Genomic DNA, 54299 nt, shown 5'->3' on the forward strand with positions numbered 1-54299 from the left:
TGCTCGCGCAGAGTTATGCCTGCCACCTAGTTCACCGGAGTGAAGCCGAATTGTTCCCAGGTGCTGTCAAAATCCGACGCGAGAAGCGAGAGGACTTCTTGGGCTTCTTCATGCCGGGATGAAGAAGCCACCACAGCACCCATGATCTCATTGCGGAAGTCTTCCGCGTGGGCGAGCGGGATGGCCTCGACATCTTCGCTCGCGGCGGCGTCGGTGGAATAGACCCACCCGGCGTCCGCTTCACCGGAGGCAACCTTTCCCAGGACATCAGCGACTTGGCTCTCCAAAGATGATGCGTACAGATGCCAGCCATTGGCCTCCATAATGCGCGTGGAAATGGCTCCGCAAGGCACGCTCGGGTCACAGAGAACTAGGCGTGCCGAGGGCTCCAGGTCTGCTGCAGAGCGAAGACCTTGAGGATTACCTTTCGGCACGACCATAACCATGACGTTGCTGGCTAAGGCCACGGGCGTCTCCACGCTGCCCTGAGCGAGTGCATTCTCCATGGTCTCCCGAGAAGCAGTGAGGAGAAGGTCTGCGGGCGCTCCCTCATCGACTTGCTGCACCAAAGCAGAAGAGCCGCCGTTGTTGAAGGCCAGGGGAGTCCCGGAGGCGCTAGCAAGCTCGTCATTCAACACTCTTGTCGAGGATGCAGCAAACACCTGCAAGGGCTCTGTGGAATCAGAGGCGCAACCGGCAACAGTCAGCGCGGCGGCGATGACGGGGGCAGCAATTCTAAGAAGGCGCATGCTTCGTTAGGGTACGGCAGCATTACTCGGTGCGCGTGAATTTGATGTGGACGTCTTGTGGTTCTTTCTTAAGATACTCGTGAGTGAAAATCTCCTCCCGCTGGTCCACCTCTTTGAGCAGCGGAAGGGGGTCGTGCGGAGCTATGAGGATCATGGCTTCGCCCACGTTGAGGGTGCCGAGTGCCCCATGGATGGCGCCGTGGCGCACCGCGTGAGGGATTTCGGAGGCGTTGAGGGTGGGGATGTCGTGGCCCTTGGAGGCGTCGATAAGCGGCAAGTTCATTGATCTTTTCCGTTTCGATTTTCTAGGGGGAGCTGGCGTTGCTGCCCGCGTCTTTAATTTACTACGATTATATCCGTGCAAATAACTAAGTCAGGTATATCTGTGCGGGATGTCTCGTTGACGTCGCGCCGGCGTTGGCACACCATTGCCTTTAGCCTCGTGGCCTTGTGGATCGCGGTGGGCGTGGGAATCACCGTGGCGAGTTATCTGGGAGCACCCGTCGTGTGGTGGGATCTCATCCATCCGTTTACCCTCGGAGCGCTGACCACCGCGATCCTCGTATTCAGCACCCACTTCACGGAGGCGCTGACCCGCACCCCAGCCGTCGGGTTCCGCGGGGTGGGCACACGGGTGGGCCTAGTGCAGGTAGGTCTGGTCCTGTTGCTCGTCGACCGCGCAGGCTACGACTGGGGAATGCTCGCGGATATTGGCTCCTCACTCGTCATCGTCGCAGTCACGTGGCACCTGTGGGCGTTGTGGTCTAAGCTTCGAGGCTCTCTTTCTGGCTCTTTTGCAGTCACCGTGCCCTTTTATCTGGCCGCGGCGTGCTTCATGGTGGTCTCTGTGTTATTGGCCATCCTGGCTGCGCACGGGGTGGGTAACTACTCGCTGTTGGTGGCGGCGCATTCACGCGGCATGGTGTGGGGGTTTGCACTGCTTACCATTGTGGGCACCGTGGTCACGCTGCTGCCCACGTTGACCCGAACGCCAATTTCATCGGTCGCCCGGGCCCGGTGTGGTCGAGCATTGACCGTGCATTGCGTGGGGCTGGGGGTGGCTATGCTTGCCGACGCCTCCGGGCTCACCCGCGCCGCCGGCATGGCGCAGCTACTCACCGTCCTCGCCGCTGTGTTCATCATTCAGCCAGTACTCGCGGGCGCGCTTGGCGGCGTGAAGACCACGGCAAGCGTGTCCGCGATGGCGGGACTGGTATGGATGCTGGCACTGTGTGCCGGTGACGCGGCGGCCACTCTCGCCGGGGCCTACCCGCGCGCGGTGACGTTACTCCTGATGCCCACATTCGTCGGCGCCGGCCTCCTGCAGCTCGTGACCGGGGTACTCCACCACATGCTGCCCATCCTGGCCGGGGCTGCTCATCCCGCGCGAGGCCACCTTCCAGGGTTCGTGCGCGTAGCGCTCATCAACCTTGGCGGCGTGCTGAGCCTCACTGGCATTACTAGCGTGTCCTTCGCCGGGCTTATCATGATGGGGCTAGGCCTCATCGCCAATTGTGCGGCCCTAGTGTGGGCCGTCTCGTCATCTCAAGGAGAAGTTCATGTCAAGCGTGCCCGTTAAAAAGGAGCAATCTGAGAAGCAGTGGGCATCCTGGCTCATCATCATTGTTGCCTTGGTGGCGGTCATTGCACTGGCAGTGACCAATTCGCGGATGGGGAAACAAGATCCGGCGCTGGTAGCTTCCGCCGATGCCGTCACTGTGGATGTCTCTGTCGACGGCATGTCCTTTGTTCCGTCCTCTATTAACGTGGCTGCGGGCAGCCACCTGGTGGTGAATTTTCATAACACGGGCGACCAGGTCCATGACTTGAAGATCGGACGTGAGGAAACCGGAAGGGTAGAACCAGGTGAGACCGTGCAGCTGGATGCTGGGATCATCGATGACTCCGTGGAAGGCTATTGCACGATCGCCGGGCACAAAATGCAGGGGATGACGTTTATGGTCAACGTCGACGAGCCAGCATCTGGGGACCATGAGCATGCGGGGGCGTCGGCAAGCACGGGCTCTGCTGGTGCCCCGGCGACGGTGCCCTCAGCAGCCGAGCGCATGGCGGCACGCGAGGGCTTCGACGCCGTCGATGCCTCCCTTGCTCCCGCGGAAGGCGACCTTCACGAGGAGACCTGGGTGATGACAGAAGAGGAGGCTGAGGTCGCCCCAGGAGTGCGCCAAACCCGGTGGCTCTTCAACGGGCAGGCACCCGGACCAACCCTGCGCGGCAAGGTCGGGGACCGATTTCGTATCACCATCAAGAACGAGGGCTCGATGGGGCATTCGGTGGATTTTCACGCTGGTGAAGTCAACCCAGATAAGAACATGAAGACGATTCAGCCGGGCGAGTCGCTGACATACGAATTTGTCGCGCACCGGGCAGGCATCTGGATGTATCACTGCTCAACGATGCCGATGAGTCTACACATTGCCAACGGCATGGCAGGAGCAGTCATTATCGATCCGCGTGGTGAGGATGCACTGGGGGACGTTGACGCGGAGTACGTCATGACGGCAAGCGAGGTTTTCCTCGCCACCGCGGGCAGGGAAGCTGAAGGTGCGGATGCGCAGCGAGTCAGCAATGGCGACTATGACCTCACCGCCTTCAACTACTATCCCAATCAATACGACGAGGGCTTAGCACCGCTGCGCGCCAAGGTGGGCGATACCGTGCGTATCTGGCTGGTTAACCTCGGCCCGGATTTGCCTCTGAGCTTCCACGTTGTGGGCGAGCAATTCGACACCGTGTACAAGGAAGGCGCCTACCTGATTAAGGACGCGAAGGATTCCGGATCCCAGGCGCTGGACCTCTTGCCCGCCCAGGGCGGATTCGTGGAGATGACCTTCAACGAGCCGGGGACCTACTCCTTTGTGAACCACCTCATGACGAACGCAGAGAAGGGCCAGCACGGTCAGATCATCGTTGAATAGCTCGCCGCTCGCGCCGTTCGCGAAGCTCGTCCAGGGTATCTATATCGTGCACTGCGGCGGTGCCTTCGATCTCGGTGATGTTCTTCGCGAGTCCGAGTAAGCGCATGACTGACTTATTGCGGGGATTGCCGAGCTCATTCAGAGCGCGGGCGAGGGACTCGGTGCGCCACAGTGCACACAGCGGCTGCGACAGCCCATCAAGTGTGGCTACCGCGACATCAGCGCCGGAGCTTGCCAAAGCCACCTCGAGTGCGGGGAGCATCTGTGGGGAATCCGGGGCATCGACGGCAAAGATGGCGGTGGTGGACTCTGAGGAGCCGACCAACGCGGCATGGCCCGCGGCGATTCCCGCGGCAGGCCCGCCAAAGAGGGGCTTTTCACATACTTGAGGCATGCCTAAGTGGTAGGGCGAGACAACCGCCACCGGCGCGTCATAGGGCAACTGGCGCAGGAGGCGGTCGATAAGGCGCTCACCGGCGAGAGTGATACTTGCCTTGTCCACACCACCCATGCGTGTGCCGCGTCCGCCCGCCAAAACAATGACACCTGGCATTGTTCTCTATCCTTCCGCGCCGGGCAGCTCACGGGACCAATCACCCGAGCGACCGCCGGACTTCGCGGTGATGCCGCAGCGCCGGATATAAGCGGAGCGATCCACACCTTTGACCATGTCGATGAGCGCTAGGGCGGCGACGTTCACCGCGGTCAGCGCCTCCATTTCTACGCCGGTGCGGTCGGCGGTGCGCACGGTGGCTTCGATGAAGACGTGGTCTTCGCGCAGGTCTATGTCCACTGCGCAGCCATGCACACCAATGGTGTGGGCCAGCGGCAGGAGATCCGGGACCTTCTTCGCCGCCGCAATACCGGCCACTCGAGCAACCGCAAGCACGTCGCCCTTCGGCACGGCTCCCTCCCGCAGTGCGGTGAGGACCTCCGGCGAGCATGCCACTTCGCCTTGGGCGGTGGCGGTGCGCACAGTGGGCTTCTTATCGGTCACGTCCACCATGTAGGCGGAGCCGGCCTCATTAAGATGAGTGAACTTCATTGTTGCAGCGGGTCCTTTCCTCCGGTGGACCTAGCCTAGCTGACGAAGAGTGGGCCGATCCGCGTTTCTGAGGCGCGATCTTTGGCAGCAACGGAGGGGTGGGGGCTGTAGAAGGGGAGACCCTGAATCTAGTAGGGGTAGACGGTAAGTTGCTCCCCTGCGGTGACGGAGCTCGTCAGCAGCGCGAAACCTTGCGTGCCCGGCAGTGCTGCAACGTGGTGGCTGCGCATGCGTGGACCAGGCGGCGGAGAGGCGGTAATGCTTCCCTCCAGAGCAATTGAGCACGGCTGAATCAGCGGGCGGTGCGGATGCGGGAAGTCGGCCCCGGCGACAGCCGTCAGATGCGGCCGGTCTAAAACTCCGGTGGGGCGGGGAAGGCCGCGCAAGGAACGCAGAAGCGGGGTGAGGTAGAGATGCACGGAGACGAACGCCGCCACCGGGTTGCCCGGCAAACACACCACGGGAACGCCGTTCCACAGCGCGTGGCCCTGTGGCGCGCCGGGGCGTTGGTTGACGTGCCCGAACCAATAAGAGCCGCGCTCCACGACATCCTCAATGACCGCGCGAACCACGTCAAAGGCTCCTGCGGATACCCCGCCTGTGGTGACGATGAGATCGGAATCAGCAGCAGCCGCGTCGAAGCAGCGCCGCAGCTCAACGGGTGAATCGCCACATACCGTGCGAGTGATGTCAACGGGCCCGGTGGCACTCATGAGTGCTTCGAGCATCGGCCCATTGGAATCCGGGAGCTGGCCGTTGCGCAGCTCCTCGCCCGTGGCGATAATGCTCACTCGCGGGATGCGGTGGACCACGGCGGTGCTGACCCCGGCAGAAATGGCGGCGGCGATGAGGGAGGCGTCGACCAGCGTGGCGGCACCGGCTAGTTGGTGCCCGGCCTCGATGTGGGAGCCGCGCCGCCGGATGTGGTTGCGCTCGGGAAGTCGGTGCACCGTAACGGTCTCGGGCAGCGGCCCGGGGCCTGGCGGAATATCGGTGTCCTCCACAGGGATGACCAGACCATCAAAGCCCGCGGGTACTGCACCACCGGTCATGATGCGCAGCGCAGTGCCGGGCTGCGGGGCCTGGGCAGACGCGCCGGCAGGCACATCACCCACGACGGGCAGAGTGAAAGGAACGGTGAGGCTGTCGGGTGAGGAGGGCTGAGGAATGAGGAAACCATCCATCGCGGAATTATCTTGCGCTGGCAGGGGCAGGCGGGCGACGAGGGGCTCAGCCAATACGTGACCCTGCGAGAGTGGGACATGCTCCGCAGGCAGGGCGCGGACCAGCGCGTGGAGGCGGTCGAAATACTCCTCGATACTTAAGTCAGTCCCAGTGCTTGTCATTGCACCCAATCTAGCCGCCGATGGCGGACATCGGGCGATCTGGTTGGAGGAAACCTTCATCATCCACCCCATGGCCCGGTAATTTCCTCCACATTTCACCCGCCCACGCGGTGGCGAGCTCCGCATCGCTGGCACCGGCCCGCATGAGGTCGCGCAAGGAGGTTTCCGAGTTGCCGAAGAGGCAATTGCGCACCGCGCCGTCTGCGGTCAGGCGCGTGCGGTCGCAATCCCCGCAGAAGGGCCGCGTCACGGAGGCGATCACCCCGATGTGTCCTGTGGGGAGGGAGCCATCGCGCGAGACCGCGGACCACAGTGCAGCCGGCGCGGAGCCGCGGGGTTTCTTAGCCGGGGTGAGCTCGAAGTCTTCGGCCAAGCGTGCCAAGATGTCCTCCGCGGTGACCATCTGGGAACGCGTCCACTTCTCCCGTGGGCCCAGCGGCATCTGCTCAATGAAACGAAGCTGCGCGCCGCGCTCTAAACAAAAACGGGCCAACGGCAGGATGGCGGATTCGTTGACGCCTGGCATGATGACAGCATTGACCTTGACCGGATCAATGTCGGCGGCCAGCGCGGCATCGATGGATGTCAGCACATCTGCCAGGCGGTCGCGTCGGGTGAGCTGGGCATAGAGCTCCGGATCGAGCGTGTCCAGGGAGATATTGACGCGGTCCAGCCCGGCGCGCTGCAGCCCCGGCAGGCGTTTATCCAGGCCTAGCCCGTTGGTGGTGAGAGCAACAGTAGGAGAGCGGCCCTCATCGGTAGTGAGCGCTTTTGTGGCGGCGATGATTTTCTCTAAGGAGCCGCGAAGAAGGGGCTCGCCACCGGTGAAGCGCACCTGCTGGATGCCGAGCTTGTCCACTGCGAGGCGGATCAGCCGGATGGTCTCTTCATCGCTGAGCGTGTGTTCGGTGGGCAGCCACTCATAACCTTCGGCGGGCATGCAGTAGGTGCAGCGCAGGTTGCAGCGATCCGTCAGAGAAACGCGCAGGTCGCGGGCCTGGCGGCCGTAGCGATCCACGAGTGCACGGCGGCCCTCGGTTCCTGGTGCCGGCAGGTCCGTGGGCGGCATCCCCGCTCCCCGTACACGCGGCAATGGCAGAGTCAGCGGGACGGAGGTGCGTGGCGAAGGCTGGGATGGCTGGGCGGACATTGCTGGCAAGTCTAGATCGAAGCGCGCCAAATGAATAGGAGGGGACTAAGCTTCCCCGTCGCCTTCTTCGGCATCGAGGCGCTGCGCCTCACCCGGGCCCTTGAGACGGATGATGTTGTATTCGCCCTCCGCAAGGTGGGCGCGCAGGTCCTTCTTATCGAACTTGCCCACCGAGGTTTTATCGATGGATTTCACGAAGGTCCAGTACTCCGGCAGCATCCAGGAGGGCAGCTCAGAGCGCATACCGTTGCGCAGGCGCTCGGCGGTCTCAATTGTGGGGCTGATATCTGCGGCGAGCACGGTGACAGCCAGCGGGCGCTCGACCCACTGTTTGTCGGGGTAGCCAATGACGGCGCATTCGAGTACCACCGGGTTGGCCATGATGAGGTTCTCCAACTGCACGGAGTAAATCCACTCACCACCGGAGCGAATGACATCGCGTGCTCGGTCTTCCACGGTAAGGAAGCCATCCTCGGTGACGAAGCCGACGTCGCCGGTGCGTAGCCAGCCGTCCGCCGTGAACTTGGAAGCCGCGTCCTCGACGTCTTTCCCGCGGAACTCGTGAGCAGCGCCGCCATCCTCCGAGGCGGGCGAGTGGTAGTAGGCGCCAGTAACCAGGTTGCCGCGGACCTGAATCTCACCGGCGTTGCGGTCCGTCGTGTTGACTACGTGGCCGTCGTTAACCACGCGGTATTCCAGGGCGGCTGGGAAGCGCCCTTGGGAAATACGGTAGGCCCAGCGGGCCTCACCCGAGGCGCCTGAAGGCGGGCGAGCCACGGTGCCCACCGTGGTGGTTTCCGCCATGCCCCACACGTGGACCACGTCCACGCCGTAGCGCTCTTCCCAGCTCTTGATGAGCTGCGGCGGCACAGGAGAGCCGCCAGCGAAGATCTCCGTCAGGGTCATGCGCTCCGGTGGGTTCTTGAGGTAGTGCACGAAGAGCTGAATCCAAATGGTGGGCACACCGTGCGCCACGCGCGGGGAGGTGGCGGCGATGACCTTGGCCAGGGTGGCGGGGGAGACGTCGGCGTCGGGAAGCACCAGCGGCGTGCCCGTCATCCACGCCGCGAAGGGAACTCCCCAGCTCAGCACGTGGTAGATGGGGATGCAGCACAAAAATGTCTCCCCGTGGGTCACGCACAAGGAATCGGAGGAGCGCAGCTGCATACCTTCCAAGTACAGGGCGCGGTGGGAGTAGAGCACGCCCTTGGGCGCACCGGTGGTGCCGGTGGAGTAGCACAGTGCGGCGGCGGTGTGCTCATCCAGAACCGGCCAGTCATACACGGTGGAGCGCCCATCCAGCAGTTGCTCATAGCTATAAATCTCGACGTTGCCCGGCAGAGCGGTGCTGGGCTTGTCGACACCCGTGAATACCACCGCACGCACGCAGTCCACGCCTTCTAGAACTTGGGCCAGTTGCTCGGCGAGGCGACAATCCGCGACGATAACGCGGACCTCAGCGTGGTTGATGATGTGCCGGATCTGATCATTCATGAGCTGCTTGTTGAGCGGGGTAAATACTGCCCCCTTGCAAGCGGTGCCAAAAAGCACTTCGAGGTGTTCGGCGCAGTTCCACATTAGGGAGCCCACACGTTCATCGCCAGTGATGCCGAGCGTGTCATGCAGGGCGTGGGCGAAGGCAGCGGCGCGCGCGCCGATATCGGCGAAGGTGGTTTCTTCGCGTTCATTGCCGGGATTGGCGCTGTGCCACGTAACCACCTGGGTTTGGCCGTGGACAGTGGAACCGTACTCCAGGATGCGAGTGAGGGACAGCGGGATATTCTGCATTGTGGAGAGCATGCGCACTACTTTAGCCGTGTCAGTGTGAGCGCGGTGGAAGGATGCGGTATAGTTGTCGGCGACTGGCGGGGAAGGCCTTCCCCGCACCTCCGAGCTCCCTCTACGGCGCACACACCTGTGGTGAAAACTCATGGCAGTCCAACGGTGTGCGCGACGGTGAGAGGGGAGAGACACGCTCGCAGTCGCCTTCTTAAAATATCTCCCCGCGATTGACCCGCGGCCGCTTCCTTGAGAACTTTTCAGGAGTTCTGCAAGGAGTTCTTCATGTTCCGTACCGCAGGGCCGGAGAGGGGGGAGAGCCAAAGAAAACCACCGCCCACGGGGATCGCGGTCGCGTGAACTCGCTGGTGGCGGTGGACCATCTCAATTACACACTGGCTTCCAACGCCCGCTTGGAACAGCACCACACACAGTGCAGGTGCGGCAGATAAGACAGCGCGCGTTGGTGAAGCGACGAAAGGATATCCGTGAGCGATACGGACAAGACCGCAGCACAGGATCTCGCATCCCTGAAGCTGCCGGAATTGCGCAAGCTGGCTGCGGAGCGCGGACTTCGCGGCGTTTCTGGACTGCGCAAGGGGGACCTCATCACTGCACTGACCACCGGCCAGGTTCCGGCACGCGGCGCAAAGGCTGCTGCCGAGGGCGAGGCTAAGGACGCACAGCCGCGTCGCGCGGCCCGCAAGGCCTCGCGCCCCGCCGGTGCTGCTGACCAGGCCTCCGAGCAGCCGGAGCAGGACAAGAAGAAACAGGACCAGCCACAGCAGGAATCCGAGAACGCCCAGAAGGGTGAGGACGGTGCTCAGGAGTCCGAGCACAAGGACGGCCACGACGAGCAGCGCTACGAGTCCCGCTCCCAGGCCCGCCGCGCTCGCCGCAACCGTGCGCGCCGTCAGGAGCGCGAGGCCCGCGGAGAGTCCAAGGGCAACGGGAATGACAATGGCGCCGAGGACAACAACGGCAAGTCCGAGGACAACCAGTCCCGTGGCGGAAAGAACTCCGACAACGGTGACCACGGCAACGGTGGCAACGGTCATAACGGCGGCAATAACGGCGGTGGCCAGAACAACAACCGCCGCGATAACCACCGCAACGATGATGACAACAACGGCGGCGGAGGCCGCCGCAACCGCCGTAACCGTCGCAACCGCCGCGGGCGTGACCGCGATGGCGGCGGCAACGGTGGCAATGACCTGCAGATCCGCGAGGGCGATGAAGTGCAGGTAGTCGGCGGCATCCTCGAGGTCGTCGACAACAACGTGGCCTTCCTGCGCACCACCGGCTACCGCGCGGCCAGCTCCGATGTCTTTGTCAACAACAACCTCGTGCGCCGCCTAGGCCTGCGCTCTGGCGACGCCCTGACCGGCAAGGTCAAAGTTTCCGGCCCGACCCACACCCACGGTAACGGCCGCAATCGCCGCAAGTACAACCAGCTGGTGGAGGTTGACACGGTCAACGGCTTGGATCCGTCCACCGCGAAGGAGCGCCCGGACTTCGCCAAGCTCACCCCGCTGTACCCGAACCAGCGCCTGCGCCTGGAGACGGACCCGAAGATCCTCACCACTCGCGTCATCGACCTCATCATGCCGATTGGTAAGGGCCAGCGCGCGCTCATCGTCTCCCCGCCGAAGGCCGGTAAGACGACGATCCTGCAGAACATCGCCAACGCCATCGCCACGAATAACCCGGAGTGCTACCTCATGGTGGTCCTCGTGGACGAGCGCCCCGAAGAGGTCACGGACATGCAGCGCAGCGTCAACGGTGAGGTCATTGCCTCCACCTTCGACCGCCCTCCGTCAGAGCACACCTCGGTGGCAGAGCTGGCTATCGAGCGCGCCAAGCGCTTGGTGGAGCAGGGCAAGGACGTCGTCGTTCTGCTCGACTCCATCACCCGCCTAGGCCGTGCGTACAACAACTCCTCCCCGGCGTCGGGCCGCATCCTGTCCGGTGGTGTGGACTCCAACGCCCTGTACCCGCCGAAGCGCTTCTTGGGCGCTGCCCGCAACATCGAAAATGGCGGCTCGCTGACCATCATCGCCACCGCGATGGTGGAGACCGGCTCCACCGGTGACACTGTCATCTTCGAGGAGTTCAAGGGCACCGGCAACGCCGAGCTCAAGCTCGACCGCGCTATCTCCGAGCGCCGCATCTTCCCGGCCGTGGACGTCAACCCCTCCGGTACCCGCAAGGACGAGCTCCTGCTCGTTCCGGAGGAGGCACGCATCATGACCAAACTGCGCCGCATCCTCTCCGGCTTGGACTCCTTCGCCGCCATTGACCTGCTCATCAAGCAGCTCAAGAAGACCCGCTCCAACGGCGAGTTCCTCATGCAGGTCGCTTCGTCCGCGCCCATGGCGGCAGACACGGACGAGGAGGACTACAAGTAATGTCTAACCAGGTTTCCCTCGTTGATGACATCATCTCCGAGTACCAAGGCATCGAAATGCAGATGGCTGACCCAGACGTAGCCGGGGATCAGTCGCAATTCCGCAAGCTGTCCAAGCGCTACGCTGAGCTGCGCCCCATCGTCGCCGTCAACGAAGAGCTGGTGCAGGCCCGCCAGGATTTGGCCGACGCCAAGGAGATGGCCTACGAGGATCACGAGTTCCAGTCTGAGGTTGACCGCCTCGAGCCGCTCGTCGTGCAGCTGGAGGAGCAACTTGCGGACCTCCTAGCCCCGCGCGATGAGCATGACTCCGAGGACATCATCATGGAGATCAAGGCCGGTGCTGGTGGCGAAGAGGCAGCGCTCTTCGCCGGTGACTTGGCCCGCATGTACGAGCGCTTCGCCGACAAGGCAGGCTTCCAGTGGGAGGTCCTGGGCCTCAACGAGTCTGACCTTGGCGGAGTGAAGGATATGTCCATCTCCTTCAAGTCCAAGACCCCCTCGCGCGATGGCGCGTGGAGCGTGTTCAAGTTTGAAGGCGGCGTCCACCGTGTACAGCGCGTGCCGGTGACCGAGTCCCAGGGCCGCATCCAGACCTCTGCTGCTGGTGTGCTGGTCTACCCGGAGCCGGAGGAGATCGACTCCGTCAATATCGATGACAAGGACATCCGTGTCGACGTTTACCGTTCCTCCGGTAAGGGTGGTCAGGGCGTGAACACCACTGACTCCGCTGTGCGTATTACCCACCTGCCCACTGGCCTGGTGGTGACCTGTCAGAAGGAGCGCTCGCAGATTCAGAACAAGGCGCGTGCCCTGCAGGTGCTGCAGGCTCGCCTGGACCAGATGGAGCGCGAGGCCCGCGAGGCCGAGGCCGGCGAGCAGCGCGCCTCCCAGGTGCGCACCATGGACCGCTCCGAGCGCATCCGCACCTATAACTGGCCGGAGAACCGCATCACCGATCACCGCATTGGTTACAAGGCCAATAATCTTGACTCCGTGCTCGACGGCGATATGCAGGATCTCATCGAAGCTCTGCAAGCCCAGGAGCGCGCGGAGCGCCTTGAGGCCGAAGGCTAGAAGGCTAAGGCACGGTTAGATACGGTGACTTTTCACACCTATAAGGAGGCGCTTCGTGATGCCACGGAGCGCCTTCGCGCTGCCGGGGTACCCTCACCCGAGTGGGATGCGCGCCTGTTGGCTGCCCACCTCATTCACTGCGGCCACATGGATATCCCGCTCAACGAGGCTCCGATCCCCGGCTTTGACGTGGCATATGGGGCGTTGGTGGGGCGTCGTGAAGCGCGCGAGCCCCTCCAGCACATCCTAGGAGCGGCGTGGTTTGGCCCCCTCGAACTCGAGGTCGGCCCCGGTGTGTTCATCCCGCGCCCAGAGACGGAGGTGCTCGCCGACTGGGGAGTTAAGTTTCTGAAGAAACTTAACTCGTGGGAGACGAAGAAACTTAACTCATGGGAGACGAAGACTAACGCGCACCCTCCCCGCGTCGTGGATTTGTGCGCCGGATCCGGTGCACTGGCGTTGTACGTCGCCCACTACGTGCCGCAGGCCGAGGTGTGGGCAGTGGAGCTTGCCGACGCCGCCTTGGCCTACACCCGCCGCAACGTTGCACGTCATGACCGTGATGTGCAGCTGATCCAGGGCGACGTGACGGATCCATATGTGCTTTCGGAGCTGCACGGCACCGTCGACCTCGTGCTGACCAACCCGCCCTATGTCCCCGAGACCCCGGACCTGGATCCGGAGGTCTACCAAGACCCCCACGAGGCGGTGTTTGGGGGAGCAGACGGCATGGAGACCATCACAGCGATGATTCCGACCATCGCCGCACTGCTTCGCCCCGGCGGAAAGGTGGGCATTGAACACGATGATGACACGTCTGAACAGGTGCAAGAAGCCCTGCGTGCGGATGGCGGGTTCACGCACATCGAGGTACTTAAGGATCTGACTGGCACCGCCCGCTTTGTCACGGCCGAACGGGGAGTACAGTAGATTGGTCGAAGATTGGTCGACAAGCCGATAGGAACGGAATTAAAGGAGAGACCAATGCAGGGACAGATTTATAACTGTGCGGACGCGGCAGAACGCGAAGAAGGAATGGCCCTTGCCGTCAAGGCTGCCAAGTCAGGGCGGCTCGTCGTCATGCCCACCGATACGCTCTACGGGTTGGGCTGCGACGCCTTCGATAATGACGCCGTTGCGAGCCTGCTGGCCACCAAGCACCGCGGCCCCGACATGCCGGTGCCGGTGCTCGTGGGATCCTGGGACACCGTAAAAGGCCTTGTCGCCACTTTGGATGACACCGCACAAACGCTTATCGAGGCCTTCTGGCCGGGTGGTTTGTCCATCGTGGTCCCGCAAGCGCCTTCGCTTCCGTGGAACCTGGGCGATACCCGCGGCACGGTGATGCTGCGCATGCCCCTGCACCCCATTGCAATCGAGCTCCTCCGCGAGGTCGGCCCGATGGCGGTGTCCTCAGCGAATATCTCTGGACAGACTCCGCCGACCACTGCGATTGCTGCCAAGCAGCAGCTGGGTAAGGCCGTCACGGTCTACCTCGACGGGGGAGAAGCTGAGGTGGGCAAGCCCTCCACCATCATTGATCTGTCCGGCTCACACCCGTATCTGCTGCGCGAAGGTGCTTTGAGCGCCGAGCAGATCGGCGAGGTCATCGGAGTGTCTGCAGAGTCCCTGCGTACACGCCCGGGCTCCCAATCCTCTTAAGGAGACATCAGTGGCTGGAACCGGAGTGCCGCTGCGTGAGCTGGCGTTGGTGATCTTCGTCGCCGCGGCGTTTACCTACCTCACCACCGGACTGGTGCGCACCTTTCTGGTGCGCAGTGGCCAGGTGGCGGAGATCCGTCTGCGCGATAGTCACTCCCAGCCCACCCCGCAGCTTGGCGGAGTGGCGATGTTTACGGGGTTTGCCGCCGCCGTGTACCTCGCCGGCCAGCTTCCAGCCTTGACTCGCGGGTTTATGCCCGTCACGCCAGAGATGAACGCTGTGCTCTGGTCCGCTGCCGCCATCGTGGTTGTCGGTGTGGTGGATGACCTGTTGGAACTGAGTGCTTTGGTCAAACTCATCGGGCAGCTCGTTGCCGCAGCCATTATGAGCGGATTGGGCTTGACCTGGACGCTTCTCTTTCTGCCTTTTGGTGATGGAACCACGGTCATTCTGGACCAGGTCCAGGGAACACTCTTGACCACATTCTTTACCGTACTGCTCATTAATGCCATCAACTTCGTCGACGGCCTCGACGGCTTGGCGGCTGGGCTGGGCATGATTGCCGGCGGGGCCATCCTGGTCTTCTCCTTGACTGTTCTGCATGACCAAGGCGGTACCGTATCGGCCTATCCGCCGGCGATTATCGCGGCGGCACTCGTTGGTGTGTGTGCCGGATTCCTTCCGCATAATTTTGAGCCCTCCCGCATTTTCATGGGGGATAGTGGAGCGATGCTGATTGGTTTGTTGCTCGCCGCGGCGTCGACCTCAGCATCCGGCAAGATCAACATGTCCCTCTACGGCACCGTGGACATCGTGGCGCTGATGTCACCCGTCATCGTCGTTGTTGCTGCGGTCTTTATTCCAGTCCTAGACCTTGTCTGGGCGGTCATTCGGCGTGTTTCGCAGGGGCGCTCGCCCTTCGCTGCCGATAAGGCGCATATCCACCACCGGCTGCTGTCGCTGGGGCATACGCACCGCCGCACCGTTCTGGTGCTCTACTTGTGGGTCTCCGCGGTGGCTTTCGGGGCGGTTTCCTTCTCCATCGTTCCAGCCCCTGTCGCGGTGGTGCTCGCTGTTTTTGCGCTCCTCGTAGCCTTTGGCGTGACCTTGATTCCGCTGCGCCAGGGCAAGATTGGACGCCGGCCGCGCTCGACTAGCGTGGTGCTGGAAACGGATCCCTCCTGAGGTAGGGTATGGGGCTGTGACTGATTCAACGACTTCCGAAGAGCTATCGCCCTATGACGATCATCGTCGTCCCCTCAAGCGCGCCCTGCGCCTCGGAGCCATTGGCCTCGTCGTAGTGACCATCGCATCCCTGGCCCTCTGGGGTGGCGTTCGTGGGTTGCCCGGCATCTGGGGAGTGCTCGTCGGCGCTGCTATCGGAGGCGGCTTCGTGCTCTTTACCGCAGCTTCGGTGCTCCTTACCGCACGGACTACTCCCTCGACCACGATGGCTGTGGTTCTCGGCGGCTGGTTGCTCAAGGTGGTCATCCTCATCATGGTGCTGTTGCTGATTAAGGACTTGGACTTCTATGACACGATGGCGCTGTTTGTGACTGTGTTGCTAGCGCTGGCGGTGACGCTGGGAACCGAGGTCTGGGGTGTGATTACTTCCAACGTGACCTACGTGTCCTAGCGTGCCTCGATCTTCATCACAGGCCACTGCTTCCGGTGACCCCGGGAGGGTGGCTTTTTGTGTAGTAAGACACGTCTTTCAACCTGCTCATTACCCCCGTCAAGGTGGGAAAACGTGGGTATGTGACCAAATACACTCAGCAGGGTTTTGGCAGAATGCGGGCCTTTTATGAGGCTTTCTGGTGCTGGGCTGTGGCTTTAGGTCCGCAACGGTGCCCCCACGTGCGAAAACTTGAGGGCGAACTGATAGCATTCTCTTCGGGTTACCGCGGGTTAGCGTCATGCTATCCCGAAAAAGTACGGTTTATCCTTGCCCTGTTTACGCTGATGTGCGACGGAGTCCGTGGACAGGGCAAAGAGCTTGAGACGTCCATCGCACCACATAGCCTTCGACAAGCTGTGTGGCCCGAACACGGGAGAGAACGCTGAGCGTTACGACATTGGCCATGAAGGGTGAGTTTCACGCACCCGAACTGGATCCAGAATTTTTCCCGGGGCACGTAACCGATGATGGTGAAGTCGTCGATCTCTTGTTCGCCGATTTCGCCAACGGTTGGTTCGCTTTGGATCGCATCATGCTGGTTCGCCTGTTCATGGCGGCCATTCTGGTGCTCCTTTTTGTTGTCGCCTTTAGGAACCCGAAGCTGGTTCCTAAAGGATTGCAAAACGTAGCGGAGCATGCGATTGACTTCGTACGAATTCACATCGCAGAAGACATCTTGGGCCGTAAGGAAGGACGTCGATTCCTTCCGATCTTGGCCACGATCTTCTTCGGTGTTTTGTTCTGGAACGTAGCAACTATTGTTCCAGCTCTAAACATCTCTCCGAACGCTCGTATTGGTATGCCAATCGTGCTGGCAGCCGTCGCGTACATCGCCATGATCTACGCCGGTGCTAAGCGCTTTGGCTTCGGCAAGTTCATCAAGTCTTCGGTGGTTATTCCTAACCTGCCGCCGTTGCTGCACGTGCTTGTTGTGCCGATTGAGGCTTTCTCTACGTTTGTCATGCGTCCAGTCACGCTGGCTCTTCGTCTGATGGCGAACTTCCTGGCTGGCCACCTCATTTTGGTCCTGTTGTACTCGGCAACGAACTTCTTCTTCTTCCAGTTCAACGGCTGGACTGCCATGAGTGGCCTGACGCTGGTCGCAGCGGTTCTGTTCACGATTTACGAAATTATCGTCATTTTCCTGCAGGCATATATCTTTGCCCTGCTGACGGCGGTATACATCGAACTATCGCTGCATGCAGATTCGCACTAACAACAACGCGAACCTCGCGGTTAACTAAATACCCCAAAACCACCACATCCCCCGCGGACAAATCCGTGGGAAAACATTGAAAGGGAACGACTTTCATCATGAACGAAATCATTCTTGCTCAGGCCGCTGACGAGTCCACCCTCAAGGGTCTCGGTGCTATCGGCTACGGCATCGCAACCATCGGCCCGGGTCTGGGCATCGGTATCCTCGTCGGCAAGACCGTCGAGGGCATGGCTCGCCAGCCGGAGATGGCTGGTCAGCTGCGTACCACCATGTTCCTGGGTATCGCCTTCGTTGAGGCCCTCGCCCTGATTGGCCTCGTTGCAGGCTTCCTGTTCTAAAGAGCGCTTTACACAAAGTAAATCGAACTTTAAGAACGGAGCCCCATGAACAACGTCATTTACTACCTTGCAGCAGAGGGAAGTGAGCACCTGCCGCTGGAGAGCGGTAACTCCATCCTTCTGCCCAAGATGTACGACTTGGTCTGGTCCCTCATTCCGTTCGCCATCATCCTGCTTGTGTTCTGGAAGCTCGTTCTTCCGGCATACAACAAGATGCTGCAGGAGCGTGAAGACCGGATCGAAGGTGGCCTTAAGCGTGCGGAGGCTCAGCAGGCCGAAGCAAAGGCCGCCCTGGAAAAGTACAATGCTCAGCTCGCTGACGCTCGAGCAGAGGCTGCGGAGATTCGTGAGCAGGCGCGTGAGCGCGGCAAGCTGATCGAGGCAGAGGCTAAGGAAGCTGCAGAGGAAGAGTCTCGTCGCATCCTGACCGCCGGCGAGAAGCAGCTTGAAGCTTCCCGTGCACAGGTCGTGTCTGAGCTGCGTTCCGACATCGGGCAGAACTCCATCAACCTGGCAGAGAAGCTGCTCGGCGGCGAACTTTCGGACGCCACCAAGCAGTCCTCCACGATTGATAACTTCCTGTCCGAGCTCGACACTGTGGCACCGGCCGGAAAGTAGGCAACGATGAAGGCAGCTAGCCGCGAAGCACTCGCTACCACTGAGTCCAAGCTGGATGAGTTCCTCTCCAGCGACCGCTCGGTAGCGACTGCTACCCAGGCAGGCCAGGACCTCTTCGAGGTAGTCCGCGTCCTCGACGGCGACCGCGAACTGCGCGTCGCTCTGACCGACGACGCCGCCACCGCAGAGGAGCGCAAGTCCCTGGTCCAGACCCTTTTCGGCGGGAAGGTCACCCCGGTAGCACTCCAGGTGCTGCAGGAGGCCGCCGCCGCACAGTGGTCGAGCCCGCGTGATATCGCCCGTGGCCTCATCATCCTCGGCCGCCGCGCACTGCTGCGTGGCGCTGAGTTTGAGGGCAAGCTGGGCCAGGTAGAAGACGAGCTCTTCTCCCTGTCGCGCGTGCTTGACCGAGAAGGCGAACTGACCCAGCTGCTTTCAGACCGTACTGCTACGTCCGATCGTAAGGTCGGGCTGCTGGCAAGCGTGCTCTACGGCAAGGTCACGATGGTTACTGAGGCGCTCGCGCTGCAGGCCATTGGCCGCCCGGAGCAGAACCCGATTGATGATCTCGCCGGTTTGGCGGACACCGCAGCCAAGCTGCAGGGCCGTACCATCGCGCGCGTGACCACTGCGGGTGAGCTGAACGATAGCCAGCGGGCAGCACTCGCTGAAAAGCTGGGCAAAATTTATGGTCGTGCGATGTCCATCCACTCTGAGGTTGACACCAGCCTCCTCGGTGGTATGACCATCCGCGTCGGCGATGAAGTCATCGATGGCTCGACGGCAGGCAAGATCGCCCGCCTTCGCGCGCAGATGGCATAAGCCGAAACGACAGAAACGATTAAGTAATTGCTGGAAGATACTACCGAGAGCAGGAAGAACATGGCGGAGCTGACGATCTCCTCCGACGAGATCCGTAGCGCGATTGCGAACTACACCTCGAGCTACTCCGCGGAGGCCTCCCGTGAGGAGGTCGGCGTGGTCATTTCGGCAGCTGACGGTATTGCGCAGGTTTCGGGCCTGCCGTCCGTCATGGCGAATGAGCTGCTCGAGTTCCCGGGCGGCGTGATTGGCGTCGCACAGAACCTTGACACCAACTCCATCGGTGTCGTGGTCCTGGGCAACTTCGAGTCGCTGAAAGAAGGCGACGAGGTCAAGAGGACCGGCGAGGTTCTCTCCATCCCTGTGGGCGAGGAATTCCTCGGCCGCGTAATTAACCCCCTGGGCCAGCCGATTGACGGCATGGGCCCGATCACCGCTGAAGAGGACCGCGTCCTCGAGCTGCAGGCACCGTCCGTGCTGCAGCGTCAGCCGGTGGAAGAGCCGATGCAGACCGGCATCAAGGCTATTGACGCGATGACCCCGATTGGTCGCGGTCAGCGTCAGTTGATCATTGGTGACCGTAAGACGGGTAAGACGGCTGTCTGTATCGACACCATCCTGAACCAGAAGGCTAACTGGGAATCTGGCGACAAGAACAAGCAGGTTCGCTGCATCTACGTCGCCATCGGCCAGAAGGGCTCCACCATCGCTGGTGTGCGCCACACCCTGGAGCAGCACGGCGCTCTGGAGTACACCACCATCGTGGCTGCTCCGGCATCCGACGCCGCCGGCTTCAAGTGGCTGGCACCGTTCTCCGGTGCCGCTCTGGGTCAGCACTGGATGTACCAGGGCAACCACGTCCTGATCATTTACGATGATCTGACCAAGCAGGCTGAGGCCTACCGTGCGATTTCCCTTCTGCTGCGCCGTCCGCCGGGCCGCGAGGCTTACCCGGGCGACGTCTTCTACCTCCACTCCCGTCTGCTGGAGCGTGCTGCAAAGCTCTCCGACGACATGGGTGCAGGTTCCATGACCGCACTGCCGATCATTGAGACCAAGGCGAACGACGTCTCCGCCTTCATTCCGACCAACGTTATTTCTATTACCGACGGCCAGGTCTTCCTGGAGTCCGACCTGTTCAACCAGGGCGTCCGTCCGGCAATTAACGTCGGTGTGTCCGTCTCCCGTGTTGGTGGTGCTGCACAGACCAAGGGTATGAAGAAGGTTGCCGGTAACCTGCGTCTTGAGCTGGCTGCCTACCGTGACCTGCAGGCCTTCGCGGCCTTCGCATCCGACCTGGATCCGGCCTCCAAGGCTCAGCTGGAGCGCGGTGAGCGCCTCGTCGAGCTGCTCAAGCAGGCCGAGTCCTCCCCGCAGCCTGTCGAGTACCAGATGGTATCCATCTTCCTCGCAGACCAGGGCATCTTCGACGTCGTTCCCGTCGAGGACGTACGCCGCTTCGAGAAGGAGCTGCACGATCACCTCAACTCTGCAACCCCGCAGGTGTTCGAGCAGATCCAGGGCGGCACCGCTCTGACCGACGAGTCCAAGGATGCACTTGTTGCAGCAGCTAAGGACTTCACTCCGTCCTTCCGCACCACCGAGGGCCACAACCTCGGCACCGAGGCGCCGGTTGACCCGCTCGCCGCGGATGACGTGAACAAGACCGAGCTCAACGTCTCCCGCAAGACGGCCAAATAGAGTTTCGCACGCTCTAAGAATTAACCGTCTAGAAAAAGAAGGGAGGAGCGAACACCATGGCTAATCTTCGTGAACTGCGTGACCGTATCCGGTCCGTCAATTCCACCAAGAAGATCACCAAGGCACAGGAGCTCATTGCTACCTCGCGCATTACCAAGGCTCAGGCCAGGGTAGAAGCGGCACAGCCTTATGCACGTGAACTGTCCAGCGTGCTCAACAAGCTGGCGGCGCACACGTCCCTGGATCATCCGATGCTCCGGGAACGCGAAGATGCCAAGGTAGCCGCCATTCTCGTGGTCTCTTCTGACCGCGGTATGTGCGGTGGCTACAACAACAACATCTTCAAGAAGGCGGCCGAGCTGGAAGCCCTGCTGAAGAGCGAGGGTTTCGAGACCGTCCGCTACGTCACCGGTAATAAGGGCGTTGGCTTCTACAAGTTCCGTGAGGCCGAGGTCGCTGGCAGCTGGACTGGATTCTCGCAGGATCCGACCTGGGAAAAGACGCACGATGTGCGCCGCCACATTATCGACGGCTTCGTCGCCGGTTCGAATGGCCAGGCCAAGACCCGTGAGGGTATCCACCTGGAGGGCGAGACCGTTCGCGGTTTCGACCAAGTACACGTTGTGTACACCGAGTTCGAGTCCATGCTGACCCAGACCGCGCGTGTGCAGCAGCTGCTGCCGGTGGTACCGGTTATCGAGGAAGAGGACTACAACCTGGGTGAGTCCGCGCTTTCCGACGCCGAGCCGAATAATCAGATCACTCCTGATTACGACTTCGAGCCGGATGCGGACACCCTGATGGAAGCGCTGCTTCCGCAGTACGTTTCTCGCCTCCTGTTTGCGATGTTCTTGGAGTCCTCGGCCTCCGAGTCCGCCGCACGCCGTACCGCAATGAAGTCTGCAACCGACAACGCTACCGAGCTGGTCAAGGACCTCTCGCGCGTGGCCAACCAGGCTCGTCAGGCGCAGATTACCCAAGAAATCACAGAGATCGTCGGTGGCGCTGGGGCGCTCGCCGAAAGCGCAGAAAGTGACTAGATTATGACTACAGCTCTGCAAGAGCAGAACACACAGTCGTCGGCTACCGCCGGCCGTGTGGTGCGTGTCATCGGTCCGGTCGTCGACGTGGAGTTTCCGCGTGGCGGGCTGCCGGCACTGTACAACGCACTGACCGTCGAGGTGACCCTCGAGGCTGTTGCAAAGACCGTCACCCTTGAGGTCGCTCAGCACCTCGGTGACAACCTCGTCCGTGCCGTGTCCATGGCTCCGACCGACGGCCTTGTCCGCGGTGCCGCAGTGACCGACACCGGCAAGCCGATTTCCGTCCCGGTGGGCGATGTGGTCAAGGGCCACGTCTTCAACGCCCTCGGTGACTGCCTTGACCAGCCGGGTCTGGGCCGCGACGGCGAGCAGTGGGGTATCCACCGCGAGCCGCCGGCATTCGACCAGCTGGAAGGTAAGACCGAGATCCTGGAGACCGGCATTAAGGTCATCGACCTGCTGACCCCGTACGTCAAGGGCGGCAAGATCGGCCTGTTCGGTGGTGCAGGTGTGGGTAAGACCGTTCTTATCCAGGAGATGATTACTCGTATCGCACGCGAGTTCTCCGGTACCTCCGTCTTCGCCGGCGTCGGCGAGCGCACCCGTGAGGGCACCGACCTCTTCCTCGAGATGGAAGAGATGGGCGTTCTCCAGGACACCGCGCTTGTCTTCGGCCAGATGGATGAGCCGCCAGGAGTCCGTATGCGCGTGGCTCTGTCCGGCCTGACCATGGCGGAGTACTTCCGCGATGTGCAGAACCAGGACGTGCTGCTGTTCATCGACAACATCTTCCGTTTCACCCAGGCCGGTTCTGAGGTCTCGACCCTGCTGGGCCGCATGCCTTCCGCCGTGGGTTACCAGCCGACTCTGGCTGATGAGATGGGTGTGCTGCAGGAGCGTATTACCTCTACCAAGGGTAAGTCCATTACCTCCCTGCAGGCCGTGTACGTGCCGGCCGATGACTACACCGACCCGGCTCCGGCGACCACCTTCGCCCACCTCGATGCCACTACCGAGTTGGACCGTGGTATTGCTTCGAAGGGTATTTACCCGGCAGTGAACCCGCTGACCTCTACCTCTCGTATTCTGGAGCCGTCCATCGTGGGCGAGCGCCACTACGAGGTGGCACAGCGTGTCATCGGTATTCTGCAGAAGAACAAGGAGCTCCAGGACATCATCGCCATCCTTGGTATGGACGAGCTGTCTGAGGAAGACAAGATCACCGTTCAGCGTGCTCGTCGTATCGAGCGCTTCTTGGGCCAGAACTTCTTCGTCGCAGAGAAGTTCACCGGCCTGCCGGGTTCCTACGTGCCGCTGGCCGATACCATCGACGCTTTCGAGCGCATCTGCAACGGCGAATTCGACCACTACCCGGAGCAGGCTTTCAACGGCCTGGGTGGCTTGGACGACGTCGAGGCTGCGTACAAGAAGCTGACCGAGAAGAAGTAGGGAGAGGCACATGGCTGACATCACCGCCGAATTGGTTTCGGTTGAGCGCCTGCTGTGGACCGGAAAGGCCACCATGGTGACGGCTGAGACCACCGAGGGTGAGATCGGCGTGCTTCCTGGACATGAGCCCATGGTTGGTCAGTTGATCGACAATGGTGTTGTGACCATCCACCCGGTGGACGGCGATCGTCTCGTCGCTGCCGTCCAGGGTGGCTTCCTCTCCGTGTCCGAGAACAAGATCACCGTCCTCGCTGATTGGTCCATCTGGGCCTCTGAGGTCGATGAAGCACAGGCACAGGAAGACCTGAAGTCTGAGCGCGAGCTGACGAGGTCTCGTGGCGACGCCGCGTTGCGCGCCGCCCGCCGCCTCAACAGCTAACGGATGAGCGGAGAGGGAAACGACGGGCAGCAATGACCGCCCTTCCCACTCTCACTTAGGAACCCCACAACCTCGATAAGAGGGGGTGGGGTTCTTTCGTGTTCTTGGGTAAGGACTAGCGTTGCTTCCGTCAACGGCGGTACAATCAATCCATCGTTTCGTACTCGCTGTGAAGGACATCATTCCATGAATTCTCAGGTGCTTCAGGGGCTAACAATTCTTTTAGGTCTGTGTGCACTGGTCGTTCTGGTTTTCCTCATCCTAGCGGCGGTGCGCTTTTTCACCGTGCGCTCCCGCGGCACGAGCATCCTTTTGCGCCAACTACCGTCGAAGGACTCTCATTCTTGGCGTCATGGTCTCGTGCGCTATGACGGCGAGTATATGGACTACTTCAAGCTCCGCTCCGTCATGCCGCGCGCCAACAAGCGCTTCAATCGCCTCGACATCGAATTGGGCAAGACTCGCCCGATGGATGGTGACGAGGCTTCTTTTATGCCCTCGGATCACCAAATCATCCAGCTTCGCATCGATGGTAGGGACTATGAGATTGCCTCGGATGCGCAGGGCATCATGGCCCTGAATGCGTGGGTCGAATCAGCCCCTTCGAAGCGCCAAGAAAAGTTGGACTATCACCAGATGCGCCAGCGAGCTACCCGTTTACCTAAGAAGTAGCGCTCAACGATAGGGTAGAGGACATGCGTCTTGTCATCGCCCAATGCTCCGTAGACTACGTCGGCCGCCTCGACGCCCACCTTCCGATGGCGGATCGGCTCATCCTTATCAAGGCCGATGGTTCGGTGTCCATCCATGCGGATGACCGCGCCTACAAGCCTTTGAACTGGATGACACCACCATGCACCTTTGAAGAGTCGGCGATTGAGGATATCGATGGCGAAGACATAGGAGAAAAGCTGTGGCTGGTAGAGAACCCGAAGGGTGAGCAGCTACGCATCACCATTGCTGAGATCCACCAGGACATCACTATGGAGCTGGGTGAAGATCCCGGCCTAGTCAAGGATGGCGTGGAAGCGCACCTGCAGGAGCTCTTGGCCGAGCATATTGAAACGTTGGGAGAGAAGTACTCGCTAGTGCGTCGCGAGTACCCCACGGCTATCGGGCCGGTGGACATCATGGCCAAGAATGCCAAGAACGAGTTTGTCGCCGTTGAGGTCAAGCGCCGCGGGGGCATTGATGGAGTCGAGCAGCTTTCGCGCTACCTCGAGTTGCTGAATCGCGATGACCTGCTAGCACCCGTGCATGGCGTCTTCGCCGCGCAGGAAATCAAGCCCCAAGCACGGACCTTGGCGGAGGACCGCGGCATCCGTTGCGTCGTCCTGGATTACCAGGAACTGCGCGGCATCGAATCCAACGAGCTGCGGTTGTTCTAGTGCCACGCCGCAATCGTAGAATCCGCGAAGAGCCGCGTTCATTGCCCCGCGATGGAAGTGCTTTCCTCGGATCGCAGACTGTACCTGGGCCGCGCTGGACTAATGGGGAGCCCTTCGTCATGAGGCACGTTGGCAGTGCCGCCGCGCAGAAGTATTACGTGTGCCCGGGGTGCAATCAGAACATCCCTCCCGGGGTGGCGCATATCGTGGCGTGGCCACGGGATACCGGTGGGCGCGGTGAGGACCGCCGCCACTGGCACCGGCACTGCTGGGACCGGCGGTAGGATAGCGGGCATGATTGTTGCCTTTTCCGTAGCCCCCACTGTTGTGGGTGATGAAAGCGCTGAAATGTCCGAGGCCGTGGCCGAAGCCGTGCGTGTTGTCCGGGCCTCCGGCCTGCCTAATGAGACCAACTCCATGTTCACCATCATTGAAGGTGAGTGGGACGAGGTCTTCGCGGTCATCAAGGAGGCCACCGATGCCGTACGCGCCGTGTCGCCGCGCACGAGCTTGGTGATTAAGGCCGATATCCGCGAAGGCGTGAGCGGGCAGATAACCCAAAAAGTAGATTCCGTTAACCGTTACCTGGAGGAGAACAAGTGACTGGACCGTACGTAGGAGGAGCCCTCGACCTGGGCGCCATCAAGCAGCAGGCGGAGGCCAAGGCGAAAGCACAGGAACAGGGCACTACTGGTGCCTCGGCAGGTGTGCAGCCCTTCTTCGAGGTCACCGAGCAGAACTTTGAGAATGACCTGGTGCGCCGCTCTGCCGAGGTACCTGTTATCGCCTTGATCGGCTCGCCGCGCTCGCCTGCCTCCGAGCAGCTCAAGAAGGACTTCGAGGAGATGGCGGCCGCCGGTGGCCTGAAGTTCATCGTGGGCTACATCAATGCCGATGTCGTTCCCCAGGTGGCGCAGGTCTTCGGCGTGCAGAATCTGCCGACCACTGTCGCCATCGCTGCAGGCCAGCCGGTCACCAATTTCGAGGGCGGGCAGCCACGTGAGAACTTGGAGCAGTGGGTTGCGGCGATCGTCGACAAGCTCGGCCCCCAGCTCAAGGGCTTGCCTGACCAAGATGTGGCGGGGGAGACCCCCGAGGAAGAAGCAGCGGATCCGCGCCTGAGCCTGGCTGAGGACGCACTCAACCGCGGCGATTTCGACGCTGCCATCGCTACCTATGAGGAGATCCTGGCCGCCGAGCCAGATAACGCGGAAATTAAGCAGGCGCGCGATACCACGCTGCTGCTCAAGCGATTGGACCCAGCGAACCGCAGCGAGGATCCTATCGCCGCGGCGGATGCTGCCCCGGAGGATGTGTCCAAGCAGCTCGATGCCGCCGACGCCGAGGTGGTTGCCGGTGCTCCCGATCGCGCCTTCGACCGCCTCATCGAAACAATGAAGCGCACCGCCGGGGATGAGAAGGAGCAGCTCAAGGCCCGTCTGCTGGAGCTCTTTGGGCTCTTTGATTCCGGCGATCCGCGCGTGCTGGCCGCGCGCACGAAGCTGGCCAGCGCGTTGTACTAAGGAGGGCGTCGTAATAGGCCCAGCTTGTGCTGGGCCTTAGAGCGGCCTTTCCGGACGATCGCGGGCTGAACCCTCAGGATGGCTCAGATGAGTCCTCTCCTGAGGTTCTTTTTGTGTTCAAGCAATTATGTGAAGCACCTCATGTTAAATTCGTTCTAGTGTTATGTAACACAATAATTGGTCGACTCTTTCAGGAGGACTCTCATGCGCAAGCTCCTCGGCGTCATCGGCGCCGCCTCTCTTGCTTTTACCCTGACCGCCTGCGGAAGCGATAGCTCCGATAGCGCCGGTGGTTCCAACTATGTCCGAGTTCTGGGCACCGAGCCGCAGCAGGGCCTGATCCCCGCAATGACGAATGAGAACGGCGGCGGACGCATCGTCGACATGCTGTATTCCGGGTTGGTGTACTACGACGCCGAGGGTAACGTGCACAACGAGATGGCGGAGTCCATCGACAAGGAAGGGGAGAAGACCTACAAGGTCACGCTCAAGCCCGACCTGAAATTTTCCGACGGTTCTGCCGTAACTGCGGATACCTTCGTCGATACGTGGAATTACGCGGTGGCCAACGAACAGCTCAACGAGAGCTTTTTCTCCTCCATCAAGGGCTACGGGGAAGGCGTCAAGGAGATGGAGGGCCTTAAGGTCATCGATGAGCGCACCTTCACTATCGAGCTCACCCAGCCGGAGAGCGACTTTCCGAGCCGCTTGGGCTACAACGCTTACTTCCCAGTCCCCGCAGCCGCACTGGAGGACCCGCAGGGCTTTGGCGAATCCCCAGTGTCGAACGGTCCCTACAAGATCAAGGAATGGAATCACAACCAGAACCTGATCATCGAGCCGAACCCAGAGTACAAGGGTGACCGTGCCGCGCAGAACGACGGCATCGAGTTCACCTTCTACGCTGATTCCAGCGCGGCCTACATGGACCTGTTGGCGAATAACCTCGATGTCCTCGAAGCCATCCCGTCCTCTGCCTTCGGAAGCTATGAACAGGACTTGGGGGACCGCCAAGAAACCAAGCCTGCTGCCACCTACCTGGAGATGTCCATCCACATGGAGACCCCGCACTTTAGTGGGGAAGAAGGCGCGCTGCGCCGCAAGGCAATCTCGATGGCTATCAACCGCGAGGAAATCGCGGAGACCATCTTCCACGGCACCCGCACACCGGCCCGCGAGTTCACCTCCCCGGTCCTGAATGGCTACAACGACAGCCTGCCCGGTTCGGAGAACCTGGACTATAACCCGGAGGAGGCGAAGAAGCTCTGGGCGGAGGCCGATAAGAAGTACGGTGCTTTTGAAGGCTCGTTCCCCATTAACTACAACACCGACGGCGACAACAAAGATTGGGCCGATGCCGTAGCCAACAACATCAGCAACACGCTGGGAATTCAAGCCGTGGGGAACCCCTACCCGGACTTCAAGTCCTTCCGCGATGCCTACCGCAGCGAGCGTATGGACGGTGCCTACCGCACGGCGTGGTTCGCCGACTATCCCTCCATGGGCAACTTCCTCGGGCCAAACTTCACCACGGGTGTAGCTTCCAACGACTCGAAGTACTCCAACCCGGAATTCGATGAGCTGATCGTGAAGGCCAACGGCGCCGCAAATGAGGAGGAAGCCGCGAAGCTCTACAACCAGGCGCAAGAGCTTCTGCTGCGTGACCTTCCTTCGATCCCGCTGTTCTACCCGAACGTGGTCGGCGGGTGGTCGGAGAACGTCCAGGACGTGACCTTCAACTGGAAGTCCCTGCCGGTGTATTACGCGGTGAAGAAGAACTAGCGCTCTGGTCTCCTACTGGCACACCGCAACACGATTACAGTAGGGTGGCATGACCTCCGTACTATTTCTTTGCAATACCAACCGCGGCAAGTCTCAGATGGCGGCTGCCCTAGCTAAGAAGCATGCGCCCGATTGGGAGATTCATTCTGCAGGAGTAAAGACCACTGAACAGCATCGTGCGCAGGGCGTTAATGCTGAGGCGCAGGCCTCTCTGGCAAAGGTCGGCGCCGACACGGCAGGTACGCCGACCTTGATTGATTCCGACCTCGCATCGTCGGTCGACCACGTCATCATCGTCGGTGATGCCGACTATGACGGAGTGGCTGAGCGTTGGGAGATCGAGGACCCGTCCGTACGCGGCCTAGAGGGAGATGAGCGAATGGATGCGCTTCGCGATGACATCGATGCTCGCGTACGAGCTTTCCTTGATGTTCACGCGCAGGACTGAAAACTAAAACTGCCCGAGTTGCCAAAGTTCCCCGCCGAGATTCAAGATCTGGCCAGAACTTTGGCAACTGGGGCAGTTGTGTCTCTCAGGCCTTGCTTGCGACGAGCGTGAGCACGCGCCGAGCCAGGCTCGGCGCTAGGCCGCGCAGCTTAGCCACGGAAGGCGTACCACTGCACCGAGTTGGCCGGCAGGTGCAGCTGTACGTGGTTGCCTTCGGAGCGCACGCGGTGGGCAAGGTCGTTGCCAGCACCCTGGTAGACGGCGTCGTCGGTGTTGATGACTAGCTCCCATTCGCCGTCGCGCGGCACCCAGAGGTCATAGTTTGGCACCGAGCTGCCGGAGAGGTTGCACACCGCCAACACTGCGGAGCCATCCTTTCCGTAGCGCACGTAGCCGAGCATGTTGTTGTTCGAGTCATCAGCCTTGACCCACTGGAAGCCGTCCTGGGTAAAGTCCTGTGTCCAGAGTGCCGGGTGCTGCATGTACACCGCGTTGAGGTCGCGCACTAGGCGCTTGATGCCGTGGTGCCACTCGTTGCCCCAGCCCTCCAAGTTGGACCAATCCACGGAGTGGCCTTCGGCCCATTCGGTGGTCTGGCCAAACTCCTGGCCCATGAACATCAGCTGCTTGCCCGGGTGGGAGAACATGTAGCCATACAGAGCGCGCAGGCCCGCGGCCTTATTCCAGTCATCGCCCGGCATGCGCTCCCACAGGGAGCCCTTGCCGTGCACAACTTCGTCGTGGCTAAACGGCAGCACATAGCGCTCCGAGTAGGCGTAGACCATGGAGAAGGTGAGCTCACCGTGGTGGTACCGGCGGTGAATCGGCTCGTGCTTGAAGTACTCCAGGGTGTCGTTCATCCAGCCCATGTTCCACTTCAGGCTAAAGCCCAAACCGCCTTCATGCGTCGGAGCGGTCACGCCTGGCCAGGAGGTGGATTCTTCGGCGATGGTCAGCACGCCCGGGTGGGTGCGGTTCAGGGTGGCGTTGGTCTCCTGAAGGAACTGGACGGCCTCGAGGTTCTCGCGGCCGCCGTAGATATTGGGCAGCCACTCTTCGCGGGAGTAGTCGAGGTAGAGCATGGATGCCACGGCGTCGACACGCAGGCCGTCGATGTGGAACTCCTCGGCCCAGTAGAGAGCATTGGCCACGAGGAAGTTGCGCACCTCGTTGCGACCGAAGTCGAAGACATAAGTTCCCCAGTCAGCCTGCTCGCCGCGGCGCGGATCCGGGTGCTCGTAGAGTGCCTGGCCATCAAACCGGCCCAGCGCCCACTCATCCTTGGGGAAGTGAGCTGGTACCCAGTCGACGAAGACGCCGATGCCGGCCTCGTGCAAATCGTTGATGAGCGCGCGCAGCTCGTCCGGGGTGCCCCAGCGCGCGGTAGGTGCGTAGTAGCCGGAGACCTGGTAGCCCCAGGAACCGCCGAAGGGGTGCTCGGCCACGGGCAGAAATTCCACGTGAGTAAAGCCGTGCTCCACCAAATAGGGGATGAGCTCCTCACGCAGGCTGTTGTAGTTGGCGCCTACCTTCCACGAGCCGACGTGGAGCTCATAGACACTCATAGGGACGTTGAGGTCGCCGTTGCGGTTGTTCATCCACTCCTCATCGCTCCATTCGAAGCTGGAGCGAGCCACCACGGAGGCGGTTTCCGGCGGGGCAATGGTGCGCTTGGCCAGGGGATCGGCCTTGTCAATGCGCGGGGAGTTCTTGCCGTGGACGGCAAACTTATAGCGCTCGCCTTCGCCCACTCCGGGGATGAAGACCTCCCAAATGCCCGTGGAACCGAGGCATCGCATGGGGTATTGGGTTGGGTTCCAGCCGCAGAAGTCACCGACCACGGCCACACCCTCCGCGTTGGGTGCCCATACGGCAAACGCCGTGCCTTCGACTACGCCCATGTCGGTGGTATAGCTCTTGAGGTTTGCTCCCAGTACTTCCCACAGGCGCTCGTGGCGGCCCTCACCGATGAGGTGTTGATCCAGGGTGCCCAGGGTGGGCAGGAAGTGGTAGCCGTCCGCTACTTCGATGGCGGGCTGGCCCGGGTAGGTGATGCGCAGGCGGTAGTCTGCTTCTTCGGCGAGCGGGGCCTCCCAGATATCATCCTCAACCGCGCGCATAGCAATCGTGTCGGTTGCGGTGACGAGCTCGACGGCTTCGGCACCGGGGCGGCGAGTGCGGACGGTACCGTCGTGCCACCCATAGAAATCATGGGGCGCGTGGTGGCGGCAGTGGTTAAGGCGTTCGAGGTCTGAGGCCGGGATGTTCATACTGACCAAATTACCGAACAACGCCCGCTCGCGGGGCAGAAAAGAAACCCCGCGCTACCCGGAAAGGGGGACGGAATCAGCGCGGGGTGGTGAGGGTTTTAAAAGCCTAGGGGCGGTAGTCGTTCACACGGCGCCACGCTATGCGTTCCTGCAGGTCATGGTGGGCCGGCGGGAGGACGAAGATGTGGGCGACGTCACGCAGCGGCTCCAGGCGCACGAAGTTACGGTCGGACCACTCGTAGGCAGCTCCACTGATGCTGTCCTGCACCGTGAAGTGATCGCCCGGGTGGCGGCCCACGGCGGCAAGATCCAGGAAGACTGTGGCCTCCTGTGCATTGCGCGGATCCAGGTTGACCACCACGAGCACCACGTTGCCGGTGGTGGGATCAGCCTTGGAGTAGGCAATGATGGCCTCGTTATCGGTGTTGTGGAAGCGCAGCGTGCGCAGCTGCTGGAGGGCCGGGTTCTCGCGGCGGATGAGGTTGAGCAGGCGGATATAGGATTCCAGGGAGTCGCCAGACTTGACAGCGGCCTGAAAGTCGCGCGGGCGCAGCTCGTACTTTTCCGAGTCGAGGTATTCCTCGCTGCCCGGCTTGACTGCTTGGTGCTCGTAGAGTTCGAATCCGGAGTACACGCCCCACAGCGGGGAGAGCGTAGCGGCCAAAGTGGCGCGGATGGCGAACATGGCGCGCCCGCCGGTCTGCAGGGATTCGTGGAGGATATCCGGGGTATTGACAAAGAGGTTGGGGCGGCAGATATCGGCCTGCTCCACGTGCATTTGCGCGAACTCGGTGAGCTCGTGCTTGGAGGTCTGCCACGTGAAGTAGGTATAAGACTGCGTGAAGCCAGCCTTGGCCAATCCGAACAGGCGCGGGGCGCGGGTGAAGGCCTCGGAGAGGAAGATGACCTCCGGGTGGGTCACGTGCACCTTGGAAATCAGCCAATTCCAGAAATTGGCGGGCTTGGTGTGTGGGTTGTCCACGCGGAAGGTGGTGACACCAGCCTCCACCCAGATCATGACGATGCGGTAGCTCTCCGCATAGATGGCATCCGGGTCGTTATCGAAATTGAGCGGGTAGATGTCCTGGTACTTCTTCGGCGGGTTCTCGGCGTAGGCAATGGTGCCATCGGCCAACACCGTGAAAAACTCTGGGTTGGTCTTGGCCCACGGGTGATCCGGGGAGGCCTGTAGGGCTAGGTCCAGTGCTACCTCCAGGCCCAAGCCAGCGGCCTTCTTGACCAGCTGCTTGAAGTCCTCCATGGTGCCCAATTCCGGGTGCGTGGTGGAGTGGTCCTGAATGGCCCAGGGAGAGCCCACGTCACCAGGCTCCGCCACCACGGTGTTGTTGCGGCCCTTGCGGTGGACCTTGCCAATGGGGTGAATGGGCGGGAAATAGACGGTATCGAAACCCATGGCGGCCACGCGCTCCAGTGCCTGCGCCGTGGTCTTAAACGTGCCGTGCACGGGGTTTCCCTCGTCATCCCATCCGCCGGTCGAGCGCGGGAAGAGCTCGTACCACGAGTTGTAGAGCGCTTCAGGACGCTCTACCAGGACCTCGTGGATGTCACCTTCCACCAGCAGGTGACGCAGTGGGTGGCGGTGGAGGATCTCCATGACCTCCTCGGACAGTGCGGTGCGCACGCGCTTATCGACGTCCACCGACTCATCCTTCAGCTCCTTCGCCGCCTGAAAGAGCAGCTCTGCCTTGTCACTCGGGCACTGAATCGCTGCCTTCTCGAAGAGCTCGGCGCCGTGTAGAAGGTCATTGCTGAGCTCTTGTGCGGATTGTCCTGCCTCCATCTTCTTGACCACCGCGTTGCGCCAGGTGGACATCGGATCCGACCAGGCATCGATGCGGAAGAACCAACGCCCAGTGGTGGCTGGGCTAAATACGCCGTGGACTCGGTCTGGATTCTCCGGGTCCACCGTCATAGTAACGGCGGAGGTAGATGGGGATTCGGTGTTCCATACCGAGAGCGTTGCGGCGACGGCATCGTGGCCCTCGCGCCACACCAGCGCAGTGACAGGGATAACCTCTCCGACCACAGCCTTCGAGGCGGCATTACCGGAGAGGGAGGGGCGGACATCGTCGATACCAAGGCGTTGAGTCATGCCCATAGAATAATGCAGCTGTGTCAGTTTCACCGGGGAAGAAGGATTTCAGCCACAATGGTGGCTGTGAACACTCCAGAGCAATTGAGCCAGCAAGACCCTGAACTGATGGAAACCGACGAAGATTGGTTGATTGACTTCCGCGGCGTCGAGCTGCGACGCGGTGGGCGCACACTGGTGGGGCCCATCGACTGGCAGGTGGAGCTCGATGAACGCTGGGTCATCATCGGCCCCAACGGCGCGGGCAAGACCTCCTTGGTCCGAATGGCTGCCGCCGAAGAGTTCCCGTCCGCTGGTGTGGCTTTCCTCATGGGTGAGCGCCTGGGCAAGACGGATATGCGCGATCTGCGCGCCGCCATCGGTATTTCCTCCGCCGCCGTCCAACACCGCATCCCGGATAGAGAACGCGTGGATGATCTCGTTGTGTCTGCCGGTTATGCGGTCCTCGGCCGCTGGCGTGAGGACTACCAAGACATGGACTTCTCCCGTGCCGATGACATCTTGGAACAAGTGGGTGCAGCGCACCTGGCAGAGCGGACCTGGGGCACGCTTTCTGAAGGCGAGAAGAAGCGCGTCATCCTCGCCCGCGCGCTGATGGCCAACCCGGAGCTGCTCATCCTGGATGAGCCTTCCGCCGGTATGGACTTGGGTGGCCGTGAGGACCTCGTGGGCTACTTGGGGGACCTAGCACTCGATGCGGATGCCCCGGCAATTGTCATGATTACCCACCACGTCGAGGAAATCCCTTATGGATTTACCCATGCGATGCTCCTAGATGAGGGTAAGGTCGTGGCCAAAGGACTCATTAACTCTGTCCTGACGTCGGAAAACCTCTCCAAGGCTTTCCACCAACCCATCCAGGTGGACCGCATTGGGGAGAGGTACTTCGCCCGACGAGTCCGCTAACCCCTAGCACATAACCCCTAGTACATAACCTCAGTACGCCTTCTCGACGTATACCTCTCGAATTCTGCTCCTAGCTTGCAGACACGGAAAGTTGCATGAGCCAGTCCATCCACGACAGCCTTGATGCCATCGACCCTGGCGAAACCACGGGCTTTAACGGGGCACGCCTGGCCGCTACTGTCCTCTTGTTACGCGATACCGCGGAGGGCTTGCGCGTGTGGATCCAAGAACGCGTGCACACCATGCGTAATTACCCCGGCCACGTTGTCTTTCCCGGCGGCGGTGTAGACCCGCGTGACTTCCCACCGCGTTCTTGGGACTCCGGCGAACTATGGGCGGGCAGCTCGGTGGTCTCCATGGCACGGCGCATGGGCGTAACCAAGTACAAGGCACACGCCCTTGTCTTCGCGGCCGCCCGGGAGCTTTTCGAGGAGGCCGGCACGCTGCTGGCCATCCGCGAGGACGGCTTGGTTTCCGACGCCTCTCGCTACCACCGTGAGCGCGAGCTGTTAGAAACCCACGAGATTTCCTTCACCGAGTTCCTTGAGCACAACGGCATGCGTGTCGACGCCGACATGCTACTGCCTTGGTCCCGCTGGGCTGGGGAAGACAACAACCACTGGTTCGACACCTTCTTCTTCATCGGTGTACTACCCGAAGGCCAAGAACCCGATGGAGATACAGGCGAAGCCGACGACGCCGGTTGGTTCGACCCACAACTGGTCCTCGATGGCTGGCGCGCCGGGTTGGTGCGCCTAGCTATCCCGACGTGGGCGCAGCTCAAGCGTTTGACCTCCTACGCCACGGTCAAAGAGGTCTTAGATGATGCCTCCTTCTCCGACCTGCGTCCGATTATCGGCGACCCGCGCGATGATGAGCGCTACCGTGAATACTTCACCACTTTCCCTGTCGACCGCATTTAAGTCGGCCTCGCCCGGCATCAACCGATACAGAAGAAACCTGCATGAGCTACACCCTGGACGAAGTTGCCTTCCTACGCGAGAACGCCGCTACGATCGATGCCGCCGCAGCAGACCTGGAAGGGACCAAGAAGGCGCACCTGAGGGACGTCGCCAAGCTGCAGGCCCAATTCGGTAATTATGGCCGCGCCGTAGCCGAGCTGATCCAAGCCCGCAGTTCCGGCAAGCTACCGGGGCAGTGGCTTATGGATCACGACTCCGCCCAACAGGCCACCCCACCCGCAGTGGCGGCTTATCGCGCGCAGTTCCTTCAGGAACGCAACGTGGACTTCGTCCACGACCTCACCTGCTCCATCGGCACCGAAGGCCAGGCCTATCGCCCCGGCGCTTATGTGGGCAGTGACCTAGACGCCTCACGCGTGGCCATGGCGCACCACAACATTGAGCACCCAGTTTTTCGCGCCGATGCTCTAACCACCACGACGACCGCCCAGGTCTGCATCGCCGACCCTGCGCGGCGACAGGGTGGCAATCGCATCACGCGCCTAGACCAACTCCTACCACCGCCAGCAGATCTGCTGGCCACCCACGGCGAGATGGCCATCAAGTGCGCCCCCGGCATTGATCATTCCGAATGGGAAGGCCTGGCTTGCGTGGTGAGCCTCGATGGCGGGGTGAAGGAAGCCTGCCTGTATACCCCGGGCCTGGGAATGGGGAAGAGGGCAGTGGTCCTCAACACCACGCCCGAAGGAATACACACTGACGTCATCGAGGATGACCTCGACGAAAACGAGCTGCCTGAGGCTGGGCCCATGGGGCGCTTCCTCATCGACCCCGACGGCGCCATCGTGCGCGCCGGGCTGGTGCGCCACTACGCCGCGCGGGAAGGCTTGCATCAGCTGGACCCGCGCATTGCCTACCTCACCGGCGACCGCCTTCCGCAAGGCATGTCCGGATTTGAATTCATCGAGATGGTCCCCATGAAGAAGCTAAAAGCGGCCATGGCGGCCCACGACGTCGGCTCGCTGGAAATCCTGGTACGCGGGCAAGACGTGAACCCGGACCAGCTGCGTAAGAAGCTCAAGCTCAAAGGCTCCACTGCCAAGACACTCGTGGTCACGCGCATTGGAACGAAGGGAGTCGCGGTGTTGTGCGGACCGCGAGTAGTATCGACCGAAGGTAATTACGCACCCTAATAGTTTCAAAATTTACGGAAGGGGAGTGCCCACATGCCAGTCATTGTGGCTCTGGTCAAGCACGTACCGGATACGTGGTCAACCAAGACCCTCGAGGCGGACCACACCTTGGACCGCACCTCGGTGGATAACGTCATCGATGAGGTCAACGAGTACTCCGTCGAGCAGGCCCTGCGCCTGCGCGACGACAATGCCGATGCCGGCTATGAGGTCGTGGCGCTTAGCATGGGCCCGGCTGCTGCCGACGAGGCCCTGCGCAAGGCCCTGGCCATGGGCGCAGACCACGCCGTGCACGTTGTCGACGATGCCCTCGCCGGCGCCGACGCCCTGGCAACCGCCTGGGTCCTTAACGCCGCTATCAACAAGGTGGCGGAGAAGTTCGGCGAGGTCCAGGTCATCACCCTGGGCAATAATTCCTCGGACGCCTCCACCGGCCTTATCGCAGGTCTCTTAGCCGAGTACCGCCAGCTGCCTGCGCTCACCGAGCTCAAGGCGGCCTCCCTGGCCGGTGCCACCGCGACCGGTACTCGCGAGGATGCCCACGGCCACTGGGAGCTTGAGGCCAACCTGCCGGCCATCCTGTCCTTTACCGACAAGGCCGATAAGCCGCGTTTCCCCAACTTCAAGGGCCTGATGGCCGCCAAGAAGGCTGATGTCACCACGCTTGCCGTAGCGGACCTGGGCATCGACGGTGTGCCGTCCACCACCACCGTGACCGCCTCCGCGCAGCGCCCAGCACGCACCGCCGGTGAGGTCATCACCGATCCTGATCCGGCCGTGGCTGCCGCCAAGGTCGCGGACTTCCTGGCCGCCAAGAATCTCATCGAGGGTTAAGGAGAAAACACATGTCTCACGTTTATGTCCTAGTTGAGCACGAAGCAGACCAGCTCAGCCCCGTTACCGGCGAGCTCATCACCGCCGCCCGCGCGCTCGGCACCGTCTCCGCCGTCGTCGTGGCCAAGGATGCCGCCACCGCCGCCTCTTTCGATGCCGAGCTGGGCAACTTCGGTGCCGCCCAGGTGGTCCAGGCCACCGCCGCGGACTATGAGCAGCGCATCGTCACCCCGGAGGTCGACGCCCTCCACGCCTTGGCCGCCAATAACCCGGCGCCCATCGTGCTGGCCTCCACCCCGACCAACAATGAGATCGCCGGTCGCCTCGCCGCCCGCCTGGGCTCGGGTGCCTTGGTCAACGTCGACGGCATTAATGCCGACGGTACCGCCCACCACACCATCTTCGGTGGTTCCTACGAGACTTCCTCCACAGCCACCGGTTCTGTGGTCTATACCCTGCGCCCAGGCTCCGTGGTTGCCGAGCCGCAGCCGGTCACCGCAGCACCCGCGCCCTTCGAGCTGCCTGCCGCTACAGCGAAGGACGTCACCGTCACCTCCTTCACCCCGGCTGAGAAGACCGCCCGTCCGGAGCTGACCTCCGCCAAGGTCGTCGTGGCCGGTGGCCGCGGCGTGGGCGATAAGTTCGCTGATGTGGTGGAGCCGCTTGCCGACGTCCTCGGTGGCGCCGTCGGTGCCACCCGCGACGCCGTGGACGAGGGTTTCTACGACCCGGCCCACCAGATTGGCCAGACCGGCGCGACTGTGTCCCCGAAGCTCTACATCGGCCTGGGCATTTCCGGCGCTATCCAGCACACCTCCGGCATGCAGACCTCGGAGACCATCGTCGTGGTGAACCAAGACCAGGACGAGCCCTTCTTCCAGATCGCTGACCTCGGCGTGGTGGGCGACCTCCACGAGATCGCCCCGGCTCTGGTCACCGAACTCGAGTCCCGCAAGGGGGCCGGCAACTAATGCCTCGCTACCTCGATTACGCAGCCACCCAGCCCATACGCCAGTGCGCCATTGACGCATGGACTCAGGCAGCCAGTTCCCTCAACCCGGGCGCGTCCTATGCCTCTGGGCGCAAGGCGCGCTCCGTGCTTGACGACGCCCGCGAGACCGTTGCCGAGCTGCTCGGCTGCGAACCTATCGAGGTCATCTTCACCTCCTCCGGCACGGAGGCGGACAACATCGCCATTCAGGGTCTCTACCGCGCTGCGCAGTCTGCTTCCCCCGAAGCCGCGCAGCGCATCGTTTCGACCCCCATCGAGCACCCTGCCGTGCTCGAAACCGTGGAGAAGCTCCAGACTGAGCACGGCGCGACCGTAGAGCTTCTCCCGGTTGATTCCACCGGCCACGTCAGCGATTTAAGCGCCCTGGATACCCCGGCCGCGGTGGCCACCTGCATGTGGGCCAATAACGAGACCGGCGCCATCCAGCCGGTCGCGGACATTACCCAGCGCGCCGCCGCGCAGAACACCCCTGTGCATATCGACGCCGTGCAGGTTGCCGGCAAGCTACCCATCAACTTACACGAGCTGGGTGCCACCACATTGGCGGCCAGCGCCCACAAGTTCGGCGGCCCGCGCGGCATCGGCCTGCTGCTTGCACGCCGTACCCCCGCCCCTCAACCCATCGCCTTCGGCGGCGGTCAAGAGCGCGGCATCCGCCCCGGCACCGTCGACGTGGCTAGTGCGAGCGCGCTTGCCGCAGCTCTGCGTGAGTCTGTCGCGGAGATGGAGCAGGAGGAAATCCGCCTGACTGCACTTCGCGACAAGCTCAAGGCCGGCATCGAATCCAGCATCGACAACGTCATCATTAACTCTGCCGAGCCAACCTTGGCTTCCCACCTGCACGTGTCCTTCCCTGGCACGGACGGCGACAGCCTTATTATGCTGCTTGACGCCGCCGGTATCGAAGCCTCCGCCGGCTCCGCCTGCCACGCGGGCGTTAACCGCATGTCCCACGTGCTCGAAGCCATGGGCATCGACGAAGAACACGGCCGCGGCTCCCTGCGCTTCAGCCTGGGACGAATGACCACTGAAGAGGACATCGACGCCGTGCTGGCCGGGCTTCCGGAGATCATTCGCCGCGCCCGCTCGGTCTAGAGCTGCGGCACCTAGAACATGAACTTCGGCCCGAAGTACACAACGATGGGCACGATGCTCAGTATTGCCAGCACGAGTGCGAGGACGGCGGTCTTCCGGCGCGACGGTGGCTCATCGGATGAGAGAGACTGGCAGGCCAGAAAGGCAAAGAGCGGTGCGAGAACCGGGGTAGCGAAGCACAGCCCAATGAAGGTGAAGATTCCGGAGAAACCGAATAGGGCCGAGGCGGGTTCCTCGACGGCATCGGCGACGAATAGTGAGAGGAACCCAAGGGCCCAGCCGCACAGAATGATGATGGAGCCCCACAGGGCGAGTTTCTCGTTGAAGACTCTTGCCAGGCCACGGCGCGGAGGCAGGCCCGATTTCTGGGATTCTTCGAAGGCCTTGGGTGCGGTGGGCTGATCCATGGCGCTGTCCTTCTTCGGTATCAGTCTGTGGCGCTGTCATTGCCTAAGTGAGCGGTAAGTCTGTTTTCGCGCAGTGTAGCAGTGGTTGTTGCTGGGAGCGGTCGTCCGGAGCTGCGTTAAGTATGTGACCTAAGAGTTTAAAGTTTCGCGTGTTGCATCTGTGACTGGTGTTGTTGAAACGGTAGTGTGGCGCGCATGAGCCATGCACGTCGCCTTGTTACCGCCGCCGTTACCGCAGTAGCGGCCGTGGCACTGTCCGTATCCACCGCCGTTGCCATCCCGTCCTACGCACCTTCTGGCGTGGATGTCTCCGGCAATAACCACATGTCCCTGCGTGGGATCGACTGGGATGCCGTGAAGTCCGACGGCCAGTCCTATGCCTTTGTCAAGGCCACCGAGGGCGTTGGGTTTGTCAACAACCACTTCGTGCGCGATGCCAATGCCGCAGCAGCTGCTGGGCTCAAGGTTGGCGCCTACCACTACGCACGCCCGGCAGGGGATGCCAAGCAGCAGGCAGCCAGCTTTGCCTCCCAAATCGCGCTGGTGCCGACGCAGACCCTGCCGCCGGTGCTTGACATTGAGGTTGATGAGGGCCTGAGCGCTAAGCAGTTGGAGGAGTGGATTGATACCTTCATGACGGAGGTAAAGTCCCTGACAGGCCGCACCCCGATGCTGTACACCTACAAGTACTTCTGGATGGGCCAGATGGGTAACACCACGCGCTTCTCCGAGTATCCGCTGTGGTTGGCGGCCTACCAGGACACCGCGCCGGACCCGGTTGGTGGCTGGGACAAGCTGGCCTTCTGGCAGCGTTCGGGTTCTGGCCGCGTCGCCGGCATTGAGACCGACGTTGACCTGAACCTCTTCAACGGCACTGAAGCCCAGCTGCACTCCTTCTCCGGTGGCAACTACATTGACTTCGGTGGCATCTTGGATGACTTGGTCATTCCGGGTGTGGACCTTGGTGATGACGCCGGTGTGCTGATTGCGGGCATCCTGGCCCTAGCAGCGGGTGCAGTAGCCGTTCCTGCCGTAGCGGATGCCGCGAAGGATGCGGGCTTGGACGTGGATCCGACCGGGCTTGTGAAGCAGGCAGAAAAGCTGCTCAACACTGGCGCTATTAGCACCGACGACCTCAAGGACATGTCCAATAACGACGCCAGCATCGGTGACCTGGCCATCTTCCTGGATAACGCACAGCACCTGCAGGACGTCGACGCGGATAACGTAAGCCAGCAGGATGTAGAGAATGCAGACCGCGCCGCACGCAGCGCTGGTCACGCCGCAGGTGTAGCCATCCCAGCGTTTGATTCCAAGCAGGTAGCGGACTTGCTCAATAGCCTGCGCTAATCGTTGTTGGTTGCCACGGTATCGCGCCGCGGGGCCGCGCCCTTAAAAAAGCGGCGGGTCCAGGACTCGTCGCGGAAGTGTGCAGGCACGGCACCGGAGAGTAACGGCTTGGCCAGTGCAGCGGCTTCGGGGGAGCCGTCCGCGGGTAGTTCGGTATCTGAGCCAATGAGAATGATGTTGCCGTAGCGCCGGCCTTTAAGCATGGGAGGGTCGGCGATAACCGCGACGTGTGCGAAGACTTCTGCCATCCCGGCTAACTCCGCCTTTGCGCCCTGGAGATCGGAATGGTCACCGCAGTTGGCCACGTAGAGGCCACCGGGGCATAGTGTTGCATGGGCGTGCTGGAAAAATTCTTGGGTGGTGAGGGGCTTCGGGGTTGTATCACCGGCGAAGACGTCTCGGATGATGACGTCGAAGCGGTTCGGTGGGAACCCTTCTGTGACCTCCCGCGCCTCGCCGGCGCGGATTTTGACGCGGGGCGCGGAAGGAATATCGGCCAGCTCACGGACGAGCTCCGCTAGCTTGGCGTCGAGTTCGACCACAGTGTTGTGGGAATCCGGCCACAGGTCAGCCAAGTAGCGTGGTAGCGAGCAACCACCGCCGCCCAGGTGGAGTAGGCGTTTGCCGGGTGCGAGATTCTCTACCGCGGCGGCGATCCAGCGCATGTACTCGAATTCCAGGGTGCGCGGCTCATCGGGGATGAGATGTGAGGAAGGCACGCCGTTGACGTTGAGAATGAATGCACCGTCGCGGAAAGGATCCGGCTCGACGACGAGTTCGCCGGTGGAAATCTCGTAGGTGCCCGCGATGGGGTTGGTGGTGTTGCGCTTTCTGCCCATAGTGCCTCTTAGCTTAGGGAATAGGCTGCGTGGTTCGCGTGTTGGGGTATGAGGTACACCGCGACTAGCCTTGGTGGACAACAAAGCAACGAGAAGGGGAGAGCATGCGAGTATTGGTAGCCATGTCCGGCGGCGTCGATTCCTCGGTGGCTGCAGCACGCGCAGTGGAAGCAGGCCATGACGTCATTGGCGTGCACTTGGCCCTGCACAAGGATGCACAGCAGACCCGTGAGAAGGCACGCGGATGCTGCTCCCTAGAGGATTCCGCCGACGCCCGCCGTATATGCGACAAACTCGGCATTCCCTTCTATGTATGGGACTTCTCCGAGGAGTTCAAGGAAGCCGTCATCGGGGATTTCGTGGACTCCTACGCCCGCGGTGAGACCCCGAATCCGTGCCTGCGCTGTAATGAGAAGATCAAGTTCGCAGCCTTGCTGCGCAAAGGTATGGCGCTGGGCTTTGATGCAGTCGCCACGGGTCACTATGCCACCATCGACTCTGATGGCTACATGCGCCGCTCCCTGGATGAGAACAAGGACCAGTCCTACGTGCTGGGGGTGATCACCAAGGAAGAGCTGGACCACTGTTTCTTCCCGATTGGCGATACCCCGAAGCCGGAGATCCGCGAGGAAGCCAAGCGCCACGGGTTCTCCACTGCGTCCAAGCCGGACTCTTATGACATCTGCTTCATCCCGGACGGCAATACCCAGGCCTTCCTGGGGCGTTCCATCGGACTGCGGCCAGGCATGATCGTGGATACCGAGGGCAATGAGCTCAAGGAACACGATGGCGCGTGGAACTACACCATCGGCCAGCGCAAGGGTCTAGACATCAAGACACCGACTGCCGATGGCTCCCCGCGCTACGTCACCGACATCGACGCGGCCACCGGCACCGTCACCGTGGGATCGCGCGCCGACTTGGCCGTGACCCGCATCGAGGCTGACCGCCTGAAGTACCTGCACCCGGCGATGGAAGGTGACTTCGACTGCGAGGTGCAAGTTCGCGCCCACGGCTCCGTCGTTCCCTGCCATGCTCACGTGGACCGCGAGGCTGACCGCATGACGCTCGAGCTTAACGAGCCACTCTCCGGTGTAGCCCGCGGCCAGGCCGCTGTGCTCTACTTGCCGAGCCCGGATGAGCTGGGAGATATTGTGCTCGGTTCCGGCACCATCTGCGGGACTGAGTAGATGACGGGATTCGCACTGGGGTCTATGCCCGGTACCTCCATCGCGGAGGCCGCAGACATCATCATGGGGGAGACCGAGCTTCCCGCTATCCCGCAGCTGCCCGAGCGTGGGTTGGGCTCCGATGCGGTGGGCCGCACGGCCAGCATGCTGGAGGCTATCTCCATCGACCGTGGCCCGCGTTCCTGGCGCATGACGGCACGCCCGCAGTTGCTCACCCGCCGCACAGGGGACCGCTTGGAGCGTGACCTCGACGAGGTCCAAGAGGTCTGGGGTGAGAGCGTGCCGCGCGTCAAGGTGCAAGCACTTGGCCCCTGGTCGCTGGGGGCGAGCATTGAGCTTTCCGACGGCCACCGCGTTCTCACCGACCGCGGCGCCTTCACCGAGCTTTCCGAGTCTCTGCTTCATGGTGTCCACGCCCACGCCGCGGATGTCGCGCGCCGCTTCCACGGGGAGGTCGTCGTCCAACTCGACGAGCCCCTGCTTGCCGACGTTGTGGCCGGGCGCATTCCTGGCACCACCGACTTCGATACGATCCCTGCTGTCCCAGACGAGGTCGCGTTTGACCTCCTGCAGTCCTTCGCCGCAGATTACCTGCACGCCCCGCCGCTGTGGTCCCTCGCGCGTGCCGCAAAGACCTTCCTCACGACCTTCCGCGGCCTAGACACCCCGCGTCACCTCGACGGCCTGGGTGAGCACTTGAATGCCGGCCACCGCATCGGTCTGGGTATCGAAGGTTCCGATTCCCGCGCGGAGGCCATCACGCTGGCCCGTCACCTTGACCGTATTGGCATGCCACGCGAGCTGCTCATCGATCATTTAGACGTCTACCCAGTCAAGGCCTCCGCTCGTTCACTGCGCTCGGTATCCGAGACCGCCGATATCCTGATTCGCGACGCCGGTGACCTTTAACCCAGTTGTTAATCGACTCGTCCCAGGCTGTCCGTAGCGGTGAAGTAGGCCTCCATATACGGGATGACGAACTGGAGCCTGCCATGGGCGGTGGGTTCGATCAGGTCGGCATCGATAAGCCTTTGGCGCGTCGCCGAGAGGGAGCGCACCGTCCGGTCCTGGTGTGCGGCAATGTTCTTGATTTCTGCCGTGCCGTCCTCCATGACCGCGCTCATCGCTTCGAGGAAGAGACGCTGCGCCGGCGGCAGCGCTAGGGTAGCGGGCTGGTGGACCTGAGCGCCGAGAACTGAGATCGCCTCGGCTGACACCGCCGCGACGTCGCGTTCCTCGATGCTGCTTCCGCCCTCACGCTGAGCCTTTCCCCAAGCCAGTGAGCCTACGAGCTGCACCATGTAGGGGTAGCCGCGGGACAGTCGCACCGCAGCCGCTACTGCATCATCGGTGAACTCGAGCCCCGACTGCGCGGCGGTTTCGGTGAAGGCTACCTCGGCGTTCGCGGGGGAGAGTGGCCCCAGAACGAACTTCTGCGCGCGGCGCAGGAAGGTCACGCCCGGCAGATCCAGCAGGCGGTTGACTCCCTGTGGAAGGCCCGCAGCCACGATGGCAACGTCGAGCTCATCGCGCACGAGGTCCTGGTAGGTCACGGCCAGGGAGGTGAGGTCGTCTGCGTCTGCGTCCTGCACCTCGTCGATGGTGAGCAGCACGCCCGTGCCTTTGAGTAGCGCTAAAAGCTCGCGCAGGCGGGTGTTGAGCGTAGGTTTGTAGGCTTCCTCGGTGTTGTGCTGGATGCCGATGGTTGCCACACCACCAATGCCAACGCGGTTGACTTTGTGTTTGTCTGCTGGAGCCAGCTTGTCCATAATGCGCGGGATGGTGGTATCGACCAGTTCTTCCACCATGGAGCTGCGTCCCGAGGCTCGCAGGGTAATCCACCCGCGACTAGAGGCGATATCTTCGAGCTCATTGAGCAAAACCGTTTTACCGATACCGCGGGCGCCGCTGATGATGAGCGAGCGGCCCGGGCTGCCCGGCTGGGAGTCGAGTGCAGCCCGGAAGGTGTTGAGTACTGCCGTGCGGCCGACCCAGAAGAGTGGTGGCACGCCGAAGGTGGGGCGGAAGGGGTTCTCATGTGGGGACATAGGCCCATCCTAGGACATTGGGAGATTTGGGAGACTTTTCTAAAGGTGGAGATTTGGGAGACTTTTTCGTCCCCCAAGTGGAATTAGGCGTCCCGCCCCGCCCGAATGGCGCCGACGAAGTCAAAATCGCCGTTAATAGCTATGGGGTCACGCTGCGTGAGCTCTGCGAGCTTCTCCTGGGCGCTGGGACGCGGCGAGAAAACAGGGCGTGAAGCCGTGGTTGTCAGGAGATCGCGCAGATAGTCTTCCAAAGAAACTCCAGCGGCGTTAGCACGTTTCTGAAGGGTGGCAATTACGGTGGGGGCGACGCCATGGATGTGGACCGTGCGGGGAGCGGGAGCAGTCATACCGTCAGTGTACGGGAGGACTTAGATTGTGTTTGCGGGCTTCGAGGTCATAGCCCGCCAAGCCACCGCGCCGGCGTACACAGCACATCCGGCGACGAGGCCATACCACCAGAAGAAGTGGAGACCGTCATTCCAGGGCAAGGAGTTTCCGATGACGATTAGAACGAGGGCCGTAATCGCTACGGAAATAGCGCGATAGACCGTCTTACCTGGAGTGGTGAAGGCCTTCCATGCCGACTGAAGGAGAGATGCAATGATAATGATCATGCTGATGGTGAGGAACACGGTATCTCCTTAGGATGCGAGCTCGTCGAAAAGAGCTTGGGCCAGGTTTTCGGTGCCGGCGAGGGAATCGTTGTTGGCGAAAGTAGCGCGTTTGGTGGCCGGATCGATGATAAGCATCGTGGAATAGCCATAGGTGCCGCCGTTGTGCCAGTACCCAGCTTTATCCTCGCTGGGAGGCTGCCAGCCATAGGCGATATCGCCATTGTCCATGAACCACTCGGCGAACTTGGCCATGTCACTTGCCGTGGAGCGGATAGCGCCCGCGGGCGCAGAGCCATCCATCTCCCACGGCTCAGCGTGGCGGCCGGTGGGGGTGAGGCCGCGTGGGGCGTCGTCAGGCACTGAGCCTGGCGTCATGAGGTAGGTTTCCGTCATACCGGCTGGCTCGAAGATGCGTTCTTTGAGCATCTGCTCATAAGGCTGCCCGGCAACGGTCTCGAGCATGTTGCCTAGGAGCCCATAGCCAAGATTGGAATAGGATTCTTCGCCGCGGCCCTTTAGCTCGGCCTTCGTGGCGGCGGCCATGATGTCCTCTACGGTCTCGCCTTCATAGGGGTTCGAACCGGTGACACCCAAGGCGAGACTGCTGAGGAGGCTCGCGCTCGCCAGTCGCGGTAGGCCAGAGGTGTGGTCGAGCAGTTCCCGCACGGTGACGTCAGCGACTGGTGCATTGCCGACATCGAGGACCTCGCCCACAGTGGTGTCAGGTTTTAACTTTCCTTCTTCGACGAGCTGGTGGGTCAGTTCGCCGGTGAACATCTTGGTCACGGAGCCGATTTCGACCTCTGTGTGCTCGTCGCTGCCCAGCCCCGCGAAGGTGGCCTTGCCGTCCTTGAGAGTGAAGGCGGTGAGATTGTGGAAGCCGGGCTCGGAGTGCTCTTCCAACTGAGCAGCTAAGGTTTCGTCGCCAGTCTTGTCTTTCGCCAGAGCAATTCTTTGCGGCCCCGTGATGAGCAGGACGGTTGCAACGGCAATGGCAGCGATGACGGCTAGGGAAATTCTACGCATTAGTGATCCTCGCTTGCCGTGATGATGGTCAGCAGGGGGATAACTCGGGCGGGGCGGATGGAATACTCGCCGCCAGACTTTGTGGTCCAGCCGGCATGGGTCAGTGCGCTCAAGTGGTGATAGGCGGTGCCTGTGGAGGAGACGATGCCCTCTTCGACGAGCTCAGCGGCTGTCGCGGGCGCGGCGAGGAGGCGGCGCAGGATTTCACCGCGGACCGGATGTGCGAGCGCGGATAGGCGCTCGAGGTTTTCTGTCCAGTCCTCGTCGGTGATGAAGTTGGTGGGGCGCTGCCATTGATAGGCATAGGTGCGCTTGCCGACGTTTATGTTGCCGCCAAAGATGACGGAGCCGTCGGGAAGCTGCTCGTTGGGTGCGAGGGCGTCGACCAGCCAGTAGGCCGAGCTTTCTCCAGTGGCGGATGCGGGGTCGGCGTCAGTGGGTGTGGTGCGCCCCTCAAGCGCGGCGACGCGCGTTTCAAGTTCGGCGAGGCGTGCTTCGACTGTCGTTTCCATGTTTTCTAGAATTCCAGAACTCTAGAAAACTGGCAAGGGGGCAGGCTTAAGAAATCATCGGCCATGCGGTAGAGACGTCCGAGGCATCGCGCCCGCGGCCCTCCAAGTACTTCTTGAAGGATTCACGGTCCTTGTACCATTCCACGGCCTGGTACTCCATGAGCTCATTGGTGTCCATCTGTGCTAGCTCGGGGAAGTGCTGGCGCACCTGCTTCCAAGCCACGCGGGCGGCCGCGAGGGCGTCAGCAGTCGCCTCATGCGCGTTGCTCAACTCCACGCCGTAGTGGGCGGAGACCTCTTCCAAGGTGCGCTTTCCCTTGCGCCACTTATCTTTGACGCGGTCGATGACGAAAGGATCGAACACTGGACCGTTGACCGTGAAGTCCCCGGTCAGCGCGCGCAAGACGGAGAGATCGTAGGCGGCGTTGTAGACAATGAGCGTAAGCCCTTCATCCCAGGCCCGATAGATGGAATCAACCGTCTCCTTGAGAACCTCCTCGTGTGGGCGACCTTCCGCGCGGGCCTTCTCCGTGGTGATGCCGTGGATCTTGGCGGCTTCCTCGGGGATTTCCACGCCGGGGTCAGCGAGCATTTCCCGCTTGTCCACTTCGCGCCCGTCGATACGCACCAGGGCAGAGGTGACGATGCGGGCTTCTTTGGGCTTTACGGAGGTGGTTTCGAGGTCGAAGGAGAGCATGCGGGTGGCGTCGAAGTTCATGGACAACACTCTAGCGCCCGGCTCGGACATGCACTGTGGAAGTACTGCAGAATGACGGACGAACCTTTGCAGAATGACCATCTGCAGGTCACAGGCATGTCCGGCAGTCCCGCTACACTAGTGACTCGTGAGTGATGCAGTAGATATCCAACGCGAATGGTCCGAGCTTGCCCAGGAAGTGCGCAAGCACCGCGAGCTGTACTACAACGGTGAGCCGTCGATTCCGGATGCGGACTTTGACGCGCTCTTCCAGCGCTTGTTGGCGCTAGAGGCAGAGCACCCGGAGCTGCAGACTCCGGATTCGCCTACCCAGCAGGTAGGTGCTGCTCCGGAAGGTGCTGTAGATATCGAGCACCTGGAGCGCCTGTACAGCTTGGACAACGTCTTCAGTGCGGATGAGCTGCAGGACTGGCTGGACCGCACGCCGGCTGAGGCTTATTTGACCGAGCTGAAGATTGACGGGCTGTCTATTGACTTGGTGTACCGCGATGGCAAGCTCGTTACGGCTGCCACGCGTGGTGATGGTCGTGTAGGAGAGGACATTACAGCCAATGCGCGCGTTATCCCGGACATTCCGCACGAGCTCACTGGCACGGATGAGTATCCGGTTCCCTCCCTGGTGGAGGTCCGCGGCGAGGTGTACATGCGCCCGGATGAGTTCGAGGAGATCAACGCAGCGCGACGTGAGGAAGGCAAGCCCACCTTTGCCAACCCCCGCAATGCGGCGGCAGGTGGGCTGCGCATGAAGGACCCGGAGGACGTCAAGAGGCGTCGGCTCCACATGGTTTGCCACGGTATTGGCGCACGCGAGGGTTTCCAGCCCACTTCGCAGCACGATGCTTACAAGGCCCTGGAGGCGTGGGGCTTCCCGGTTTCTCCCTATACCCAGCGGGTAACCACCGCTAAAGAGGTTCAGGAGCGCGTGACCTATTGGGAGGAGCACCGCCACGACGCCTACTTTGAGATGGATGGGCTCGTCATCAAGGTCGATGACCTGGCCAGCCAGCGCGCGTTGGGCGCGACCTCCCGCGCGCCGCGCTGGGCTATTGCCTACAAGTACCCGCCGGAAGAGGTGACCACCAAGCTGCTCAACATCGAGGTCGGCGTGGGACGTACCGGGCGCGTGACGCCTTTCGCCATTATGGAACCGGTCTTCGTTTCTGGTTCGACGGTGTCCATGGCAACCCTGCACAACCAATTCGAGGTCAAGAACAAGAATGTCCTCATCGGGGATACCATCATCATCCGCAAGGCCGGAGAGATCATCCCCGAGGTTCTCGGCCCTGTATTGGACAAGCGCGATGGCAGCGAGACCGACTGGGTCTTCCCGGAGAATTGCCCTGCCTGTGGGACGAAGCTGGCACCGCAGAAGGAAGGCGACCAAGACTGGCGCTGCCCGAATACCCGCAGCTGCCCAGCTCAGCTAGCTGCACGCCTGGAGTACTTGGCCTCCCGCAAGGCGCTCGATATTGGCGAGCTGGGGGAGAAGGCAGCCGCAGATCTGATTTCCTCCGGAGTACTCAAGGATGAGGCGGACCTCTTCGATCTAGATGAAGAAGCACTCCTCAAGTCCTCGGTTTATACCACCCAGAAGGGTGCGCTCAATGCTTCCGGTAAGAAGCTGCTGGAAAACCTCAAGACGGCCCGTCAGGCTGAGTTCTGGCGAGTGCTGGTAGCGCTGTCTATCCGCCACGTTGGCCCCATCGCGGCGCGTGCTCTGGCTACGCGGTTCGGTTCGATGGAGGCGCTGCGCGCGGCATCGGTGGAGGAGCTGGCAGATACCGATGGTGTGGGCAGCATCATCGCGGAATCCTTCAAGCAGTGGTTCGAGGTGGAATGGCACGACAATATCGTGCAGAAGTGGGCCGCTGCCGGGGTCACGATGGAGGAAGAAGCCAGCGACAAGCCGGCGCAGACACTTGAAGGCATCACCGTCGTGGTGACCGGAACCTTGGAGAACTTCACCCGCGATTCCGCCAAGGAGGCCATCATCACCCGTGGTGGAAAAGCATCCGGCTCTGTATCGAAGAAAACGAATTACGTCGTGGTTGGAGAGAATGCTGGCTCGAAGGAACAGAAGGCCCGCGATCTGGGGCTGACCATCTTGGATGAGGAGGGCTTTAACCGGCTTCTTGAAACGGGCGAGGCATGAAGCTAGCCGCTTTCGACTTAGACGGCACCATCTACTTTGACGGGCATATGCCCGACGAGGTACCGGAGGCGATTGCCCGGTGGCGTGCTGCGGGCAACCTCGCCGTTGTGGCCACCGGTAAGTCGCCGCACTCGGCGCGGCGTGCTCTTGAGCCCTTTGGCGTCGAATTCGACTATTACCTGCTCTGCAACGGCACCGTCATCATGAATAGTTCCTATGAGCTGCTCTATGAAAGCCATGTGCCGCCCGGGGTAGTCCGCGCTGTGTATGAGCGGGTTCGTGATATCCCGAAGCTCGACCTGTATTGCACGCGCCTGGAAGGTCCGGACGGGCACCTCGTCCGCAACGTGGCCGGGGTGCACAACCCCATCATCAGCGAGCCTGTACCGGTCGCGCCCGAGCGCATCGAGGAAGAAGTCTTTCCCCTCGTCGCTGCGTGGACGCCGGACGATCCAAGCCTGCAGAAAGAGATCGCGCAATGGGTTACTGAGCGCTTTCCCGTCGGCACCGCGATGAACCGCAACTTCTTCGACATCACTCCGCCCGGCCACGACAAGGGGTTCGCCTTGACCTGGCTGCTTCAACGTCTCGGCCGCGAGCGTTCCGAGATTGAGCTGATCACCTTAGGCGACGGACATAATGACCTGCCCATGCACGCGCTTGCCGATATCTCCCTTACCTTCCCCTGGGCGCAACCCGAAATCCAAGAGGCGTGCACCGCGGTGGTGGACTCGGCCGTGAAAGGCCTAATAGACTACGGCTCATGAAGATTGCGGCTTTGGACATGGATGGCACTGTTTACGTCAACGAAGACATAACTGAGGCAGTAAAGGAAGCCATCGCCGCATGGCGGGCCGCTGGCAACCTTGCTATCTCTGCGACGGGCAAGTCCATTGCCAACGCCCGGAACACACTCGAGCCATTCGGGGTGGAGTTGGATTATCATGTGCTCTACAACGGCACCGTCATCACGGATGGTGACTACTCCATCCTCCACGAGGAACACCTGCCCAGCGATACCGTGCAGGCCATCATCGACCGTTTCACTGGGCTGCCATTAAATATCTACCTGACGGGCTTGACTGGGGCTGACCAAGTGGCGTGGGACGGCCTGGCAGGCCGTGAATCTTCGATGGTGGCGAATACGGAAGTGGTGGATCCGGGGGACGTCGCCAAGCGCAGCACCGTTCTCATGTCCCTGTGGATTCCGGGCGACGCCGAGCTACGCCGCGAAGTCGACGAGTGGGTGCGTGCGAATTGCGATGTTGAGTCCTCGTTCAACTGCGACTTCTACGACATCATGCCACCCGGACACAACAAGGGCGAGGGCTTGACACGACTGCTTGGTCACCTCGGCCACGAAGAGGCTGAACTCTACACCTTCGGCGATAGCTTCAACGATCTCTCGATGCATTCCATCGCCACCGAGTCCTTCACGTTCCCGGGAACACACATCACCGACGAGGTAGACCACGTGGTTCCTGACGTCGCCGCGGGCCTCAGCATATTGCTCGACCGCTAGGTCGAACTAGGTGAGGAAGGCGCCCAGGATGGCGCCCAAGTCACCCAGGTGCTCGACCTCGGAAGCGAGATAATCGGGCCCGCCAACGCGGCCCATCACCACGACATAGTTCGTGCCTACGAGGGGAGCGGCCGCCAGTGCGGATTCGATGAGGGTCCACGATTCCGGGATCCACGTGTCCTTCTCCGGATTGAGCACGCGGGCGGAGGTGATGTTGAGGTCGGTGGGGATCGAGCCGTCGTCGGCAGGTGCGGCGTCAGAGGCGGCAATGCGGCTGATCTTCTCATCGTTCGCAATGACGATGGCCCAATTGGAGGTCAGTGCCTTGGGAATTGCCGCGCAGACTTCCTTCATCGCGGCGGTTACGTTGCGCTGCGAGGCAACCTTCGCCAGTACATGGATCTGCCCGCGGCGGTCAACGCGGCCGCTGAACGGACGGATGGAATCAATTTCTACGCCTTCCACGGCCTGGGCTGCCGTGATGATCTCATCTGCCATGGTGGACTGGGGGAGATCGAGCACGATGTCATCCATGACCGTCCCGTCAGGGAAGTTTTCTACGATGTCGACGGAGCGAATATCGGCCTCGATGTTGCCCATCGCGTTGGCGAGGAGGCCAAGGCTGCCGGGAGTGTCAGGGAGGAGGACACGGACGAGGTACGACATATCGTTCTTTCTGGGGAAGATGACTAGGTAGGGAATTCTTGATATGAAAAGTTTATAGAACTTGATCGATGGTACCCAACGTATCGAATACTATTCAATAGCTCGTGTTGCGTTTAGGGGAGGAGCGGTGGTGGCGTGGCATCAGCCGTGCAGTACCATGGGTGCTTAGCTATCAACCGTCTCAATGAATAAAAGGATGGAGTTCGCGTGTCTGATATTTCGCGTGACGAGGTCGCGCACTTGGCAAAGCTGTCGCGATTGGCCCTGAGCGAGGAAGAACTGAAACAGTTCGCCGCGCAGATCGACGAAATCGTGGATTCCGTGTCCGCGGTTGGCAAGGTCGAGGCTGAAGGTGTGGAGCCGATGTCGCACCCGCACTCCGTTAACGCCCCCATGCGTGAGGACGTTGTCGTGCGAACCCTCACTGCCGAGCAGGCCTTGGACCAGGCCCCCGCAGCTGATGAAGATCGCTTCATGGTTCCGCAGATTCTGGGTGGAGGAGACGAATAAGAATGGCACAATTCATTGCGCCCACCGAGGGCATTACCGCGCTGACCGCCGCCGAGCTGGCTGAGAAGATTCACTCTCGCGAGCTCACCTCCCGCGAAGTTACTCAGGCCTTCCTGGACCGCATCGCGGAGACCAACGGCGAACTCAACGCCTTCCTGCATGTTGGTGCTGAGGAAGCACTGGCGGCTGCCGACGCCGTCGATAAGTCCCTCGACGCTGGCGAAGCGCCCGCTTCCGCGTTGGCCGGTGTGCCGCTGGCCCTCAAGGACCTGCTGGTGACTACCGACGCCCCTACGACCGCCGCCTCCAAGATGCTGGAGGGTTGGGTGTCACCTTATGACGCCACACTGGTGACCAAGCTGCGCGAGGCCGGCATTCCGATCTTGGGTAAGACGAACCTCGATGAGTTTGCGATGGGCTCCTCTAACGAGAATTCTGCCTACGGTCCGGCTCACAATCCGTATGACACCGAGCGCACCCCGGGTGGTTCCGGTGGTGGTACCGCTGCGGCTCTTGCCTCCGGTCAAGCCCCGCTGGGTATCGGTACTGACACCGGCGGCTCCATTCGCCAGCCTGCCGCTTTGACCAACACCGTGGGCGTGAAGCCGACGTACGGCACCGTTTCTCGCTATGGCCTCATCGCTGCTGCAAGCTCCTTGGACCAGGCAGGCCCGACCGCGCGCACAGTCCTAGATACCGCGTTGCTGCACGAAATCATTGCCGGCCACGACTCCTTCGACGCCACCTCAGTGGATAAGCCGGTCGCGCCGGTAGTCGCGGCCGCCAAGGAAGGCGCCAATGGAGATCTTTCCGGCGTCAAGGTCGGCCTGATCAAGCAATTCGAGCGCGACGGCTGGCAGCCGGGCGTGATGGAGGCCTACCACGCCGCGGTTGAGCAGCTGAAGTCTCAGGGCGCAGAGATCGTCGAGGTTGACTGCCCGCACTTCGACGATGCTCTCGCGGCGTACTACCTCATCATGCCGTGTGAGGTCTCCTCCAACCTGGCCCGCTTCGACGGCATGCGCTACGGTCTGCGTGTCGGCGATGATGGAACCCACTCTGCGGAAGAGGTTATGTCCCTGTCCCGCGCGGCTGGTTTCGGCCCCGAGGTTAAACGCCGCATCATGCTGGGTACCTACGCGCTGTCCGTCGGCTACTACGACGCCTACTATTTGCAGGCACAGCGCGTGCGTACCCTCATCGCCCAGGACTTTGAGCGTGCTTTCGAGCAGGTCGATGTCCTCGTATCCCCGACCACCCCGACTACGGCCTTCAAGCTGGGGGAGAAGGTTGAGGATCCGATGGAGATGTACAACTTTGACCTGTGCACCCTGCCGCTGAACCTCGCTGGCGTGTGTGGCATGTCTGTCCCTTCCGGCATGGCCTCCGACACCAACTTGCCGACCGGCCTGCAGATCATGGCCCCCGCATTCCAGGACGACCGCCTGTACAAGGTCGGCGCCGCCTACGAGGCAGGACGCAAGTAGCCCGCCGAACCGTATTCGGTAGTAAATCTGAGCCGGTGACTTTTCACGGAAACGTGGGAGGCCGCCGGCCCTCGTCGTTTTATTCGACGGTGGGTGGTTTAGAAGGGGATGTCGTCGGTGCTGGCATCTGTGTCGGTGTTGTCCGCGTCTTCGGCTTCGGCTTTGGTTTTGGCTTGTTGTTGTGCGTAGTCGTCGAGTTCTTGTTTTAAATGTTGGGCTTCCTCGCGGATGCGTTTTCTGGTGGCGGTGATGTGTTGGGCGACTGTTTGTGCCCAGCGTTTCTGTTTTGGTGCTAGCGGCCCGTCGGCTTCGGTAATAGTCCAGGTGCCGTCTTCATATAGCCAGATGACATCCCCGCTGTAGGGGTCC

At 61.6% G+C, this 54299-nt stretch carries 56 protein-coding genes and 1 pseudogene (1 of these 57 only partly in view); 37 read left to right on the plus strand and 20 right to left on the minus strand.

Going from position 1 to position 54299, the window contains the following annotated elements; genetic code table 11:
- The 3 genes in view from HMPREF2943_RS05010 to HMPREF2943_RS05020 are tightly spaced (at most 22 nt apart) and all read right to left on the minus strand, a layout consistent with a single transcriptional unit that may run on beyond the window.
- Positions 1-26, minus strand: partial view of an ATP-binding cassette domain-containing protein gene (locus tag HMPREF2943_RS05010; RefSeq protein WP_070710973.1) — the start only. 1714 nt of this gene lie to the left of the window's left edge; 26 of the gene's 1740 nt are visible here — the first part of the coding sequence; the start codon lies at positions 24-26; the stop codon falls past the left edge of the window.
- Positions 27-749: a molybdate ABC transporter substrate-binding protein gene (gene modA / locus HMPREF2943_RS05015; RefSeq protein WP_070710974.1), complete on the minus strand. Its 723-nt coding sequence runs from the start codon at positions 747-749 to the stop codon at positions 27-29.
- Between the two features lie 22 nt (positions 750-771).
- Positions 772-1032 (minus strand): DUF2249 domain-containing protein, encoded by a 261-nt coding sequence (locus HMPREF2943_RS05020; protein WP_070710975.1) that lies wholly within the window; start codon positions 1030-1032, stop codon positions 772-774.
- Between the two features lie 96 nt (positions 1033-1128).
- Between HMPREF2943_RS05020 and HMPREF2943_RS05025 the strand changes: the two genes are divergently transcribed.
- Positions 1129-2328, plus strand: a complete 1200-nt coding sequence (locus tag HMPREF2943_RS05025) for a beta-carotene 15,15'-monooxygenase (protein WP_070711002.1) — start codon at positions 1129-1131, stop codon at positions 2326-2328.
- A complete protein-coding gene (locus HMPREF2943_RS05030) occupies positions 2309-3688 on the plus strand; it encodes a multicopper oxidase domain-containing protein (RefSeq protein WP_070710976.1) in 1380 nt (459 codons plus the stop codon). The genes HMPREF2943_RS05025 and HMPREF2943_RS05030 overlap by 20 nt, the downstream gene beginning before the upstream one ends.
- Here HMPREF2943_RS05030 and HMPREF2943_RS05035 read toward each other — a convergent pair.
- From HMPREF2943_RS05035 to HMPREF2943_RS05055, 5 genes are all read right to left on the minus strand, one after another.
- Positions 3675-4241 (minus strand): molybdenum cofactor guanylyltransferase, encoded by a 567-nt coding sequence (locus HMPREF2943_RS05035; protein WP_070710977.1) that lies wholly within the window; start codon positions 4239-4241, stop codon positions 3675-3677. The two genes, HMPREF2943_RS05030 and HMPREF2943_RS05035, sit on opposite strands and share 14 nt — an antisense overlap.
- A 6-nt stretch (positions 4242-4247) precedes the next feature.
- The gene (gene moaC / locus HMPREF2943_RS05040; RefSeq protein WP_070710978.1) at positions 4248-4733 is read right to left on the minus strand and encodes a cyclic pyranopterin monophosphate synthase MoaC; all 486 of its coding nucleotides are present in this window, start codon (positions 4731-4733) and stop codon (positions 4248-4250) included.
- A gap of 128 nt (positions 4734-4861) precedes the next feature.
- Positions 4862-6079 carry a molybdopterin molybdotransferase MoeA gene (locus tag HMPREF2943_RS05045; protein WP_070710979.1) on the minus strand — a complete coding sequence of 406 codons (1218 nt, stop codon included), beginning with the start codon at positions 6077-6079 and terminating at the stop codon, positions 4862-4864.
- A 10-nt stretch (positions 6080-6089) separates the two neighbouring features.
- Positions 6090-7229: a GTP 3',8-cyclase MoaA gene (gene moaA / locus HMPREF2943_RS05050; RefSeq protein WP_070711003.1), complete on the minus strand. Its 1140-nt coding sequence runs from the start codon at positions 7227-7229 to the stop codon at positions 6090-6092.
- Positions 7230-7274: 45 nt separating this feature from the next.
- Positions 7275-9029, minus strand: coding sequence for a long-chain fatty-acid--CoA ligase (locus HMPREF2943_RS05055; protein WP_070710980.1), 1755 nt, complete (start codon positions 9027-9029; stop codon positions 7275-7277).
- 467 nt (positions 9030-9496) lie between these two features.
- Between HMPREF2943_RS05055 and rho the strand changes: the two genes are divergently transcribed.
- The 21 genes from rho (at position 9497) to HMPREF2943_RS05155 (ending at position 28543) form a co-directional block, all read left to right on the plus strand.
- Positions 9497-11416: a transcription termination factor Rho gene (gene rho, locus HMPREF2943_RS05060; RefSeq protein ID WP_070443789.1), complete on the plus strand. Its 1920-nt coding sequence runs from the start codon at positions 9497-9499 to the stop codon at positions 11414-11416.
- On the plus strand, positions 11416-12492 hold the full coding sequence (gene prfA / locus HMPREF2943_RS05065; RefSeq protein ID WP_070443792.1) for a peptide chain release factor 1: 1077 nt from the start codon (positions 11416-11418) through the stop codon (positions 12490-12492). The genes rho and prfA overlap by 1 nt, the downstream gene beginning before the upstream one ends.
- Before the next feature lie 24 nt (positions 12493-12516).
- Positions 12517-13422 (plus strand): peptide chain release factor N(5)-glutamine methyltransferase, encoded by a 906-nt coding sequence (prmC, locus tag HMPREF2943_RS05070; protein ID WP_070710981.1) that lies wholly within the window; start codon positions 12517-12519, stop codon positions 13420-13422.
- Between the two features lie 54 nt (positions 13423-13476).
- Positions 13477-14154 (plus strand): L-threonylcarbamoyladenylate synthase, encoded by a 678-nt coding sequence (locus tag HMPREF2943_RS05075; protein WP_070443797.1) that lies wholly within the window; start codon positions 13477-13479, stop codon positions 14152-14154.
- Positions 14155-14164: 10 nt separating this feature from the next.
- On the plus strand, positions 14165-15340 hold the full coding sequence (locus HMPREF2943_RS05080; protein WP_070443800.1) for an MraY family glycosyltransferase: 1176 nt from the start codon (positions 14165-14167) through the stop codon (positions 15338-15340).
- Positions 15341-15356: 16 nt separating this feature from the next.
- The gene (locus HMPREF2943_RS05085; RefSeq protein ID WP_070710982.1) at positions 15357-15791 is read left to right on the plus strand and encodes a Cg1360 family ATP-synthase-associated protein; all 435 of its coding nucleotides are present in this window, start codon (positions 15357-15359) and stop codon (positions 15789-15791) included.
- Between the two features lie 445 nt (positions 15792-16236).
- Positions 16237-17049, plus strand: a complete 813-nt coding sequence (atpB, locus tag HMPREF2943_RS05090) for a F0F1 ATP synthase subunit A (RefSeq protein ID WP_070645977.1) — start codon at positions 16237-16239, stop codon at positions 17047-17049.
- A 98-nt stretch (positions 17050-17147) separates the two neighbouring features.
- On the plus strand, positions 17148-17390 hold the full coding sequence (locus tag HMPREF2943_RS05095) for an ATP synthase F0 subunit C (protein WP_010187073.1): 243 nt from the start codon (positions 17148-17150) through the stop codon (positions 17388-17390).
- Positions 17391-17435: 45 nt separating this feature from the next.
- Positions 17436-18008 (plus strand): F0F1 ATP synthase subunit B, encoded by a 573-nt coding sequence (locus HMPREF2943_RS05100; protein WP_070645975.1) that lies wholly within the window; start codon positions 17436-17438, stop codon positions 18006-18008.
- A gap of 6 nt (positions 18009-18014) precedes the next feature.
- Positions 18015-18830, plus strand: coding sequence for a F0F1 ATP synthase subunit delta (locus HMPREF2943_RS05105; protein ID WP_070443809.1), 816 nt, complete (start codon positions 18015-18017; stop codon positions 18828-18830).
- 60 nt (positions 18831-18890) lie between these two features.
- Positions 18891-20531 (plus strand): F0F1 ATP synthase subunit alpha, encoded by a 1641-nt coding sequence (gene atpA, locus HMPREF2943_RS05110; RefSeq protein ID WP_070443812.1) that lies wholly within the window; start codon positions 18891-18893, stop codon positions 20529-20531.
- Positions 20532-20587: 56 nt separating this feature from the next.
- Positions 20588-21571: a F0F1 ATP synthase subunit gamma gene (locus tag HMPREF2943_RS05115; protein ID WP_070525185.1), complete on the plus strand. Its 984-nt coding sequence runs from the start codon at positions 20588-20590 to the stop codon at positions 21569-21571.
- 3 nt (positions 21572-21574) lie between these two features.
- Positions 21575-23023, plus strand: a complete 1449-nt coding sequence (atpD, locus tag HMPREF2943_RS05120) for a F0F1 ATP synthase subunit beta (protein ID WP_010187062.1) — start codon at positions 21575-21577, stop codon at positions 23021-23023.
- A 10-nt stretch (positions 23024-23033) separates the two neighbouring features.
- On the plus strand, positions 23034-23402 hold the full coding sequence (locus tag HMPREF2943_RS05125) for a F0F1 ATP synthase subunit epsilon (RefSeq protein ID WP_070443818.1): 369 nt from the start codon (positions 23034-23036) through the stop codon (positions 23400-23402).
- A 186-nt stretch (positions 23403-23588) separates the two neighbouring features.
- On the plus strand, positions 23589-24074 hold the full coding sequence (locus HMPREF2943_RS05130) for a DUF2550 domain-containing protein (RefSeq protein WP_070645973.1): 486 nt from the start codon (positions 23589-23591) through the stop codon (positions 24072-24074).
- A gap of 23 nt (positions 24075-24097) precedes the next feature.
- Positions 24098-24790: an endonuclease NucS gene (gene nucS / locus HMPREF2943_RS05135; RefSeq protein ID WP_070710983.1), complete on the plus strand. Its 693-nt coding sequence runs from the start codon at positions 24098-24100 to the stop codon at positions 24788-24790.
- Positions 24790-25074, plus strand: coding sequence for a hypothetical protein (locus HMPREF2943_RS12630; RefSeq protein WP_083276401.1), 285 nt, complete (start codon positions 24790-24792; stop codon positions 25072-25074). Before nucS ends, HMPREF2943_RS12630 begins: the two co-directional genes overlap by 1 nt.
- 10 nt (positions 25075-25084) lie before the next feature.
- Positions 25085-25393: an MTH1187 family thiamine-binding protein gene (locus HMPREF2943_RS05140; protein WP_070443826.1), complete on the plus strand. Its 309-nt coding sequence runs from the start codon at positions 25085-25087 to the stop codon at positions 25391-25393.
- Positions 25390-26313, plus strand: coding sequence for a tetratricopeptide repeat protein (locus tag HMPREF2943_RS05145; RefSeq protein WP_070710984.1), 924 nt, complete (start codon positions 25390-25392; stop codon positions 26311-26313). The genes HMPREF2943_RS05140 and HMPREF2943_RS05145 overlap by 4 nt, the downstream gene beginning before the upstream one ends.
- Before the next feature lie 204 nt (positions 26314-26517).
- Positions 26518-28095: a peptide ABC transporter substrate-binding protein gene (locus HMPREF2943_RS05150; RefSeq protein ID WP_070710985.1), complete on the plus strand. Its 1578-nt coding sequence runs from the start codon at positions 26518-26520 to the stop codon at positions 28093-28095.
- A gap of 49 nt (positions 28096-28144) precedes the next feature.
- A complete protein-coding gene (locus HMPREF2943_RS05155; RefSeq protein WP_070710986.1) occupies positions 28145-28543 on the plus strand; it encodes an arsenate-mycothiol transferase ArsC in 399 nt (132 codons plus the stop codon).
- A 149-nt stretch (positions 28544-28692) separates the two neighbouring features.
- On the opposite strand, the gene glgB is transcribed toward HMPREF2943_RS05155, so the two are convergent.
- Positions 28693-30813, minus strand: a complete 2121-nt coding sequence (gene glgB, locus HMPREF2943_RS05160; RefSeq protein WP_070710987.1) for a 1,4-alpha-glucan branching protein GlgB — start codon at positions 30811-30813, stop codon at positions 28693-28695.
- Positions 30814-30919: 106 nt separating this feature from the next.
- Complete coding sequence (locus HMPREF2943_RS05165; protein WP_070711004.1) at positions 30920-32926, minus strand: maltotransferase domain-containing protein; 2007 nt, start codon at positions 32924-32926, stop codon at positions 30920-30922.
- A gap of 57 nt (positions 32927-32983) precedes the next feature.
- Here HMPREF2943_RS05165 and HMPREF2943_RS05170 point away from each other — a divergent pair, with 57 nt between their 5' ends.
- From HMPREF2943_RS05170 to HMPREF2943_RS05195, 6 genes are all read left to right on the plus strand, one after another.
- A complete protein-coding gene (locus HMPREF2943_RS05170; RefSeq protein WP_070447698.1) occupies positions 32984-33832 on the plus strand; it encodes an ABC transporter ATP-binding protein in 849 nt (282 codons plus the stop codon).
- 95 nt (positions 33833-33927) lie between these two features.
- Complete coding sequence (locus tag HMPREF2943_RS05175) at positions 33928-34755, plus strand: NUDIX hydrolase (RefSeq protein ID WP_070447702.1); 828 nt, start codon at positions 33928-33930, stop codon at positions 34753-34755.
- Positions 34756-34796: 41 nt separating this feature from the next.
- Entirely contained in the window at positions 34797-35948 is a 1152-nt protein-coding gene (locus HMPREF2943_RS05180) for a THUMP-like domain-containing protein (protein WP_070447705.1), read from the plus strand.
- 33 nt (positions 35949-35981) lie between these two features.
- Positions 35982-36782, plus strand: coding sequence for an electron transfer flavoprotein subunit beta/FixA family protein (locus HMPREF2943_RS05185; RefSeq protein ID WP_070710988.1), 801 nt, complete (start codon positions 35982-35984; stop codon positions 36780-36782).
- 11 nt (positions 36783-36793) lie between these two features.
- Complete coding sequence (locus HMPREF2943_RS05190; protein ID WP_070710989.1) at positions 36794-37753, plus strand: electron transfer flavoprotein subunit alpha/FixB family protein; 960 nt, start codon at positions 36794-36796, stop codon at positions 37751-37753.
- Positions 37753-38889 (plus strand): cysteine desulfurase family protein, encoded by a 1137-nt coding sequence (locus HMPREF2943_RS05195; protein WP_070710990.1) that lies wholly within the window; start codon positions 37753-37755, stop codon positions 38887-38889. The genes HMPREF2943_RS05190 and HMPREF2943_RS05195 overlap by 1 nt, the downstream gene beginning before the upstream one ends.
- Before the next feature lie 11 nt (positions 38890-38900).
- Here the strand turns inward: HMPREF2943_RS05195 and HMPREF2943_RS05200 are convergent, their stop codons facing one another.
- The gene (locus tag HMPREF2943_RS05200; protein WP_070710991.1) at positions 38901-39296 is read right to left on the minus strand and encodes a hypothetical protein; all 396 of its coding nucleotides are present in this window, start codon (positions 39294-39296) and stop codon (positions 38901-38903) included.
- Between the two features lie 195 nt (positions 39297-39491).
- Here HMPREF2943_RS05200 and HMPREF2943_RS05205 point away from each other — a divergent pair, with 195 nt between their 5' ends.
- Positions 39492-40646, plus strand: coding sequence for a glycoside hydrolase family 25 protein (locus HMPREF2943_RS05205; protein WP_070710992.1), 1155 nt, complete (start codon positions 39492-39494; stop codon positions 40644-40646).
- On the opposite strand, the gene HMPREF2943_RS05210 is transcribed toward HMPREF2943_RS05205, so the two are convergent.
- Positions 40643-41485 carry a spermidine synthase gene (locus HMPREF2943_RS05210; RefSeq protein WP_070710993.1) on the minus strand — a complete coding sequence of 281 codons (843 nt, stop codon included), beginning with the start codon at positions 41483-41485 and terminating at the stop codon, positions 40643-40645. The genes HMPREF2943_RS05205 and HMPREF2943_RS05210 overlap by 4 nt on opposite strands.
- A gap of 104 nt (positions 41486-41589) precedes the next feature.
- On the opposite strand from HMPREF2943_RS05210, the gene mnmA reads away from it, so the two are divergent.
- Positions 41590-42675 (plus strand): tRNA 2-thiouridine(34) synthase MnmA, encoded by a 1086-nt coding sequence (gene mnmA / locus HMPREF2943_RS05215; protein WP_070644606.1) that lies wholly within the window; start codon positions 41590-41592, stop codon positions 42673-42675.
- On the plus strand, positions 42676-43584 hold the full coding sequence (locus HMPREF2943_RS05220; protein WP_070710994.1) for a uroporphyrinogen decarboxylase/cobalamine-independent methonine synthase family protein: 909 nt from the start codon (positions 42676-42678) through the stop codon (positions 43582-43584).
- A gap of 8 nt (positions 43585-43592) precedes the next feature.
- Here HMPREF2943_RS05220 and HMPREF2943_RS05225 read toward each other — a convergent pair whose 3' ends face one another.
- The 6 genes from HMPREF2943_RS05225 to HMPREF2943_RS05245 form a co-directional block, all read right to left on the minus strand.
- Positions 43593-44723, minus strand: coding sequence for an ATP-binding protein (locus HMPREF2943_RS05225; protein ID WP_070710995.1), 1131 nt, complete (start codon positions 44721-44723; stop codon positions 43593-43595).
- A gap of 83 nt (positions 44724-44806) precedes the next feature.
- Entirely contained in the window at positions 44807-45070 is a 264-nt protein-coding gene (locus HMPREF2943_RS12365; protein ID WP_141756091.1) for a hypothetical protein, read from the minus strand.
- A gap of 21 nt (positions 45071-45091) precedes the next feature.
- Positions 45092-45355: a hypothetical protein gene (locus HMPREF2943_RS05230; protein ID WP_070710996.1), complete on the minus strand. Its 264-nt coding sequence runs from the start codon at positions 45353-45355 to the stop codon at positions 45092-45094.
- A gap of 9 nt (positions 45356-45364) precedes the next feature.
- Positions 45365-46363 carry a serine hydrolase domain-containing protein gene (locus HMPREF2943_RS05235; RefSeq protein ID WP_070710997.1) on the minus strand — a complete coding sequence of 333 codons (999 nt, stop codon included), beginning with the start codon at positions 46361-46363 and terminating at the stop codon, positions 45365-45367.
- A complete protein-coding gene (locus HMPREF2943_RS05240; RefSeq protein ID WP_070710998.1) occupies positions 46363-46875 on the minus strand; it encodes an ArsR/SmtB family transcription factor in 513 nt (170 codons plus the stop codon). The genes HMPREF2943_RS05235 and HMPREF2943_RS05240 overlap by 1 nt, the downstream gene beginning before the upstream one ends.
- Before the next feature lie 46 nt (positions 46876-46921).
- Positions 46922-47593, minus strand: coding sequence for a 3'-5' exonuclease (locus HMPREF2943_RS05245; RefSeq protein ID WP_070711005.1), 672 nt, complete (start codon positions 47591-47593; stop codon positions 46922-46924).
- A gap of 127 nt (positions 47594-47720) precedes the next feature.
- Here HMPREF2943_RS05245 and ligA point away from each other — a divergent pair, with 127 nt between their 5' ends.
- From ligA to HMPREF2943_RS05260, 3 genes are read left to right on the plus strand one after another with little or no spacing between them, the layout of a single operon-like run.
- On the plus strand, positions 47721-49745 hold the full coding sequence (gene ligA, locus HMPREF2943_RS05250; protein WP_070710999.1) for an NAD-dependent DNA ligase LigA: 2025 nt from the start codon (positions 47721-47723) through the stop codon (positions 49743-49745).
- Positions 49742-50512: an HAD family hydrolase gene (locus HMPREF2943_RS05255; RefSeq protein ID WP_070644598.1), complete on the plus strand. Its 771-nt coding sequence runs from the start codon at positions 49742-49744 to the stop codon at positions 50510-50512. The genes ligA and HMPREF2943_RS05255 overlap by 4 nt, the downstream gene beginning before the upstream one ends.
- Positions 50509-51267: an HAD family hydrolase gene (locus HMPREF2943_RS05260; protein ID WP_070711000.1), complete on the plus strand. Its 759-nt coding sequence runs from the start codon at positions 50509-50511 to the stop codon at positions 51265-51267. Before HMPREF2943_RS05255 ends, HMPREF2943_RS05260 begins: the two co-directional genes overlap by 4 nt.
- A gap of 6 nt (positions 51268-51273) precedes the next feature.
- Here the strand turns inward: HMPREF2943_RS05260 and HMPREF2943_RS05265 are convergent, their stop codons facing one another.
- A complete protein-coding gene (locus tag HMPREF2943_RS05265; RefSeq protein WP_070447752.1) occupies positions 51274-51933 on the minus strand; it encodes an ACT domain-containing protein in 660 nt (219 codons plus the stop codon).
- 207 nt (positions 51934-52140) lie between these two features.
- Here HMPREF2943_RS05265 and gatC point away from each other — a divergent pair, with 207 nt between their 5' ends.
- Positions 52141-52443 carry an Asp-tRNA(Asn)/Glu-tRNA(Gln) amidotransferase subunit GatC gene (gene gatC / locus HMPREF2943_RS05270; protein ID WP_070447754.1) on the plus strand — a complete coding sequence of 101 codons (303 nt, stop codon included), beginning with the start codon at positions 52141-52143 and terminating at the stop codon, positions 52441-52443.
- A 2-nt stretch (positions 52444-52445) separates the two neighbouring features.
- Positions 52446-53930 carry an Asp-tRNA(Asn)/Glu-tRNA(Gln) amidotransferase subunit GatA gene (gene gatA / locus HMPREF2943_RS05275; protein ID WP_070447757.1) on the plus strand — a complete coding sequence of 495 codons (1485 nt, stop codon included), beginning with the start codon at positions 52446-52448 and terminating at the stop codon, positions 53928-53930.
- Between the two features lie 98 nt (positions 53931-54028).
- On the opposite strand, the pseudogene HMPREF2943_RS05280 reads toward gatA, so the two are convergent.
- A pseudogene (locus HMPREF2943_RS05280) lies at positions 54029-54299 on the minus strand (HNH endonuclease); the annotation flags it as partial.

The sequence above is a fragment of the Corynebacterium sp. HMSC072D12 genome (genome assembly GCF_001813925.1).
Lineage (GTDB): Bacteria > Actinomycetota > Actinomycetes > Mycobacteriales > Mycobacteriaceae > Corynebacterium > Corynebacterium aurimucosum.

Bases quoted from the DNA above. Each gene is read 5' to 3' on its own strand.
- modA (WP_070710974.1), bottom strand. From the start codon at position 749: ATGCGCCTTCTTAGAATTGCTGCCCCCGTCATCGCCGCCGCGCTGACT.
- HMPREF2943_RS05020 (WP_070710975.1), bottom strand. From the start codon at position 1,032: ATGAACTTGCCGCTTATCGACGCCTCCAAGGGCCACGACATCCCCACC.
- HMPREF2943_RS05030 (WP_070710976.1), top strand. From the start codon at position 2,309: ATGTCAAGCGTGCCCGTTAAAAAGGAGCAATCTGAGAAGCAGTGGGCA.
- HMPREF2943_RS05035 (WP_070710977.1), bottom strand. From the start codon at position 4,241: ATGCCAGGTGTCATTGTTTTGGCGGGCGGACGCGGCACACGCATGGGT.
- moaC (WP_070710978.1), bottom strand. From the start codon at position 4,733: ATGAAGTTCACTCATCTTAATGAGGCCGGCTCCGCCTACATGGTGGAC.
- HMPREF2943_RS05045 (WP_070710979.1), bottom strand. From the start codon at position 6,079: ATGACAAGCACTGGGACTGACTTAAGTATCGAGGAGTATTTCGACCGC.
- moaA (WP_070711003.1), bottom strand. From the start codon at position 7,229: ATGTCCGCCCAGCCATCCCAGCCTTCGCCACGCACCTCCGTCCCGCTG.
- HMPREF2943_RS05055 (WP_070710980.1), bottom strand. From the start codon at position 9,029: ATGCTCTCCACAATGCAGAATATCCCGCTGTCCCTCACTCGCATCCTG.
- prfA (WP_070443792.1), top strand. From the start codon at position 11,416: ATGTCTAACCAGGTTTCCCTCGTTGATGACATCATCTCCGAGTACCAA.
- HMPREF2943_RS05075 (WP_070443797.1), top strand. From the start codon at position 13,477: ATGCAGGGACAGATTTATAACTGTGCGGACGCGGCAGAACGCGAAGAA.
- atpB (WP_070645977.1), top strand. From the start codon at position 16,237: ATGAAGGGTGAGTTTCACGCACCCGAACTGGATCCAGAATTTTTCCCG.
- HMPREF2943_RS05095 (WP_010187073.1), top strand. From the start codon at position 17,148: ATGAACGAAATCATTCTTGCTCAGGCCGCTGACGAGTCCACCCTCAAG.
- HMPREF2943_RS05100 (WP_070645975.1), top strand. From the start codon at position 17,436: ATGAACAACGTCATTTACTACCTTGCAGCAGAGGGAAGTGAGCACCTG.
- HMPREF2943_RS05105 (WP_070443809.1), top strand. From the start codon at position 18,015: ATGAAGGCAGCTAGCCGCGAAGCACTCGCTACCACTGAGTCCAAGCTG.
- atpA (WP_070443812.1), top strand. From the start codon at position 18,891: ATGGCGGAGCTGACGATCTCCTCCGACGAGATCCGTAGCGCGATTGCG.
- HMPREF2943_RS05115 (WP_070525185.1), top strand. From the start codon at position 20,588: ATGGCTAATCTTCGTGAACTGCGTGACCGTATCCGGTCCGTCAATTCC.
- atpD (WP_010187062.1), top strand. From the start codon at position 21,575: ATGACTACAGCTCTGCAAGAGCAGAACACACAGTCGTCGGCTACCGCC.
- HMPREF2943_RS05125 (WP_070443818.1), top strand. From the start codon at position 23,034: ATGGCTGACATCACCGCCGAATTGGTTTCGGTTGAGCGCCTGCTGTGG.
- HMPREF2943_RS05130 (WP_070645973.1), top strand. From the start codon at position 23,589: ATGAATTCTCAGGTGCTTCAGGGGCTAACAATTCTTTTAGGTCTGTGT.
- nucS (WP_070710983.1), top strand. From the start codon at position 24,098: ATGCGTCTTGTCATCGCCCAATGCTCCGTAGACTACGTCGGCCGCCTC.
- HMPREF2943_RS05140 (WP_070443826.1), top strand. From the start codon at position 25,085: ATGATTGTTGCCTTTTCCGTAGCCCCCACTGTTGTGGGTGATGAAAGC.
- HMPREF2943_RS05150 (WP_070710985.1), top strand. From the start codon at position 26,518: ATGCGCAAGCTCCTCGGCGTCATCGGCGCCGCCTCTCTTGCTTTTACC.
- HMPREF2943_RS05155 (WP_070710986.1), top strand. From the start codon at position 28,145: ATGACCTCCGTACTATTTCTTTGCAATACCAACCGCGGCAAGTCTCAG.
- glgB (WP_070710987.1), bottom strand. From the start codon at position 30,813: ATGAACATCCCGGCCTCAGACCTCGAACGCCTTAACCACTGCCGCCAC.
- HMPREF2943_RS05165 (WP_070711004.1), bottom strand. From the start codon at position 32,926: ATGACTCAACGCCTTGGTATCGACGATGTCCGCCCCTCCCTCTCCGGT.
- HMPREF2943_RS05170 (WP_070447698.1), top strand. From the start codon at position 32,984: ATGGTGGCTGTGAACACTCCAGAGCAATTGAGCCAGCAAGACCCTGAA.
- HMPREF2943_RS05175 (WP_070447702.1), top strand. From the start codon at position 33,928: ATGAGCCAGTCCATCCACGACAGCCTTGATGCCATCGACCCTGGCGAA.
- HMPREF2943_RS05180 (WP_070447705.1), top strand. From the start codon at position 34,797: ATGAGCTACACCCTGGACGAAGTTGCCTTCCTACGCGAGAACGCCGCT.
- HMPREF2943_RS05185 (WP_070710988.1), top strand. From the start codon at position 35,982: ATGCCAGTCATTGTGGCTCTGGTCAAGCACGTACCGGATACGTGGTCA.
- HMPREF2943_RS05190 (WP_070710989.1), top strand. From the start codon at position 36,794: ATGTCTCACGTTTATGTCCTAGTTGAGCACGAAGCAGACCAGCTCAGC.
- HMPREF2943_RS05195 (WP_070710990.1), top strand. From the start codon at position 37,753: ATGCCTCGCTACCTCGATTACGCAGCCACCCAGCCCATACGCCAGTGC.
- HMPREF2943_RS05200 (WP_070710991.1), bottom strand. From the start codon at position 39,296: ATGGATCAGCCCACCGCACCCAAGGCCTTCGAAGAATCCCAGAAATCG.
- HMPREF2943_RS05205 (WP_070710992.1), top strand. From the start codon at position 39,492: ATGAGCCATGCACGTCGCCTTGTTACCGCCGCCGTTACCGCAGTAGCG.
- HMPREF2943_RS05210 (WP_070710993.1), bottom strand. From the start codon at position 41,485: ATGGGCAGAAAGCGCAACACCACCAACCCCATCGCGGGCACCTACGAG.
- mnmA (WP_070644606.1), top strand. From the start codon at position 41,590: ATGCGAGTATTGGTAGCCATGTCCGGCGGCGTCGATTCCTCGGTGGCT.
- HMPREF2943_RS05220 (WP_070710994.1), top strand. From the start codon at position 42,676: ATGACGGGATTCGCACTGGGGTCTATGCCCGGTACCTCCATCGCGGAG.
- HMPREF2943_RS05225 (WP_070710995.1), bottom strand. From the start codon at position 44,723: ATGTCCCCACATGAGAACCCCTTCCGCCCCACCTTCGGCGTGCCACCA.
- HMPREF2943_RS12365 (WP_141756091.1), bottom strand. From the start codon at position 45,070: ATGACTGCTCCCGCTCCCCGCACGGTCCACATCCATGGCGTCGCCCCC.
- HMPREF2943_RS05235 (WP_070710997.1), bottom strand. From the start codon at position 46,363: ATGCGTAGAATTTCCCTAGCCGTCATCGCTGCCATTGCCGTTGCAACC.
- HMPREF2943_RS05240 (WP_070710998.1), bottom strand. From the start codon at position 46,875: ATGGAAACGACAGTCGAAGCACGCCTCGCCGAACTTGAAACGCGCGTC.
- HMPREF2943_RS05245 (WP_070711005.1), bottom strand. From the start codon at position 47,593: ATGAACTTCGACGCCACCCGCATGCTCTCCTTCGACCTCGAAACCACC.
- HMPREF2943_RS05255 (WP_070644598.1), top strand. From the start codon at position 49,742: ATGAAGCTAGCCGCTTTCGACTTAGACGGCACCATCTACTTTGACGGG.
- HMPREF2943_RS05260 (WP_070711000.1), top strand. From the start codon at position 50,509: ATGAAGATTGCGGCTTTGGACATGGATGGCACTGTTTACGTCAACGAA.
- HMPREF2943_RS05265 (WP_070447752.1), bottom strand. From the start codon at position 51,933: ATGTCGTACCTCGTCCGTGTCCTCCTCCCTGACACTCCCGGCAGCCTT.
- gatA (WP_070447757.1), top strand. From the start codon at position 52,446: ATGGCACAATTCATTGCGCCCACCGAGGGCATTACCGCGCTGACCGCC.